Genomic DNA, 57,421 nt, shown 5'->3' with positions numbered 1-57,421 from the left:
TGGGCCGCCAGCAGCTCCATCCGAAGGCCGAGGTCCTCCTCGTCGACCCGGACCCGCCCCGGCACCACCGTCATCAGCAGCGACGGATGGTCACCGTGCTCGGCGGCCGCGTCCACGCCGATCAGCTCCGGCGCCGGCACGTCCTCCTGCCCGGCCAGCAGGGTGAGCACGGCCGCCTCGCGGGCCAGCAGCCCGGGCGCGTGGCGCCGGAAGAAGGGCGCCACGAAGGTCCGCAGCGCCAGGGCGGTGCCGTCGTCGAGGGTGAGCCGCCGCGACTGGGCGCTCCAACCGCCGGTCAGGAAGGCGGACTTCACGACCCGGCGGCCCGCGGGAAGCTGTGCGGCCACCCAGGCGCGCGTGGCCGTCCAGCCCTGCTCGCCGAGCCCGGCCAGCAGGGACGTGACGAACTCCCGCCGGTCCTCCGGGTGGTCGCGGAACCACGGCCCCAACCGGTGTTCCGCCGCGGGCAGTTCCCAGTGGGTGAACTGGGCACGCCGGGCCAGCGCCGCCGAGACGGCCTCGGTCACGGCGGGCGGAATGACCTCGTCCGTGCCCGGCACCGCGAGCACCGCCCGGCCCTCGTAGCCCCGCAGCACGTCGAGCGCGGGCGACTCGCGCCAGCTCCCGGGTCGCCGGATGAGCGCGCTGAACCGTCCGTCCCCGTCGCCGAACGGCACGTTCCACGCCTCGGCCGCGTACACCGCCGGCGCGCACAGGCCCAGGGCCACCACCCGGTCCCCGTAGTGCCGCACCAGGTCGGCCACCGTCTGGCCGCTCATGCTGAAGCCGACCAGGACCAGCGGCGCGTGCGCGGCCACGCGCGCGTCGATCACGGAGACGGCCTGGTCGAACCGGCGGCGCAGGCTCAGCTCCCGCAGCCGGCCGCTGCTCTTCCCGTGCCCCGAGAAGTCGAAGGCGAGGGCGTGGCAGCCGTGGGCGGCGAACTCCTCCAGCAGCGGCAGCAGCCGCTCCTTGCTCCCGTGGCCGGCGCCGTGCAGCAGGACGGCGGTCGCCGCCCCCGCGTCACCGGCGTCGGCGTACCAGCCGCTGAGCGTTTCACCGTCGGCGGCGTGCGTGAACTCGGTTCGCATGGCAGGCATCGGCTCGCTCATACGGCCATTCACTCACGCGGCGCGCCCCCGGACCGGCGAAGACGTCAGCCCTCGGCCACCGCGTACCCGGGCACGGACGGCCACCGCACGGTGAGCACCACCGACTCCTCCTCCGCACGCCAGGAGTGATCGACCCCGCGCCCCCACACCACGTAGTCCCCCTGCCGCTCCAGCAGAACGCTGCGCCCGGGCAGTTCGACGCGGAAGCGCCCGCTGATCAGGACCAGCAGCGCCGTCCGCTCCTCACCCCGCACCCACCGCGAACGCGCCTCGCCCCGCGGGTGCACCCCCCCCGTCGTCCACGCGCCCGGACGCTAGCAGCCGCCCCGGGGCGGCCGGCTAGTGAGGCGGGCGGAAGCCGGTGTAGCCGAGCAGCACGATCAACGCCGCCACGCAGCCGAGCACCAAGGCCGTCGAGACCCAGGGCGACCGCGAGGAGGACCGCTGCCGCGACCGCAGACCCCGCCGTCGTGACCGCCCGTGCTCCGGATCGGCCCGGAACGGCACCGGCCCGGGCGGATTGTCCTTCCACCGCGCGGCGAGCATCCGGGCCCTGGCCGAGGGCTCCTTGTGCTCGGCCCGGTCCGCCCAGCGGAGATCGAACTCGCGCTCCGGGAAGTCCTGTTCGTGCTCGGGCATCGCCGCTCCACCCCCGTGTGGTCCTGTCAGCAGAGTAGAACAAACGCCCGCGCCCCCGCTGTGCGAGCACAACGGGGGCGCGGACGATCCGCTTCGGTCAGGTGCCGATCACACGTCGAAGTACAGCTCGAACTCGTGCGGGTGCGGGCGCAGCTGCAGCGGTGCGATCTCGTTCGTGCGCTTGAAGTCGATCCACGTCTCGATCAGGTCCGGCGTGAAGACGTCGCCCTGGAGGAGGAACTCGTGGTCGGCCTCCAGGGAGTCCAGGACCGCCGGGAGGGAGGTCGGGACCTGCGGGACGCCCGCGTGCTCCTCGGGGGCCAGCTCGTAGAGGTCCTTGTCGATCGGCTCGGCCGGCTCGATCTTGTTCTTGATGCCGTCCAGGCCCGCCAGCAGCAGCGCGGAGAAGGCCAGGTACGGGTTGCCGGAGGAGTCGGGCGCGCGGAACTCGACGCGCTTGGCCTTCGGGTTCGAGCCGGTGATCGGGATGCGCATGGCCGCGGAGCGGTTGCGCTGCGAGTACACCAGGTTGACCGGGGCCTCGAAGCCGGGCACCAGGCGGTGGTAGGAGTTCACCGTCGGGTTGGTGAAGGCCAGCAGCGACGGGGCGTGCTTGAGGATGCCGCCGATGTAGTAGCGGGCGGTGTCCGACAGGCCCGCGTAACCGGCCTCGTCGTAGAAGAGGGGCTGGCCGCCGGCCCACAGCGACTGGTGGACGTGCATGCCCGAGCCGTTGTCACCGAAGATCGGCTTCGGCATGAAGGTCGCGGTCTTGCCGTTCTTCCACGCCACGTTCTTCACGATGTACTTGAAGAGCTGGAGGTCGTCGGCGGCGGCGAGCAGCGTGTTGAACTTGTAGTTGATCTCGGCCTGGCCGGCGGTGCCCACCTCGTGGTGCTGGCGCTCGACCTTCAGGCCGGCCCGCTCCAGCTCCAGGGAGATCTCGGCACGCAGGTCGGCGAAGTGGTCGACCGGCGGGACCGGGAAGTAGCCGCCCTTGTACCGGACCTTGTAGCCGCGGTTGTCCTCCAGCGCACCGGTGTTCCAGGCGCCGGCCTCGGAGTCGATGTGGTAGAAGGACTCGTTCGCGCTGGTCGCGAAGCGGACGGAGTCGAAGACGTAGAACTCGGCCTCGGGACCGAAGTACGCCGTGTCGGCGATCCCGGTGGACGCCAGGTAGGCCTCGGCCTTCTTCGCCACGTTGCGCGGGTCACGGGAGTACTGCTCGCCCGTGATCGGGTCGTGGATGAAGAAGTTGATGTTCAGCGTCTTGTCCCGGCGGAACGGGTCGACCCGGGCGGTCGACAGGTCCGCGCGCAGCGCCATGTCGGACTCGTGAATGGCCTGGAAACCCCGGATCGAGGAGCCGTCGAAGGCGAGCTCCTCGTCGGCGTCGAACGCCTCCGCAGGCACCGTGAAGTGCTGCATCACGCCCGGGAGGTCGCAGAAGCGGACGTCGATGAACTTGACGTCCTCGTCCGCGATGAACTTCTTGGCCTCGTCGGCGTTCTGGAACATCCAGCTCCTCCTACTCCCGACCGTCCCGCCGGGGTGGTAGTTCGATCGTGCGGCCAGTGCGGGTGGCACACGCTGTCCCCGACCCTAGGGACGGGTGATTTCTCGGGCGTGACTCATTTGTTTCGCACAAGTTAACCGGCTCTCCTTCCACCGTAGCCCCGGCGCACCCCGCCGTGCTCCGGTCATATAGGGGCGCAGTACCGTGGACGGGTGGACAACAGGCAAGCACTCGGATCGTGGCTCTCCGGGCCCCGCGCGGCCGCGGAAGAGGCCGGTGTCGACTTCGGCTACCGGGGCGAGCAGCTCGGTCTGCCCGAGGAGGGGCCCGGCTCGATCGCCCGCCCGGGCCGGCGTCTGGGCGCCCTCGCCGTGGACTGGGGCCTCAGCCTCCTGATCGCATACGGCCTCATCACCCAGAGCTACAACGAGGCGGCGCAGATCTGGGCGCCGCTGATCATGTTCGCGCTGATGGTGCTCACCGTCGGTACGGTCGGCTTCACCCCGGGCAAGCGCCTGTTCGGCCTGCGCGTGCTGGCCCTGGAGACCGGCCGCGTCAGCCCCTGGCGCTCCGCCCTGCGCACGGTCCTGCTCTTCCTCGCCATCCCCGCCCTGATCTGGGACCGCGACGGCCGCGGCCTGCACGACCGGCTCGCGGGCACGGTCGAGGTCCGCATCTGAGGTCCGCCGTACGACGAAGGGGCGCCCGGAGTGATCCGGGCGCCCCTTCGTCGCACGCGTTGCGGGGGTCAGCGGGCCTTCGGCCCGCCCTTCGGCAGCCGCATGCCCTTCGGCATCGGCCCCTTCGGCAGCGGCATGTTGCTCATCAGGTCCCCCAGCGCGCGCAGCCGGTCGTTGGTGGCGGTGACCTGCGGGCCGGTCAGCACGCGCGGCAGCTTCAGCATGGTCGTGCGCAGCTTCTTCAGCTCGACCTGGCCCTCGCCCGTGCCCACGACCAGGTCGTGCACCGGGACGTCCGCGACGATGCGGTTCATCTTCCGCTTCTCGGCGGCCAGCAGGGTCTTCACCCGGTTCGGGTTGCCCTCGGCGACCAGCACGATGCCCGCCTTGCCGACCGCGCGGTGCACCACATCCTGATTGCGGTTCATCGCCACCGCGGGGGTCGTCGTCCACCCCCGGCCGATGTTGTCGAGCACCGCCGCCGCGGCGCCGGGCTGGCCCTCCATCTGCCCGAAGGCGGCCCGCTCGGCCCGGCGCCCGAACACGATCGCCGTCGCGAGGAAGGCGAGCAGAAGGCCCAGGATGCCGAGATAGATGGGGTGACCGATCAAGAAACCGATCGCGAGGAAGACACCGAAGGTGACGATTCCGACAGCCGCGAGTACAAGACCGATCTTCTTGTCGGCCCTGCGGGTCATCTTGTAGGTCAGGGCGATCTGCTTCAGTCGCCCGGTGTTCGCAGCGTCCGCTGCGGTTTCCTTCCTCGCCATGGCACGAAGTCTACGTGGCCCGACGAGCGCGGACGACGGCAGTGTCCGCGGGGACCCCGTGGGGGAGGGGGCCCGGACTCAGGGGCGGACGGAGACGGAGCGGGTGAGGGACTGCTCGAGGACGCGCTGCGCCTCGACCCGGTCCTTGGCGCGACGGCGGTCCTCCAGCACGGAGGTCCAGGCGTTGCGACGGGCGGTGCGCTGACCGCCGCTCAGCAGCAGCGACTCCACGGCGCGCAGGGCGGTCGTGAAGGACGGGATCGCGGTGGCGCGAACAGGCGCGGCCTGCATGGGTGAGGTCCCCCCTCGGTACGGGTGTACGTGCTGTGAGTCCAGCGTCACTGTTTGGTGTTACCAGGGCGTGACCGACCGGTCAAACACCCATGAAGCCCCGGCGGGGAGCGGCGGAACGCCGACGCGGCCCTGACAGGTGTCCTCATCTGCGAGGACGGTCAGGACCGCGTCATATCGGTCGCTACCCGCCGGTAGCGTCTTGTGCGGGAATTCACACGCTTGCCCTCCCCTCGGTGGGGAAGAGCGGTGACGGCTCGTCAGACGGCCTGGGCCGCGATGCGCGCGTCCCGCTGCTCCATGGCCATCCGGTAGAGCCGCCCGGCGCGGTACGAGGAGCGCACCAGCGGGCCGGACATCACGCCGGAGAAGCCGATCTGCTCGGCCTCCTGCTGCAGCTCCACGAACTCCTGCGGCTTGACCCAGCGCTCCACCGGGTGGTGCCGCACGGAGGGCCGCAGATACTGCGTGATGGTGACGAGTTCGCAGCCCGCGTCGTGCAGCTGCTTCAGCGCGTCGCTGACCTCCTCGCGGGTCTCGCCCATGCCGAGGATCAGGTTCGACTTGGTGACCAGGCCGTAGTCGCGGGCCTCGGTGATGACCTTCAGGGAGCGCTCGTAGCGGAAGCCGGGGCGGATGCGCTTGAAGATGCGCGGGACGGTCTCGACGTTGTGCGCGAAGACCTCGGGGCGGGAGGCGAAGACCTCCTCCAGCAGCTCCGGCACGGCGTTGAAGTCGGGGGCGAGCAGCTCGACCTTGGTGTGGCCGCCTTCGCGGTCCGCCGTCTGCTGGTGGATCTGGCGCACGGTCTCCGCGTACAGCCAGGCGCCGCCGTCGGCCAGGTCGTCGCGGGCGACGCCGGTGATCGTGGCGTAGTTCAGGTCCATCGCGACCACGGACTCACCCACGCGGCGCGGCTCGTCGCGGTCGAGCGCCTCGGGCTTGCCGGTGTCGATCTGGCAGAAGTCGCAGCGCCGGGTGCACTGGTCGCCGCCGATGAGGAAGGTGGCCTCCCGGTCCTCCCAGCACTCGTAGATGTTCGGGCAGCCGGCTTCCTGGCAGACCGTGTGCAGGCCCTCGCTCTTCACGAGGTTCTGCATCTTCGTGTACTCGGGGCCCATTTTCGCCCGGGTCTTGATCCACTCGGGCTTGCGCTCGATGGGGGTCTGGCTGTTGCGGACCTCCAGGCGCAGCATCTTGCGTCCGTCGGGTGCGACTGCGGACACGACCGGCTCCCTAGCGTTTGATTCTTCGGCGTCCTCAAGGGTACGCCCGTGGATTTGAATGCCTCTGTGTGGTGTCAGCCGCTCCCCGCGGACTTTTATGCCGCCGGGGTCCGCTCGATCTCCCGCGGTTTCAGCTCGGCGTTCTCCAGCACGTCGCGCAGGTGGCGCTCCACCACGGGCAGGACCTCCTCGATCGTCACGTCCCGGCCCAGCTCGCCGGCGAGGGAGGCCACGCCCGCGTCGCGGATGCCGCAGGGGATGATCCGGTCGAACCACTTGTTGTCGGGGTTCACGTTGAGCGCGAAGCCGTGCATCGTGACGCCCTTGGCGACCCGGATGCCGATGGCGGCGATCTTGCGGTCCTCGCGGCGCTGGCCGGCGTTGGACGGGGCGTACTCCGGGCCGTTCAGCCGCGGGTCGAACTCCTCGTCGTGCAGGCGCGGGTCGAAGTCCAGGGAGAGCCCGCCGAGTGAGGGGCGCTGCTCCACGGGGTCGCCCAGGACCCACACGCCGCTGCGCCCCTCGACCCGGGTGGTCTCCAGCCCGAACTCGGCGCAGGTGCGGATCAGGGCCTCTTCCAGGCGGCGGACGTGGGCGACCACGTCCACGGGGCGGGGCAGCTTCTGGATCGGGTAGCCGACCAGCTGCCCGGGGCCGTGCCAGGTGATCTTGCCGCCGCGGTCCACGTCGATGACCGGCGTGCCGTCCAGGGGGCGCTCGTTGTCCGCCGTGCGCCGGCCGGCCGTGTAGACCGGCGGGTGCTCCAGGAGCAGTACGGTGTCGGGGACCTCGTCGGCGAAGCGCGCCGCGTGCACCCGGCGCTGCTCGTCCCACGCCTCCTGGTACTCGACGGCCTCGTCACCGAACCCCATACGGACGAACCGCAACTCACTCACGGCAAGCGCCTCCCTCGAACGGGTGTGTAAGGCACGTATCGCGCCCAAGCCACTGTACGTCCGGCCCGCACGCGTCAGTCCCGGGGTCAATCCTCACACGATCGGATGAATGTCCGGGAAAATGTGTGATGGGGTGCTTACTCTCCGCTACATTCGCGCCGTCCAGCAAGGCATAAGGCCTGCTCACAGGCAATCCGCGCACACCACGAAGGCCGGAAGGCAGGAGACCGCACCGCAGATGACGGAACGACCCGCGCAGCGCACCCCCAACCGACAGCTCGCCGCGCTCATCGCAGAAGCGGGGTTCTCCAACGCGGGACTCGCCCGTCGCGTGGACCAGCTCGGTCTCGAACACGGGCTCGACCTCAGATACGACAAGACCTCCGTCACCCGGTGGCTGCGCGGCCAGCAGCCCCGGGGGACCACGCCCGCACTGATCGCCGAGGTCTTCACCCGGCGCCTGGGCCGCCGCCTCACCGCCCAGGACCTCGGCCTGGACGCCTGCGCCCCCGTCTACGCGGGCCTGGAGTTCGCCGCCACCCCCGAGGAGGCCGTCGACATCGTCAGCGGGCTGTGGCGCAAGGACTCCGGCAGCCACGCCGAGCTGCGGAAGATCGCCTTCACCCCGGCCGGGCTCGTCGTGCCCAGCCGGGACTGGCTGATCGGCCGGGCCGACGAGAAGGTGGCCCGGGGCGAGCCGACCGCCGCGCGCATCCCGGCCCAGGGCCGCCCCGCCGCCCGCTTCCCGGCCACGGCCGAGCAGGGCGTGCCCGTCCTGCCCCGCCAGCGCGGCCAGGCCGAGCGCGGACCCGGCCAGCGGGTCACCGCCGGCGACATCGCCGCGCTGCGCTCGGTCGGCGAGCTGTTCCGCACCCTCGACGACGCCTACGGCGGCGGCCACGCCCGCCAGGCCCTCGTGCGCTACCTGGAGCACGAGTGCGAGCCCATGCTGCGCGGCACCTACGGCGAGCAGACCGGCCGCCGCCTGTTCGCCGCCGCCGCCGACCTGACCCGGCTGGCCGGCTGGACCTCGTACGACATCGCCGCGCACGGGCTGGCACAGCGCTACTTCGTGCAGGCGCTGCGGCTGGCCCAGGCCGCCGGCGACCGGGCGTACGGGGCGTACGTGCTGGTCACCATGAGCCGGCAGGCCGTCTACCTCGGGCACGGGCGCGAGGCCGTCCAGCTGGCCCGCGTGGCCCAGCAGGGCGTCGGCACCTCGGGCCCGCCCGTCGTCCAGGCCCTGCTGCACGCCTCCGAGGCGCGCGGGCACGGGGTGCTCGGCGAGGTCCGGGCCTGCACCGCCGCCCTGGTCCGCGCCGAGCGCGCCCTGGAGACGGCCCGGCCGGGGGACGACGTGCCGCACTGGGCGAAGTTCTTCGACGAGGCCCAGCTCGCCGACGAGTTCGGCCACTGCCACCGCGACCTGCAGCAGTTCCGCGCCGCCGCCCAGCACGCGGAACGCTCCCTGCAACTGCGGGCCCCGTCCTACGCCCGCAGCCGCCTGTTCTGCCGTGTCGTCCTCGCCACCGCCCGGCTGGGCCTCGGCGAACTCGACCAGGCCTGCCAGCTGGCGGCCGAGGCGGCGGGCCAGGCGGCGGAGATGCGCTCGGTCAGGGCGGTGGAGTACGTGCGGGACTTCGAGCGGCGGCTGGAGCCGTACAAGGACGCGGCGCCCGTGCGGACCTACCGCGACAAGGTGGCGGCCCTGGGGTGAGGTGGCCCGGGGGCGGGGGGCGGTGCCGACGTGCGGCCCCCGCCGCGCCCCCGGTGCACCCGCAACCCGGCGAGGCGCCTACGCGGCCCTCGGCACCGTCGGCAGCGGATCGGCGGCATGCATCGACCGCCCCGCGCCCAGATCCGCCAGGATCGCCGCGGAAGCCCGGTGACCGCTGTGCAGGGCGCCCTGCACGGTACTGGTGTCGCGGTGGTCCCCGCACACGTACAGCCCCGCCAGCAACCGCACCGGCCGCCGCAGATCATGCGGCGGCCGCATCGCCGGCACGGCCTCGGCCGTCCGGAACACGGCCAGCGTCTCCCAGCGGGCCGTCGACACCCCGTACAGCCGCGCCAGGTGCATCCGCACGGCCGTGTCGATGTCCCCCGGCGGCCGCCCGAGCACGGTCGACGACACCAGCGCCCGCCCCGCCGGAGCCCGGGACGGATCGACCTGGCTGACCACCGCCGTGTGCGCGACCGGGCCGCCCAGGTCCGCGTCGAGCAGCAGGGCGGAACCCGTCCCCGGCGGCTCGTCCGTCGTGTGGTGCACCACCGTCACCGGGTGGAACTCCGGCACCCGCAACCCGGGCAGCAGCCCCGCCGCGGCCCGCGCGCCCGTGGCCACCAGCACCGCCCGGCACCGGATCACGCCGTGCTCCGCCGTGGTCACCGAGGTCGTCGAGACGGAGGTGACCCGCACGCCCGTGTGCACCGTGCCCGCCGGCAGCATCCCCGCCAGCCGCTCCGGCAGTGCCTCGGCGCCGCCCTCCGGCAGGCACAGCCGGCCGCTCGCGAAGGCGCGCAGCGCGAGGTCCGCGCACCGGCTGGACGTCGTCAGGTCCGGGTCGCACAGCAGGGCGGCGAGCAGCGGGCGCAGGAAGCCGTCGATCGTCCGGGCGGGCAGCCCGCGCGCCGCCAGGGCCTCACCCGCGGGCAACTCCGGGCGGGCCAGCAGTCGTTCGGCCGGGGTGCCCGCCAGCCGGGTCAGCGCGGCCCCCAGCCGGGCCTGGTCCACGGCCGTGCCCAGCGGGGCGCCGGAGCGGCTCCGGGGCACCGAGACCTGCCGGCCGGGCACGGCCGCCGGCCTCCGGGGCGACCTGGGGGGCCTCGGCGCGGAGGGCGAGCGGGGCGCGCCCGCCAGCGCGCGCACCGCGTGCAGTGCGCCCCGTGCGCCCCCGGTGCCCGGCTGGACGCCCGCCCGGTGGTGGCGGCCGTCACCGTGCAGCAGGACACCGGGCGCGAAGGGCCGCAGGGCCAGCCCGCCGAGACCGGGTGTCAGTCGTAGTTCCGGATACGCGGTGGACAGCAACTGGCCGACCCGGTCGAGCCGGAAGCCGTCGATCTTCTCCGTCGCCATGCGGCCGCCGACCCCGTGGGCGGCCTCCAGGACCATGGTCGTCACTCCTGCGCTGGTCAGCCGGTGCGCGGCCGAGAGTCCGGCGACCCCGGCCCCCACGACGACCACGTCCGCCTGGTACGCGGGCTCAAGCACGTGCCCCTCCTCGAGGTTGCGCGGGCGCTGGAGACGTCATGCCCTCAACAGGCCGCAGGGATACGCGAGTTCTGGTCGAGGGTAGGGCCGTGATCGGTCAGCGGGAGTCGCGCATCGGCAGGGCACGGTCGCACGGCGGTCGCATACGGACGCCGGGTGGGCGTGAAGGGGCCGCAGGGGTCACAGAGCCGCCCGGATCGCCCCCTCGATGTCCGGGAACGCGAACCGGAAACCCGACTCCAGCAGCCGCTTCGGCACCACCCGGGCGCTGCCGAGGACGTCCCCGGCCATCTCGCCGAGCACCGACCGCAGCACGGGCGCGGGCACGGCGAACGGCGTCGGCCGGTGCAGCACCCGCCCCATCGCCGCCGTGATCTCACGGTTGGTCAGCGGGTTCGGGGCGGTCAGGTTGAACGGCCCCGACAGGCCGTCGGTGTCGATCAGATGCCGGATCGCGGCGACCTCGTCGTGCAGCGCGACGAACGACCAGTACTGCCGCCCGTCGCCCAGCCGCCCGCCCAGACCCGCCCGGAAGAGCGGGAACAGCCGCCCCCACGCCCCGCCGTGGCGGGACACCACGAGACCGGTCCGGGTGAACACCGTGCGGACACCGGCCTGCCGCGCCGGGTCCGCCGCCGCCTCCCACTCCACGCACAGCTCGGGCAGGAAACCCGTCCCGGGCGGCGCGTCCTCGTCCACCACCCGGTCGCCCGTCTCGCCGTAGTAGCCGATGGCGCTGCCGTTGACCAGCACTCGCGGCCGGTCCCCGTCGTCCAGTGCGGCGACCGCCCGGGCGAGCGCCGCCGTGCCGTTCACCCGGCTGTCGCGGACGCGGCGCTTGTAGGCGTCCGTCCAGCGGCGGTCGCCGACCCCGGCCCCCGCCAGATTGACCACCGCGTGGCACCCGGCGAGCCCGGCCGCGTCCGCGCGCCCGCCCTCCGGGTCCCACCGGACCTCGTCCTCCGTGCGCGGCGTACGGCGCACGAGGCGCACCACGTGGTGCCCGTCCGCGGTCAGGGACCGCACGAGGGCGCTGCCGATGAGACCGGAGGCGCCGGTCACCGCGATGCGTCGCATGGCTCAATCTTGCCCGCCCGCGGGAGAAAACCCCCGCCGGGGCGGCGCGCGCCCGACGTAACGTGCCCCCATGCCCACTCCGCACATACGCCCCGCGCGCCCCGAGGACGACGACGCCCTGGGACGGCTCGACCGCGCCACCTGGTCCCCGCTGCACGCCGTCCAGCCCCGGCCCGAACCCCCGTACGGCCCCTTCTTCAGCGAGCGGGACCCGAGGGCGCAGTGCCTCGTCGCCGAACTCGACGGGACCCTCGCCGGCTACCTCCGGCTGGGCACGGCGACGCCGCTGGCCTGCAACGCCCACGTCCGGATGATCCGCGGGCTGGCCGTCGCCGAGGAGGCCCGCGGGCACGGCGTCGCCCGGGCCCTGCTGCGGGCGGCGGCGGAGGAGGCCCGGCGGCAGGGCGCGCGGCGCCTGACCCTGCGCGTGCTGGCCCACAACACGCCCGCGCGCACGCTCTACGCGTCCGAGGGGTTCGCCGTGGAGGGCGTCCTGCCCGAGGAGTTCTTCCTCGACGGCGCGTACGTCGACGACGTGTTCATGGGCCGCTTCCTCTGAGCCGGGCGACAGCCCGCTACGACGCCGCCGGCTCGCCCGTGTCCACCGGCGCCGTCGCGCCGGCCGCCCGCTCGGCGTCCGGGGCCACCTCGTCCGCCGTCAGCACGTACCCCGTCTCGGCGTCCGAGGTGGAACGGGCGAAGACCACGCCGAACACCCGGCCGTCCGTGGTGAGCAGCGGTCCGCCCGAGTTGCCCGGGCGGACCGTGGAGCGGATCGAGTAGATCTCGCGCACGGCCGTGCCGTCGTTGTAGATGTTCTGGCCCGTGGCCCGCACCCGGTTGGCGACCGTCGCCGCCTGGAGGTTCAGGTCGCCGTCCTCCGGATAGCCCGCGACGACCGCCGAATCGCCGCGCTCGGCGTCGTCGTCGAACCTGAGCACCGGCGCCTTCAGACCCGGCACGTAGAGCACGGCCACGTCCTTGTGCGGGTCGAAGGACACCACCCGCGCCTCGTACGTCCGCCCGACCCCGCCGATCTGCACGGTCGGCTCGTCGATCCCCGCCACCACATGGGCGTTGGTCATCACGCGCTCGCGCGCGAACACGAAGCCGCTGCCCTCGCGGCCCTGCGTGCCCGCGACGCCCTCGACCTTCACCGTGCTGCGCCGGGCGGCGTCCGTCGCGGCCGCCGTGACGCTGTCGCCCGAGGGCCGGGCGACCTCGGCCGTCGACTCGTTCTCGAACGGGTTGAAGACCTGCGGGAAACCGGCCTGGGTCAGCGCGGAGGTGGCCTCCGAGAACCAGGCCGGAGTCGTCTCCGGCATCGTCCGCTGCACCGCGCCGAGCAGCCGCGAGTCCCGGATCGCCGACGTGACCAGCGGCGACGAGGAGGCGCCCAGGACGCTGGCGACCACCCACGCCACGATCAGCACGGCGACCGCGTTGGCCACGGCCCCGCCGATCCCGTCCGCCACCCTGAGCGGCCCCCGGTCCAGCTCCCGCCGCAGCCGCAGCGCCAGGCGCCCCGCCAGCTCGTGGCCCACCACCGCCGGCAGCAGCACCGTGAACACCGCCGTCACCGTCGCCCGGGTCGTCCCCGGCTCCACCAGGTCCATGACCCACGGCAGGATCCACACGCCGACGACCGCGCCGCCCACGAAGCCCGCCAGCGACACGCAGCCGGCCACCAGCCCGCGCCGGTACCCGGACGCCGCGTAGGCCAGGACGACCAGCAACAGCAGGATGTCGAGCAGGTCCACGCAACGCCGCCTTTCTCTCGGAACCCTTCAGTACGTGGGGGAAGGGCCCGGTGATCAGTCACCCGCGCGGATGAGCGGAACCGGCCCGCGCGCGTGCACTCGGAAAAACGTCGCGGACCGTGACGATGGTTCCACCGGGTGGCACAGCACACATCGCGGACGGACCGGATCGGGCCGACAGTGGGACCATGCGTGTCTACCGAGGGCGGCGGGGTGCGCGGGGGCGCCGCGCCGCCGGGACACCCGGCACGGCCGGTGTGCCCCGCGCGGCCCGGGTCGCGCTCGGCTGCCTGCCGGGGACCGCCGCCGCCGTCGCGCTGGTGCTGTGCGCCCACGGCGTCGAGAACGCCGCCGAGACCCCCGCCCGCGCCGCCCCGGCCCGCTCCGCCGCCACGCCGTACGCCGCCCCCCGGCCGCCCATCGTGCCGCGCTCGCACTGGCTGGGCGACGCCGCCCGCGACCAGCCCCGCCCCCGCTACGACGACCGGGTCGCCGCCGTCTTCGTCCACCACACCGACTCGCCCAACGGCTACGACTGCGCCGACGCGCCCCGCATCATCCGGGCCCTCTACACCGGCCAGACCGGCAGCCGCGACTGGGACGACATCGGCTACAACTTCGTCGTCGACCGCTGCGGCACGATCTACGAGGGCCGCGCCGGGGGCGTCGAGCGGGCCGTCACCGGCGCCCACACCCAGGGCTTCAACCACCGCACCACCGGCATCGCCGCCCTCGGCACCTTCACCGCCGGCCTGCCCGTGCCCCGGGCCGTGATCCGCTCCATCGCCGCGCTGTCCGCCTGGAAGCTGGGCCTGACCGGCACCGACCCGAGGGCCGACGTCCGCCTGGTCTCCAGCAACGGCCTGAGCCGGTACGCGGCCGGCACCACCGCCGAACTGCCCGCCCTGGCCGGGCACAACGACGGCTACATGACCAGCTGCCCGGGCGCCGCCCTGCACGCCCGCCTGCCCGAGATCCGGCAGCTCGCGGCCCGGCTCCAGGGCCGGCCCGCCGAGGCACGGCAGGACGGCGGCGAACGCGCGGCGCCGTCGCTCCCGGGCCCCCTGCCGCCGTCCCCGGGCGGTGCTCCGCGCGGTCGCGGCGGTCGTGCCGCACCCGCGGCCGATCAGCCCCTGAAGCGCTCCCACAACCGCGGATAGCGCTCGGCGAGCAGCTGCTCGTCCTCGAAGTCCAGGGGGGTGCCCTCCGGTTCCGCCGGGGCGGGCGGGATCTCCAGATCGGGGGCGACCACGCCGGTGAGCTGCTCGTAGGCCTCGTCGGCCGCGTAGCCCAGCTCCTCGCCGTCGCCGTCGATCTCCTCGTCGAAGTCGCCGAGCAGGTCGGCCAGCGCGTCCGGGTCGTGCAGGGCGCCCTCGAAGACCTCCCGGCCCTGGCCGATCAGCCAGCACCGGAAGAAGTCGAAGGCGTCGTCGCTGGCCCCGTCCAGCAGCACCCAGGCGGCGCCCCACAGGTCCCAGCGGTAGGCGCGGTTGTAGCGGGACTCGAAGTGCCGGGCGAAGTCCAGGACGGAGTCCGGGTCCCGCTGGGCGAGCCGTTCCACGAGCAGGTCCGCCTGCTCCTCCGGGTCGCCCTCGGCGGCCTCGCGGGCGTCGTCCACCAGCTCCCAGAACTCCGTCTCGTCCATCACGGGTCAAGCATCGGCCCTGGGGCACAGGGGCGCACCCGGAGTGCGCGGGATCGTTATGCGCCGCCGGTGGGCCGGTAGAGGCGGGCCAGCCGCGCCGCGTCCGCCGCGAACCGCTCCCGCAGGCCCTCCGGGGCCAGAACCTCCACCTCCGGGCCCAGCGCCGTCAGCTGGGTGTGGGCGACCTCCTCGGACTCCACCGGCAGGTCCACCGTCACCCACCCGTCGCCGTCCGGCGCGTCCGCCCCGGCCAGCGCCTCCCGGGCCGACAGCGAGTCCAGCGCGTACGGCAGCCTGCGCACCCCCTCGGGGGACAGGCGCACCAGGACCCGCGCCCGCAGGATGGACCGCGCGAACTGCTCCGCCCGCTCCTCCCAGAACGCGGGCAGGTCGAACTCCGGCTCCCGCTCGAAGCGCTCCGCGCCCGGCTCCACCGCCGTGAACCGGTCGATCCGGTACACCCGGAAGGACGCGCCCCCGGCCACCCGCGCGCACAGGTACCAGACGCCCGCCTTCAGCACGAGCCCGTACGGCTCCAGCTCCCGCGAGACCTCCTCCTCGCCGCGCCGGTACCGCGCGCTGATCCGCCGGTCGTCCCACACCGCGTCCGCGACCGCCGGCAGCAGCGCGGGCGTCCTCGGCTCCGTGAACCAGTTCGGCGCGTCCAGGTGGAAGCGCTGCGCCGCCGTCCGGGAGGCGTCCCTGAGGGAGGGCAGCAGCGCCGCCGACACCTTCAGCCGGGCCGCCGAGGCCGCGTCCTCCAGCCCCATCTCGCGCAGCGCGCCCGGCACCCCGGACAGGAACAGCGCCTCGGCCTCGCCCCGGTGCAGCCCGGTCAGCCGCGTGCGGTACCCGCCGACGAGCCGGTAGCCGCCCGCCCGGCCCCGGTCCGCGTAGACGGGCACGCCCGCCTCCGACAGCGCCTGCGCGTCCCGTGTCACCGTCCGCTCCGACACCTCCAGCTCCCGGGCGAGCTCGGCGGCCGTCATGGAGGGCCGGGACTGGAGCAGCAACACCATCTTGATCAGCCGGGCAGCGCGCATGGCCACATCATGCAGCAGGCCCCCGCCGGGGCGGGGGCCTGCCGTTCAACGGTCCGTGCTCGGGGGAGGACTCACAGACCGTACTTCTCGCGGGCTTCCTTCACGGACGCCGCCTCGACCTCGCCGCGCCTGGCGAGCTGGGCCAGGGCCGCGACGACGATGGACTCGGCGTCGACCCCGAAGTGGCGGCGGGCCGCCTCACGGGTGTCCGACAGGCCGAAGCCGTCGGCGCCCAGCGAGGACCAGTCCTGCTCGACCCACTGCGCGATCTGGTCCGGGACCTGGCGCATGTAGTCGGAGACCGCCAGCACCGGGCCCTCGGCGCCCTGCAGCGCCTGCCGGACGAACGGGATCCGCTCCTCGCCGCGCAAGCCGGCCGCGTCCGCCTCCAGGGCGTCCCGGCGCAGCTCGCTCCAGGACGTCGCCGACCACACGTCGGCCGCCACGCCCCACTCCTCGGCCAGCAGCCGCTGCGCCTTGAGCGCCCAGTGGATCGCCGTGCCGGAGCCGAGCAGCTGGATCCGCGGGGCGTTCGCCGGCACGGTCACACCCGCCGACTCCGCCGTGTTGAAGCGGTACAGGCCCTTGACGATGCCCTCGTCGATCCCGGGCACGGACGGCTTCGCGGGCTGCGGCAGCGGCTCGTTGTAGACGGTCAGGTAGTAGAAGACGTCCTGGTCCTCGCCCGGGGCGGCCTCGCCGTACATCCGGCGCAGACCCTCCTTGACGATGGCCGCTACCTCGTAGGCGAACGCCGGGTCGTACGTCAGGGCCGCCGGGTTGGTCGCGGCGATGACGGGGGAGTGGCCGTCGGCGTGCTGCAGGCCCTCACCGGTCAGGGTGGTGCGGCCGGCCGTGGCGCCGACCAGGAAGCCGCGGCCGAGCTGGTCGCCGAGCTGCCACATCTGGTCGGCCGTGCGCTGCCAGCCGAACATCGAGTAGAAGATGTAGAACGGGATCATCGCCTCGCCGTGCGTCGCGTACGACGTCGAAGCGGCGATGAAGTCGGCCATCGAACCGGCCTCGGTGATCCCCTCGTTGAGGATCTGGCCGTTCTTGGCCTCCTTGTAGTACATCAGCTGGTCGCGGTCGACCGGCTCGTACGTCTGGCCCTTGGGCGAGTAGATGCCGAGCGACGGGAACAGCGACTCCATGCCGAAGGTGCGGGCCTCGTCGGGGACGATCGGCACCCAGCGCTTGCCCGTCTCCTTGTCGCGGACCAGGTCCTTGACCAGGCGGACGAACGCCATGGTGGTGGCCACGTTCTGCGAGCCGGAGCCCTTGTCGAAGGAGGCGAACGCCTTCTCGGCCGGGGCGGGCAGCGGGGCGACCGGGTGGACGCGCCGGGCCGGGGCCGGACCGCCGAGGGCGGCACGCCGCTCCTGGAGGTAGCGGACCTCGGGGGAGTCGGCGCCCGGGTGGCCGTAGGGGACCACGCCGTCGACGAAGTCGCTGTCCTTGATCGGCAGGCCGAGCAGGTCGCGCATGGCCTTGAACTCGTCCACCGAGAGCTTCTTCATCTGGTGGTTGGCGTTCTTCGACGCGAAGCCCTCGCCGAGGGTGTGGCCCTTGACCGTCTGGGCCAGGATCACGGTCGGCGCGCCCTTGTGCTCGACGGCGGCCTTGTACGCGGCGTACACCTTGCGCGCCTCGTGACCACCGCGCGAGAGGTGGAAGCACTCCAGGATCTTGTCGTCGCTCAGCAGCTTCGCCATCTCCGCCAGCGCCGGGTCGGCGCCGAAGAAGTCCTGGCGGATGTAGGCCGCGTCGCGCGTCTGGTACGTCTGGATCTGCGCGTCCGGTACCTGGCGCAGGCGGCGTACGAGCGCGCCCGTGGTGTCGAGCCGGAACAGCTCGTCCCAGGCCGTGCCCCACAGCGTCTTGATCACGTTCCAGCCGGCGCCGCGGAACTGGGCCTCCAGCTCCTGCACGATCTTGAAGTTGGCGCGGACCGGGCCGTCCAGGCGCTGCAGGTTGCAGTTGATGACGAACGTGAGGTTGTCCAGCTCCTCACGGGCCGCCAGCGCCAGGGCCGCCGTCGACTCGGGCTCGTCCATCTCGCCGTCGCCGAGGAACGCCCACACGTGCGAGGCGGAGGTGTCCTTGATGCCGCGGTTGGTCAGGTAGCGGTTGAAGCGCGCCTGGTAGATGGCCGACAGCGGGCCGAGGCCCATGGAGACCGTCGGGAACTCCCACAGCCAGGGCAGGCGGCGCGGGTGCGGGTAGGAGGGCAGGCCGTTGCCGCCCGCCTCGCGGCGGAAGTTGTCGAGCTGCTGCTCGCTGAGCCGGCCGTCGAGGAACGCGCGGGCGTAGATGCCGGGGGAGGCGTGGCCCTGGATGTAGAGCTGGTCGCCGGAGCCGTCGGCCTCTTTGCCCTTGAAGAAGTGGTTGAAGCCCGTCTCGTAGAGCCAGGCGGCGGAGGCGAAGGTGGCGATGTGGCCGCCCACGCCGTACTTGCTGCCCCGGGTCACCATCGCGGCCGCGTTCCAGCGGTTCCACGCGGTGATCCGCTGCTCCATCTCCTCGTCACCGGGCACGTCCGGCTCGGCGGCGGTGGGGATGGTGTTGACGTAATCGGTCTCGAGGAGCTTCGGCAGCGCGATGCCGGCGCCCTCGGCACGCTCCAGCGTGCGGCGCATCAGGTACGCGGCACGGTGCGGCCCGGCTGCCTTGGCGACCGCGTCCAGGGAGGCCTGCCATTCGGCGGTCTCCTCCGGGTCCCGGTCGGGGAGCTGGTCGAGCTCGCTGGCCTGGATGGCGTTGGGGTCGGTCATGTCGCCGCCTTCCTCAGTCGAAGGGGGTTCCCTCACGTAAGGGGATCGGGGGTGCCCTTGGTCTTTGGCAGGACAGGGCTGGGGCTCGGGTGGCAAGCCCGTCGGCGACTGTAACTCCCTGATCGATGATCGATCAAAGGGTTGAGGGATAAAACCTCTTGATCACGAGAAAGTCGGCACGCGGTGCCTCCGCCGGTGGCACGCGGTGACGGGTTTCGGTGTGGTTGTCGCAGGTCGGAGGCGTTTGAGCGGGACCGCGCTCGGGTGTCACGCCCGGGGCGCGCAACCCAGTACGTGCGCTTTGACGAGTTCCGCGATCCGGGGGTCACGGCGCTTGAAGGCCGCGACCAGTTCCTCGTGCTCCTCCGCGTACGACTGCTGCCGCGTGCCCAGCCAGCGGATGGACAGGGCGGTGAACACCTCGATGCCCAGGCCCTCCCAGGTGTGCAGCAGGACCGAGTTGCCGGCGGCGCGGACCAGCTCCCGGTGGAAGGCGACGGTGTGCCGGACCTGGGCCGTGCCGTCGGAGACGCGGTCGGCCTCGTACAGGGCGCTGACGTGCGGTTCCAGGGCCGAGCAGTCCTCGGCGAGGGCAGGGGCGGCCAGTTCGGCGGCGATGGCCTCCAGACCGGCCCGGACCGGGTAGCTCTCCTCCAGGTCGGCGGCCGTCAGGTTCCGCACGCGCACGCCCTTGTTCGGGGCCGACTCGATCAGGCGCAGCGACTCCAGCTCGCGCAGGGCCTCGCGGACCGGGGTCTGGCTGACCTCCAGCTCCGTCGCGATCCGCCGCTCCACGATCCGCTCGCCCGGCTGCCAGCGCCCGCTGATGATCCCTTCCAGGATGTGCTCGCGGATCTGTTCGCGCAGCGAGTGGATGACGGGCGCGGTCATGAGGGCTCCTCGGTCGGGATCGACGCTTAGACAATACGGCCGGTTCGCTCCGCGGGTGGGGCCGACGTGGGGGCTGTCGCGCAGGTGAGACGAGGCGCACACGGTGTGTGTGGCGCGGGGGAGCCCGGGCCGCTGCGCGCGTGGGCGGCTGCCGGTCGTCCGGTGGCTCGTCGCGCCCCGCGGCGGAGCCGCACATGTCACGGCCCCGCGCCCCTCGGGTACGACGGTGCCCCGCCCGGAAGATCCGAACGGGGCACCGAACAGCCGTACCGGCGAGGGAGGTCAGAGACCGAGCTCGACCTCGAACTCGCCGGCCTCCAGGATCGCCTTGACCGCCGTCAGGTAGCGGGCGGCGTCCGCGCCGTCCACCAGGCGGTGGTCGTAGGACAGGGTCAGGTACGTCATGTCCCGGACGCCGATGACCGGGCCGTCCTCGGTGTCGATCACGGCGGGGCGCTTGACCGTGGCGCCGATGCCGAGGATCGCGACCTGGCCCGGCGGCACGATGATCGTGTCGAAGAGCGCGCCGCGCGAGCCGGTGTTGGAGATGGTGAAGGTCGCGCCGGACAGCTCGTCCGGGGTGATCTTGCTGGCCCGGACCTTGCCCGCGAGCTCGGCCGTGGCCTTGGCGATGCCGGCCAGGTTGAGGTCGCCGGCGTTCTTGATGACCGGAGTCATCAGGCCCTTCTCGGAGTCCACCGCGATACCGATGTTCTCGGTGTCGAAGTAGGTGATGGTCCCCTCGGCCTCGTTGATCCGGGCGTTGATCGGCGCGTGCGCCTTCAGCGCCTGGGCCGCGGCCTTGACGAAGAACGGCATCGGCGAGAGCTTGACGCCCTCACGGGCCGCGAACGCGTCCTTGGCCCGGGCGCGCAGCTTCATCAGGCGCGTGACGTCGACCTCGACGACCGAGGACAGCTGCGCCTGCTCGTGCAGGGCCTTGACCATGTTGTCGCCGATGACCTTGCGGATCCGCGGCATCTTCACGGTCTGGCCGCGCAGCGGGGAGGCCTCCAGGGTGGGGGCCTTCTTCGCGGCGGCCGGGGCGGCCTGGGCGGCCGGTGCCGGGGCAGCGGCGGCGGCCTTGGCGGCCTCCGCGGCGGCGACGACGTCCTGCTTGCGGATACGGCCGCCGACGCCCGTGCCCTTGACGGTGGACAGGTCGACACCCTGCTCGGCGGCGAGCTTGCGCACCAGCGGGGTGACGTAGGCGCCGTCGTCGGCGGGCTTGGCGGCGGCCGGCGCGGCCGGGGCCTGGGCCGGAGCCGGGGCGGGCGCGGGAGCGGACGGGACCGGCTCGGGGGCCGGGGTGGTCTGCTGCTGCGGGGCCGGAGCCGACGGGGCCTGCGGGGCCGGGGCGGGCTGCGCCGGAGCCGGAGCCTCGGCCTGGGCCGGAGCCGGGGTGGGCTCGGGCTGGGCCGGGGCGGCCGGGGCCTCCTGCGCGGGGGCGGCGGCCGGAGCGGCACCCGCCTCGCCGATGACGGCGAGCTTGGCGCCGACCTCGGCGGTCTCGTCCTCGCCCACCACGATCTCCAGCAGCGTGCCGGAGGCCGGGGCGGGGATCTCGGTGTCGACCTTGTCCGTCGACACCTCCAGCAGCGGCTCGTCGGCCTCGACCGTGTCGCCGACCGACTTCAGCCAGCGGGTGACGGTGCCCTCGGTGACGGACTCGCCGAGCGCGGGCAGGACGACGTCCGTGCCCTGGGCGGAGCCGCCGCCGGCCGCGGCGTCGGCGGTCGGGGCGGGCGCCGGGGCGGCCTGCTCGGTGGAGGGCGCGGCCGCGGCCGGCTCCGGGGCGGGCTCGGCGACCTGCTCGGCCTGCGGGGCCTGCTCGGCGGCCGGGGCCTCCTGGGCCGCGGGGGCGCCGGAGCCGTCGTCGATCAGCGCCAGCTCGGCACCGACCTCGACGGTCTCGTCCTCGGCGACCTTGATGGAGGACAGCACGCCGGAGGCGGGGGAGGGGATCTCGGTGTCGACCTTGTCGGTGGAGACCTCGAGCAGCGGCTCGTCGGCCTCGACGCGCTCACCCTCGGCCTTCAGCCAGCGGGTGACGGTGCCCTCGGTGACGCTCTCGCCGAGCGCCGGAAGGGTTACGGAAACCGCCATGGTTTCGGTTGCTCCTTACGGAAAGTGCGGAAGTCTGTCGTCGCGTTCGTCGACCGAGGGGGTCAGTCGTGCGCGTGGAGGGGCTTGCCGGCCAGGGCCAGGTGGGCCTCGCCGAGCGCCTCGTTCTGCGTCGGGTGGGCGTGGATCAGCTGCGCGACCTCGGCGGGCAGCGCCTCCCAGTTGTAGATCAGCTGGGCTTCGCCGACCTGCTCGCCCATGCGGTCGCCGACCATGTGGACGCCGACCACGGCACCGTCCTTGACCTGGACGAGCTTGATCTCGCCCGCGGTGTTCAGGATCTTGCTCCTGCCGTTGCCCGCGAGGTTGTACTTCAGAGCGACGACCTTGTCCGCGCCGTAGATCTCCTTGGCCTTGGCCTCGGTGATGCCGACGGAGGCGACCTCGGGGTGGCAGTACGTCACCCGCGGGACACCGTCGTAGTCGATCGGGACGGTCTTCAGACCGGCCAGACGCTCCGCCACCAGGATGCCCTCGGCGAAGCCGACGTGCGCGAGCTGGAGGGTCGGGACCAGGTCACCGACGGCGGAGATGGTCGGCACGTTCGTGCGCATGTACTCGTCGACCAGGACGTAGCCGCGGTCCATGGCGACGCCCTGCTCCTCGTAGCCCAGGCCCTGCGAGACCGGGCCGCGGCCGATGGCGACCAGCAGGATCTCGGCCTCGAACGTCTTGCCGTCGGCGAGGGTGACCTTGACGCCGTCCTGGGTGTACTCGGCCTTCTCGAAGAAGGTGCCCAGGTTGAACTTGATGCCGCGCTTGCGGAAGGCGCGCTCCAGCAGCTTCGAGCTGTTCTCGTCCTCGACCGGGACGAGGTGCTTCAGGCCCTCGACGATCGTGACGTCGGTACCGAAGGACTTCCACGCGGAGGCGAACTCGACGCCGATGACACCGCCGCCCAGGATGATCGCGGACTTCGGCACGCGGTCCAGGACGAGGGCGTGGTCGGAGGAGATGATCCGGTCGCCGTCGATGTTCAGGCCCGGCAGCGACTTCGGCACGGAGCCGGTCGCGAGCAGGACGTGGCGGCCCTCCACGCGGCGGCCGTTCACGTCGACGGAGGTGGGGGAGGACAGCCGGCCCTCACCCTCGATGTAGGTCACCTTGCGGGAGGCGACCAGGCCCTGCAGGCCCTTGTACAGGCCGGCGATCACGCCGTCCTTGTACTTGTGGACGCCCGCGATGTCGATGCCCTCGAAGCTGGCCTTCACACCGAACTGCTCGCTCTCGCGGGCCTGGTCGGCGATCTCGCCCGCGTGCAGCAGGGCCTTGGTGGGGATGCAGCCCCGGTGCAGGCAGGTGCCGCCGACCTTGTCCTTCTCGATCAGGGCGACGTCCAGGCCCAGCTGCGCCCCGCGCAGGGCCGCGGCGTAACCACCGCTGCCACCGCCGAGGATCACTAGGTCGAAAACGGTGCTGGCGTCGTTCGCCACGTCACGTCCTCCATGCATGTGCGCCGTGAGCCGGTCTTCACTGACCGGCAGGCGGCTGGTGTCCGGCCGCTCGTTCTTCGGCCCTTCGGTGGGGCCCTGTCCTGCCGAGCCCCATCTTCGCACTTGTCAGCACACAAGGAGACGCCGGGCTGCGGTGTGAGACGCCCCACGTTCACATGAGCCGCCCCGGAAGGGGCGCGGGGAACCGCGCGAGCGGCCCCCACGCCCCCGCACTCGCCGCACCACCGGCGAGACCGGGCTCTCAGGCGAGGGTCAGCCCAGCTCGCCCGCGGCCGTCAGCTCCGCCAGCCGCACCAGCGTGCGCACGCCGCTGCCCGTGCCGCCCTTCGGCGTGTACCCGAACGGCCCGCCCTCGTTGTACGCCGGACCCGCGATGTCCAGGTGGGCCCAGGTGATGCCCTCGCCCACGAACTCGCGCAGGAACAGACCGGCGACCAGGCCGCCGCCCATCCGCTCGCCCATGTTCGCGATGTCGGCCGTCGGCGAGTCCATCCCCTTGCGCAGGTGCTCCGGCAGCGGCATCGGCCACGCCGGCTCGCCGACCTCCTCGGCCACCTCGTGCAGCGCCGTGCGGAACGCGTCGTCGTTGCCCATGATCCCGAAGGTCCGGTTGCCGAGCGCCAGCACCATCGCGCCGGTCAGCGTCGCCACGTCCACGATCGCGTCGGGCTTCTCCTGCGACGCGGCCCACAGCGCGTCCGCCAGGACCAGCCGGCCCTCGGCGTCGGTGTTGAGCACCTCCACCGTCTTGCCGCTGTACATCCGCAGCACGTCACCCGGACGGGTCGCCGAGCCCGACGGCATGTTCTCGGCCAGGGCCAGCCAGCCGGTGACGTTGACCTCCAGGCCGAGCCGCGCGGCGGCGACGACCGCGGCGAACACCGCGGCCGCGCCGCTCATGTCGCACTTCATCGTCTCGTTGTGGCCGGCCGGCTTCAGCGAGATGCCGCCCGAGTCGTACGTGATGCCCTTGCCGACGAAGGCGAGGTGCTTCTTCGCCTTGGACGAGGTGTACGACAGCTTCACCAGGCGCGGTCCGGCGGCCGAGCCGGCCCCGACCCCGAGGATGCCGCCGTAGCCGCCCTTGACCAGGGCCTTCTCGTCGAGCACCTGCACCTTGATGCCGTGCTCCTTGGCCGCGGCCTGGGCGATCGCGGCGAACGCCTCGGGGTTGAGGTCGTTCGGCGGGGTGTTGACCAGGTCGCGGGCGCGGTTGAGCTCCTCCGCGACGGCGACGGCGCGCTCGACCGCGGCCTTGTACGCCTTGTCGCGAGGCTTGCCGCCCAGCAGGGTGACCTCGGCGAGCGGGGCCTTGCCGTTCTTCGCCCTGGGGTCCTTGCCGTTCTCCTTGTACGCGTCGAAGGAGTACGCGCCGAGCAGCGCGCCCTCCCCGATCGCGCCGGCGTCGGCGGCGTCGGTCACCGGCAGGGCGAAGGCGGCCTTCTTGGCGCCGGACAGGGTGCGGGCCGCGATGCCGGCGGCCTTGCGCAGCGCCTCGGCGTCGTAGCCGGCGTCCTGCTCGGGCACCGGGCCCAGGCCCACCGCCAGCACGAGCGGTGCCTTGAAGCCGGACGGCGCCGGCAGCTTCGTCACCTCGCCCTCGGCACCGGAGGCGCCGAGCGTCTCCAGGACGCCGGCGAGCCTGCCGTCGTACGCCTTGTCCACGGCCTCGGCGCCCGGTGCGACGACCGGCCCCTTGGCTCCCTTGGCGACACCGATCACGATCGCGTCGGCCCGCAGACCGGGCGCCGCGGCGGTGCTGAGAGTGAGAGCAGTCACGGTGGTGAAATCTCGCTTCCGATGTGAAGTTGCGATGGTCGAACGGTGTGGGTCGACCGGGCCCGACAGCCGACCCTATGCGGACCTCGGGGAGCAGGTCGCACGGGGCCTTCCCGGTGCGGCGAACACTCGACGACGAGACTACGCGCGTGGCCCCGTTCGCTCATTCCTGCGGTCGTTCACCTGTCGGTGGCGTAGTGGCCATTTCTTGATCCCTCACACCGGTGAACTGGGTCACACTCGTCGGGTTCCGGTGAGCGCCCTGCTCACCGCGTTGCGCGATCCCCGCGGTCCCTGCTCCCGACGACGCAGGAGGACCCCGGGGGATCTTCTGGGGGAGGGACCATGGCGCTGCGTGCGCGCAGATGGAGAAACACGGCCGCCGGGGTGACGGCGGCGGGCATGGTCGTGGCGGGGGCGGTGGCCCCGGGGGCGGCGGCCGCGGAGGCCCCGCGCATCGACCTGCGGGTGCTGGTGGTCGACAACGGCGACAGCTCCGTCGGGGCCGTCATCGCCCAGCTGGAGAGCACGGGCGTCCCGTACACGACGGTCGACCTGAACGACGGCGGCCGACCGGCGATCACCGAGTCGTTCCTGAGCGACACGGCCGGCGGCCGGCCCCGTGCCAAGTACCAGGGCGTCGTCCTGCCGAACGAGGCCCCGTTCGGCGCCGGCTCCGCCGAGCAGGCCGCGCTGGAGACCTACGAGCGGACCTTCGGCATCCCGCAGGTGGACGCCTACACCTGGGCCCACCCGGGGGTCGGGCTCGACTACACGAGCGAGGGCGGCTGGGCCGGGGCCCTCGACGGGCGCGAGGCGTCCGTCACCGCGGCCGGGAAGGCGGGCTGGTTCGGCTACCTGGACGGCGCGTTCCGCTTCGAGGACAACGCGCCCGGCGTGCAGGAGAGCTACGGCTACGTCGCCCGGCCCCGGGCCGGGTACACCAGCTACGTCGACCTGCCCGTGCCCGGCGGCACCGGCCGGGGCAGCCTCGTCGGCGAGTACGCGCACGACGGCCGCCGCGAACTCGTCGTCACCTTCGCCTACAACGGCAACCAGCAGCAGTTCCGGTTGCTGGCCCGGGGCATCGTCGAGTGGCTCACCCAGGGCGTGCACCTGGGCCGCACGCGCAATTCCTTCGCGGTCCACGTCGACGACGTCTTCGCCCCGGACAGCCGCTGGGACACCGCCCGCAACTGCACCCCGGGCGACTTCGACTGCGCGGGCGGCGAGGGCGAGGGCACCACCCCGATCCGCATGACCGCCGACGACGCCGCCTACGCCGCCCAGTGGCAGCGCGCGCACGGCTTCACCATGGACCTGGTCTTCAACGCCGGCTCCGGCGAGGAGTGGAAGACCCAGCACGGCGGCACCGACGCCCTCACCGACCGGCTCCTCGCCGACAAGGCGCAGTACCGGTGGGTCAACCACACCTGGACGCACCCCTTCCTGGGCTGCGTCCAGGACACCTCCACCGTGCCGTGGAGCTGCGCCGAGAACGCCGACGGCTCGACGAAGTACCTGAGCCGCGCCGAGATCGCCGCGCAGATCCGCGACAACCACGCCTGGGCCGTGAACAAAGGGCTCCCCGTCGACCGCGCCGAACTGGTCACCGGCGAGCACTCGGGCCTGCGGACGCTGCCCCAGCAGCCGGACGACAACCCCCACCTGGCCGGTGCCCTCGCCGACACCGGCGTCAGGTGGATCGCCTCGGACAACTCCCGCGAGCCCCGGCAGCGCTCCGTCGGCCGGGCGCTGACCGTGCCGCGCCACCCGATGAACGTGTACTACAACGTGGGCACGGCGGCCGAGATGGCCGACGAGTACAACTGGGTCTACACCGCCCGGGCCGACGGCGGCAGCGGCGTCTGCGAGGACAACCCCGTCTCGACGTGCCTGGACGAGCCGCTCGACCCGGCCACCGGCTACGCCGAGCACATCGTCCCGCAGGAGGTGCGCACCGCCCTCGGCCACGTCCTGGCGGGCGACCCCCGGCCGCACTACGCGCACCAGTCCAACCTGGCCGAGGACCGGCTGCTCTACCCGGTCATGGAGCAGGTGCTCGACGGCTACCGGGCGCTGTTCGCCGACAACACCCCGCTGGAGAACCCCCGGCACAGCGCCATCGGCACCGAGGTGCAGCGCCGCGCCGCCTGGCGCGACGCCCTGGCCGGCGACCGCGTCACGGCGTACCGGATCGGCGGCACCGTCACCGTCACCGCCCCCTCCGGCACCCAGATCCCGGTGACCGTCCCGGAGGGCACCAGGAAGCAACTCGCCCTGGGCACGACCGCGTTCGGCACCCCGTACGCGGGAGCCCGCTCGGCCTGGACGACCCCGGCCGCGCTCCAGTCGGCCCTCACCTTGAAGCTGCCCTAGAGGGGCGCGGGGAACCGCGCGACCGGACACGAGGGGCCCGCACCCGGGATCCGGCAGCAGTTCCCCGCCCGCCATCCGCATCCAGGGGGAAACACCGCATGAGGCGAACAGGCCGTCATGTCACCATGCTCACGGAAGGCACCTACCCGCACGTCCACGGCGGCGTCAGCACCTGGTGCGACCAGCTCGTCAAGGGCATGCCGGAGGTCGACTTCCACCTCGTCTCGCTCACCGGCAGCGGGCGCGAACCCGTCACCTGGGAGCTGCCGCCCAACGTCCGCGCCCACACCCCGGTCCCCACCTGGGGCCCGCGCCCCGGCCGCGCCCGGCCCCCGTACGGCAGGGCCCGCCGCCGCTTCACGGAGACCTACGAGCGTTTCCTGCTCTCCTTCCTCGACCCCGGCTCGCACGCCGACTTCGGCGAGTCCCTGCACGAACTGGCCGAACCGGCCCGGGACGGGTACCTGGCGGCGGCCCTGCGCACCGAGTGGGCGCTGCGGTCGCTGATGTGGATCTGGACCATGCCGCATCTGCCGACGGCCGCGCCCCGCCCCACCGTGCACGACGCGCTCACCGCGACCGACCTGCTGGAGCACGCCCTGCGCCCGCTCGGCGTCCGCATCCCCGAGGACTCCGTCGCGCACGCCGTGAGCAGCGGCCTGGCGACCCTGCCCGCGCTCGCCGCCCGCCACCTGGACGGCGTGCCGTTCCTCCTCACCGAACACGGCATCTACCTGCGCGAGCGCTACCTCGGCCACCGCGGCGACACCCGGCGCTGGCCGGTGAAGGCCTTCATGCTCGGCTTCTACCGCGAGCTCAACTCGCACGGCTACCGGGCCGCCGACCTGATCACCCCCTGCAACCGGTACAACCGGCGCTGGGAGGAGCGCGGCGGCGCCGACGCCGACCGGATCCGCACGGTCTACAACGGCGTCGACCCGGCCGCCTTCCCGCACGCCGGTCCCGAGCCCGAGGTCCCGACCCTGTCCTGGTGCGGCCGGATCGACCCGATCAAGGACCTGGAGACCCTGATCCGCGCCTACGCGCTGGTGCGCGCCGAGATCCCGGCGACCAGGCTGCGGCTGTTCGGCCCGGTCCCGCCCGGCGGCGAGGCCTACCGCACCCGCCTGGAGAAACTCGCCGCCGAGCTGGGGGTGAGCGACGGACTCACCTTCGAGGGCCGGATCAGCGAGGTCTGGCGGGCCTACGCGGCCGGGCACCTCGTCATGCTGTCGTCGATCTCGGAGGGCTTCCCGTTCTCCGTCATCGAGGCCATGTCGTGCGGCCGTACGACGGTCTCCACGGACGTCGGCGGTGTGCGCGAGGCGGTGGGCGACACGGGCCTGGTGGTGCCCCCGCGCGAGCCGGAGAAGCTGGCCGCCGCCGCGCTGACCCTGCTCAGGGACGACGAACGGCGCCTGGAACTGGGCGCGTTGTCGCGCCAGCGCGTCATCGACCGGTTCACGCTGCGCCGTTCGGTGGACGCCTTCCGCACCATCTACAAGGAACTGGCGGGTGAGGACGAGGTGTACGAGCCGGCGCTGGAGACCGTCGCCGACTGGACGCTGGAGCTGCGCGACCCCTGGTACGCGGCCGTCGCGACGGACGGAGCGGACTGGTGAGCGGCGGCGTCCGGATGCCCCCGGGCTCCCGCCCGGGCACCGTCCCCGGTGTCCCCCGGCAGCGCACCCCGAGCTGGGCCCGTCCCGACCCGGTCGACGAACTCGCCGGCCGGCTGGAGGACTTCGCGGCCGCCGCCGTCCACCCGGACGAGATAGCCGCCCTGCTGGAGTCCGACGGCCTCTCCGACGACCGGATACGCGAGCGGTACGGGGTGAAGGACTCCTTCGCCCTCGCCGAGACCCTCTACGCACGCGTCGGGCGCCGCTACCCCGAGCCCGAGGGCCCCGCCCCCGACCCCTGGCGGATCGGCCTGCTCGGCTGCCTGCTGCGCGGCGTCGTCTTCGCCCTGCCCGGACTCGCCCACGTCCTCGGGGCGCCCCTGTTCACCGGCCCGGGCCGGCTCGGGCTGCCCGCCGGCACGGTCCCGCTGCTGGCCGCCGCCCTGTGCGGCTGGGCCTGGAACCAGGGCCTCGCCCACCGCGCGTACACCTGGCTGGGCCTGGGCGACCGGACGGCCGCCCGGCGGGCCCTGCTGCGGGGCGCCCCGGCGGGCGCGCTGCTCGGCGCCCTGGTCGCCCTGGTGTGCGCGGGCGCCGCCGCCCCGGCCGTCGTCGCCTTCGCCGCCGGGCAGTCCTGCTACCTGGCCGCGGCGACCGTCCTGCTGGTGATGGGCCGCGAACGGCACCTGCTCGCCGCCCTCGCGCCGATGGCGGCGGGCGCCCTGCTGTCCCTGGTCCACCCACTGCCCGGGGCCGCGGCCTGCACCCTGCTGCTGGGCTCCCTGGCCGCGGTCGCGGTGCTTGGCCTGCGCGAGGTGGCACCCGCCCTGAAGGACACGGGCGGCTGGACCGCCGGCCTCGTCGCCCTGCTCCCGTTCGGCGCGCCCGGCGCCGTCCCCGCGCCCGGCCGCCCCGGCGGCCCGCGGCTCACCGGCTCCCTGCCGTACGCCCTGTTCGGGCTGGGCACCGGAGTCCTCGTGCTGTACGCGGCGCTCGGCGACGTCCTCGCCGGCGGGACCGGCAGCGCCGTCGCCGCGCCGGCGGCCGTGGCGCTCACCCTCAGCATGGGCCCCGCCGAGTGGCTGCTGTACCGCTTCCGCAGCGCCGGCCTGGCCGGGCTGCGCTCCAGCGGCACCGCACGGGAGTTCCGGCGCACGGCGGTCCGCGCCGTCGCCGGGTGCCTGGCCGCCTACCTCGCCGCGCTCCTCACCCTGGGCCTCGCCACCGCCGCCCTGTGGCCGCACGCCCCGCTGCCGGGCGGGGTGCGGACCGGTGGGCTGCTCCTGCTGGGCGTCGTCCTGTGGACGGCACTGCTCCTGCAGTCGTTCGGCGCGGTGACCGGCGCGGCGGCGGTGTGCTGCGCGGCCGCCCTCGCCCAGACCCTGCTGCTGGTCACCGGCGCCGGCGACCCGCACGGGGCGGGCGTCGTGGTGTCCGGCACGGCGGCCGCCGTGCAGCTCGTCCTGGCGTGCGCCCTGCTCGGAAGGGCGACCGCCCACCGATGAGCACGCTGCTGGTCCCGTACTACGAGCACCCCGCCGTCCGCCCCGCCGAGTGGGACGCGATCGTCGCGGCCGCGCCCCGCCTGAACGGGGTGGTCCTCAACCCGGCCGACGGCCCCGGCGACCGCCCCGACCCGGCCTTCGCCGAGGTCGCAGGCCGGCTGCGGGCCGCCGGGGGAGCACGGATCCTCGGGTACGCCGACACCGGCTACGGCCGCCGCGCCGCCACCGACGTCGTCCGCGACCTCGCCCGGCACCGCGACTGGTACGGCACCGACGGCGCCTTCCTCGACCAAGTGCCGTCCGGACCGGCCCAGTTCGCGCACTACCGGCGGCTCGCCGACGCGGCCCGCGCCGTCGGCTGCCGCACCCTCGTCCTCAACCACGGCACGGCAGCGCACCCCTGCTACGCTCACGTCGCCGACCTCCTGGTCACCTTCGAGGGCCCCTGGGAGGCGTACCTGGCACCGCTCCCGCAGCCGTGGCCCACCGGCCCGGACGCACCCCAGTGCCACCTGCTCTACGGCGTGCCGCCGGGCGCCGACCCGGCCGGCCTCGCCCGGGCGCGGGGTGCGGCGGTGTACTGCGCGGTACCCGGGACCGGCGATCATCCTTGGGGCACCCTGCCCCACAGCCTGGAGACCACCTCGTGAGACGCCCCCTGCCGCCCCTGCTGTCGCTGCCCCTGCTGTCACTGCTCCTGCTGCTCGCCGCCTGCACCCGGGCCCCCGACGACAAGCCCGGCCCCCGCTGGCAGCCCCGCCCCGGCACGGCCTGGCAGTGGCAGCTCAGCGGGCGCCTGGACACCTCCGTCGACGTGCCGGTCTACGACATCGACGGCTTCGACCACTCCGCCGACACGGTCGCCGCACTGCACGACGACGGCCGCAAGGTCATCTGCTACCTGTCCACGGGCGCCTGGGAGGAGTTCCGCCCGGACGCGGAGAAGTTCCCCGAGGCCGTCCTCGGCCGGGGCAACGGCTGGCGGGGCGAGCGCTGGCTCGACATCCGCCGCACCGACGTCCTGGAACCGCTCATGGCGGCCCGTATCGACATGTGCCGCGACAAGGGCTTCGACGCCGTCGAGCCCGACGACATGGACGGCTACCGCAACGACACCGGCTTCCCCCTCACGGCCGCCGACCAGCTGCGCTACAACCGCCTCGTCGCCCGCCTCGCCCACGACCGGGGCCTGGCCGTCGGGCTGAAGAACGACCTCGACCAGATCCCGGAACTCGTCGGCGACTTCGACTTCGCGGTCAACGAGCAGTGCGCCCAGTACGGCGAGTGCGGGGCCCTGACGCCGTTCATCCGCGCGGGCAAGGCGGTCTTCCACGTCGAGTACGAGGTGCCCACCGGGCGGTTCTGCGCCGAGTCCCGCCGCCTGAAGCTGAGTTCGCTGCTCAAGAAGTACGAACTGGGGGCGTGGCGGCGGGCGTGCTGAGCCGGCGCCGGCCGGGCGGGGCAGCGGCCGGGGACCGTCAGCCCAGCGACAGGACGACCAGCGCGACCGTCGCCGCCGTCTCCGCGAGCCCGCCGAACACGTCCCCCGTCACCCCGCCGAACCGCCGCACGCAGTGCCGCAGCAGCGCCTCGGCGGCCGCCAGGGCGAGCCACACCGCCAGCACGCCCCGCACCACGTCGTACGGCCCGAGGGCGGCCCCGGCGGCCGCCGCCACCGCCGTGACCGCGGCCGCGGCGCCGAGCGCCGCCCGCACCGGCACCACACCCGCGACGGCCGCCCCGAGCCCCTCCGGGCGCGCCGCCGGCACCCCGGTCCGGGCCGCCAGCGTCAGGGCCAGCCGGGCGGCGGCCCCGGCGACGACGGCGGCGCACGCGCCCCGGGCCCAGGAGGCCTCGTAGGCCTGGGCGAGCGCGGCGGCCTGCGCCAGCAGGACCAGGACGAGGGCGATGACACCGAACGGGCCGATGTCCGACTGCTTCATGATCCGCAACGCGTCCCCGGCGGGCTTCCCGCTGCCCAGCCCGTCGGCGGTGTCCGCGAGACCGTCCAGGTGGAGCCCCCGGGTGAGCGCGGCCGGCACCGCGACCCCGGCCACGGCGGCGAGCGGCGCGCCCGCGCCGAGGAGCAGCAGCACCAGCCCCGTGGCGGCGGCAGCGGCGCCGACCGCCAGACCGGCCAGGGGCGCGCACAGCATGCCGCCGCGCGCCGCCTCCCGGTCCCACCGCGTCACCCGGACCGGGAACACCGTGAGCGTGCCGAAGGCGAAGCGGACACCGTCGAGGGGCGAGGTCGTGGACACCGGCGCAGGCTACCGGCCGGTCAGGAGAGCGGAGACAGGGGCCGAGGATAAAGTTCCCATATGGGATGGCTGGAGCGGAACATCATCGAACCCGGCAAGCTTCCGCTGCTCCTCGCCCTCGTCGCCTTCGTGCTGACCTTCCTGATCACCCGGGTCATCACCCGCCTCATCCGGGCGGGCAAGGGCCCCTTCCGCAACATCAGCGGCAGCGGCGGCGTCCACGTCCACCACGTCGTCCCCGGCGTCATCCTCATGCTCATCGGCGGTTTCGGCGCGGTCGCGGGCGGCCGGCACGGCTTCGGCTCCTGCCTGGCCGCGGTGCTCTTCGGCATCGGCGCGGGCCTCGTCCTCGACGAGTTCGCCCTGATCCTGCACCTGGCGGACGTCTACTGGACCCCGGACGGCCGCAAGAGCGTGGAGATGGTCGTCCTCACCGCCTCGCTCGTCGGACTGCTGCTGATCGGTTTCTCGCCGCTGGGCGTCGACGACCTGTCCGAGGACCAGCAGCAGAACCGCGCCGCCGTCCTCGTCAACGTCCTGGTGAACTTCGCCTTCGCCCTCATCGCCCTGTTCAAGGGCAAGCTCCGCCTCGCCGTGGTGGGCCTGGTCGTCCCGCTGGTGGCCCTGATCGCGGCCGTACGGCTGGCCCGCCCGACCTCCGTGTGGGCCAGGCGGTTCTACCGCAACCGCCCCCGGGCCCGGGCCAGGTCCGGGCTGCGGGCCTACCACCACGACCGGCGCTGGGTGGGTCCCCGGCGGACCTTTCAGGACTGGCTCGGCGGCGCGCCCGACCCGCAGCCGGCCCGGTCCCTGGAACGCCGCTGACGCGACTCGCCCACGGCGCACAGCACGAGGCGGGTGGGCACCGAAATCCCGGGACGGCGGGCAGGCCCGCCGTCCCGGCCCCGATCCGGCACCGGCCTGGGGTCCCGCCGCACGGAGCGGCCCCGAGACCCCGGCGCACCCCGCTGTCCCGGCCCCGACCCTGCCCCGGCGGGTCCTTGACCCCGCCCCGGACCGGGGGTTTCGCCGCGCGGGGCGACACCGAACCCCCCCCGGGTCACGCCCGCTGTTCCGGCCCGGGCCCGGGGGGCCCGCCGCGCGGGGCGGCAGCGAAACCCCCCAGGTCACGCCCGCTGTTCCGGTCCCGGCCCCCGGGGGTCTGCCGTGTGGGGTGGCACCGGCCCGGGGGGCCCGCCGTGCGGTGCGGCACAGCCCGGGGTCCCGCCGCGCGGGACGGCAGCGAAACCTCCGGGTCACGCCCGCTGTCCCGGTCCCGGCCCAGGGGCCTGCCGTGCGGGGTGGCACCGGCCCCGGGTCCCGCCGCGCGGGGCGCCAGCGAACCCCCCGGGGCTCGCCCGCTCCCCCGGCCCCCTTAGTTCTCCGCCCCGGCGGGTTCCCCGGCCCCGGCCGGCTCCCCGGCCACCGCCGGAGCTTCCTCCCGCTCCCGGGGCCTCTCCGGCAGCTCCGCTGCCAGGGACGCGGCTGCCTGGATCAGGGGGAGGGCCAGCAGGCCGCCCGTGCCCTCGCCGACCGTCACCCCGTGGGTGAGGAGCGGCTCCAGGGCCATCCGGTCCAGCGCCTTCGCCTGCCCGGGCTCCCCGCTGTCGTGCGCGGCCAGCCACCAGTCCGGCGCCCGGAACGCGATCCGCTGCCCGACCAGCGCGCACGCGGCCGTCACGACCCCGTCGAGCACCACCGGCAGCTTCCGCACCGCGCACTGCAGCAGGAACCCCGTCATCGCCGCGAGGTCGGCCCCGCCCACGGTCGCCAGCAGCTGCAACTGGTCCCCGAGCACCGGCCGGGCCCGGCGCAGCGCGTCCCGGATCGCCGCGCACTTGCGCATCCACGCCAGGTCGTCGATGGCCAGCCCGCCGCGCCCGGTCACGACCGACGCGTCGACCCCGCACAGCGCCGCGACCAGCACGCCCGCCGCCGTCGTCCCGCCGACGCTGACATCGCCCAGGACGACGAGGTCCGTCCCCGAGTCGGCCTCCTCGTCGGCCACCGCGACCCCGGCCCGGAACGCCGCCTCGGCCTCCTCCGCCGTCAGCGCGTCCTCGACGTCGATCCGCCCGCTGCCGCGCCGCACCCGGTGCCGTACGACGTCCCCGGGCAGGGTCGCGGGGTCGCAGTCCAGGGCCATGTCGACGATCCGCACCGGCACGCCCAGCCGGCGGGCCAGCACCGACACCGGCCGGCCGCCCTCCAGCACCTCGCGCACCGACTCCGCCGCGCTGCCCGCCGGCCGGGCCGAGACGCCCAGCTCCGCGACGCCGTGGTCACCGGCGAAGAGCACCACCCGCGGCTGTTCGACCGGCCGCACCGGCACGGCCGACTGCGCCGCCGCCAGCCACTCACCCAGGTCGTCGAGGCGGCCCAGCGATCCGGGCGGCACGATCTGTCGCTCCCGGCGCGCCTCGGCGTCACGGCGGATCCCGCCGTCCGGACGCTCGATCAGATCGGAGAAGTCGTCGAGATTAAGCGAGCTCATTCGCCGAACAGTACCGGCCCCGATCGAACGGCACGGCGCCACATCACCACACCGCCGGGACGACGTCGTTGCACCCGGCACCCGCATCCCCTACGTTCCGTTTTGCAGCGGATTGTCATGTTGTGGCGGTCGTCCACCGGCCTCACCGCACGACCCCGCCCACGCCCTCGCGCCCGGGAGCCGCCCATGACCGCACATCCCGCCCCCTCCGCCGCTTCCTCCGCCGTCCCCGCCCCGCAAGCGACCGCACGGGTGCACGAACCGCGCCGCGAGGACTGCCCCTGGTGCGGCTCCGCCCGGCTGCGCAACCGGCTGCGCACCGGTGACCTGCGGCAGTACAAGCCGGGCGGTTTCACCGTCGACGCGTGCCGGGACTGCGGCCACACCTTCCAGAACCCCCGCCTGACCGCCGAGGGCCTCGCCCTGTACCACCGGACCGTGCGCGGGGCGCCCAGGGACCCGGCCAGCGACGGACTGCTCGCCCTGCGCGCCGGCCGCGCCCGGCACCGCTCGGCCGCCCGCGCGATGCGGCGCTTCGGCGAACCGGAGAGCTGGCTGGACGTGGGCACGGGCCACGCGCGCTTCCCCGCCACCGCCCGCGAGTTCTTCCCCTACACCGCGTTCGACGGCCTGGACCCCACGCCCCGCGTGGTGCGCGCCCGCTCGGCCGACCGCGTCGAGGAGGCCCACGTCGGCCGTCTGACCGACCCCCGGATCGCGGGACCGCTGCGCGGCCGCTACGACGTGGTCAGCATGCTCCACCACCTGGAGGGCACGCCGGATCCGCGGGCGGAACTCCGGGCGGCCCTGGGCGTCCTGCGCCCGGGCGGCCACCTCCTGGTCGAGACCCTCGACCCCCGCAGCGTCTTCGCCGCGCTCCTGGGCCGCTGGTGGCTCGCCTACGACCAGCCGCGCCACCTGCACCTGATGCCCCCGCAGAACCTGCGGGCCGAACTGGAGGCCGCCGGCTGCACGATCGTCACCGTGGACCACCGCCCCACCCACGTCCCCCACGACCTCTCCGGCGCCCTGGCCCTGAGTCTCTCCCACGCCCTGCCGGCCCCCGACACGCCCTGGCGGGCGATCCCGCCGCCCCCGCTGCACCGCCACGCCCGCGAGGCCCTGCTCCGCGCGGGCATGCCGCTGGTGGCCCTGGCGGCGCTGGCCGACCACCTCGCCGCCCCGGTGGCCCGCCGCACCCGCTTCGCGAACGCCTACCGGCTGATCGCCCGCAAGCCCGCCTGACCGGGTGTCCGGGTGTCCGGGCCGGTCAGCCCTTGAGCGCCACGGCCTGCCCGGCCACCACCAGCAGCACGTGCTCGCACTCGTCGGCGAACCCCGCGTTCAGCCGCCCGAGTTCGTCCCGGTACCGCCGGCCCGACGCCGTCGCCGGGACGATCCCCGACCCCACCTCGTTGGACACGGCGACCACCGTCCGGCGCGTGGCCCGTACCGCCTGCGCCAGCTCCCGCACCCGCTCCCGCAGCACCTTCTCGCCCCGCTCGGCCCACACCGCGTCGTCCCACGCCCCGGCCGCGTCCATCGCGTCCGTCAGCCACAGCGACAGGCAGTCGATGAGCAGCGGCGGGCCGTCCGCCTCCAGCAGCGGCACCAGATCGCAGGTCTCGGCCGTCCGCCACGACCCGGGCCGCCGCTCCCGGTGCGCGGACACCCGCGCCGACCACTCGGTGTCCCCGTTGCGCGACCCGCCCGTCGCCACGTACAGCACGTCCGGGAAGGCCTCCAGGCGCCGCTCGGCCTCCACCGACTTCCCCGACCGCGCCCCGCCCAGCACCAGCGTCCGGCGCGGCACGTCCGGCACGTCCTCGTACGCCCCGACCGCCAGCGCCGCCCCGTCCGGCACCGCCCGCGCCCCGGCCGCCGCGAGCCGCCGCCCGAGCTCCGGGATGGGCGGCACGTCGTGGTCCAGGTGCACGGCGACCACGTCGGTCGTCGGACCCACCGCCCCCACCGCCCGCAGCCGCGCCAGCGCGTCCGGCCGCCCCACGACGTCCAGGAGCACCATGTCGTACGGCTCGGCCGGCTCCTCCAGGCCCGCCGGCGCCCCGCCCGGCGGCAGGTACAGCAGCCGCTGCCCCTCCGGCCCGGTCACCGCGTACCCGGTGCCCGGCGCGTCCAGCGCCACCGCCCGCACCCGGTGCCCGGTCAGCAGCGTCAACTCCCGTCCGTCCGGCACCCGTCCCGGCTGCGGCAGCCCCGCGGGCACCTCCACCGCGGGGCCGTCGTGCGGATGCGACAGCAGCACCTGCCGCACACCGGTCAGCGAACGGCCCGCGCGCGCCGCGGCGAACGCCGCCCCGGGCGTCAGGTCCAGCAGCAGCACCCCGTCCAGGAGCAGCGCGGTGGCCGCCCGCGCGTTCGGCCCCAGGGCGGACGCGCAGACCGCGCAGGGACAGTCGGGGCGGGGGAGTCCCGCAGGAGCGCCGGTGCCGAGCAGAGTCAGTTCCACGCCCCGATTCTCACCCCTGCACCTGCGACACGCGTGACGGAGACGCCCCTCCAGGGGCGCGGGGAACTGCGCGAACACCACCCACGACCCGCACCCGCCCCACATCCCGCACTCCCGCGGGGCCTGTGACGCCCCACCGGCGGAGCGCATAGGCTCGGACCGGGAGCCGGACCTGGATCCGGCTTTCGCTGTGCAGTGTGCTCACACACATGGGAGGCGTACATGGCGGCATGGACGTGGCGGTTCGAGAAGACCGACGGGACGGAGGTCGAGCCCGCGGTGCCGCCGGAGGAGTTCCCCACCCAGGGGGACGCCGAGTCCTGGATCGGGGAGCACTGGAAGGCACTGCAGGAGGGCGGCGCCGACCAGGTGCGGCTGTTCGAGGACACCACGGAGATCTACGGGCCGATGAGCCTGCACGCGGCCGAGGCGTGAGCCCCGGGGCGGGGGCCCCACGGCCCTCGCCCACCCCCGCCGCCGTCCGGCGTCAGCCCCGTACGCCGCACAGGTGCAGCAGCGCCGCCACCCCGCGGTAGGGGTCCGTCCGCCCGGCCTTCTCCTCCACCGCGAGGAGCGTCTCCAGGTCGGCCGGGGCCTCGGCGCCGTCCGCCGCCGTGTCGGTGAACACCCGCACCCCGTACCAGGTGTGCAGCGGCGCCCCGATCCCCGCGAGGGTCGCCGTGAGGTCCTTCAGCAGGTCGGCCCGTACGTCGAGCCCGAGCCGGTTGCGGTAGGCCGTCGTGTCGAACGCGGCCAGCGCGCCGGCCCAGTCGCCGGACAGGCCCGGCCGCATCGCGAGCGCGTCCCCGTTGCGCACGAGGAGCGACAGCAGCCCGCCCGGCGCGAGCATCCGGGCCAGGCCCGCCAGCAGCGGGTCCGGCTCCTCGACGTACATGAGCACGCCGTGGCAGAGCACCACGTCGAAGCTGCCGGGCAGGAAGTGCACGCCGGTGTCCCGGCCGTCCCCCTCGATGATCCGCATCCGCTCCCGGATGCCCTCCGGTTCCCCGGCGAGGGACTCCCGGGCCGCGGCGATCATCGTCGCGTCCTGCTCCAGACCGGTCACCTCGTGCCCGGCCCGGGCCAGCCGCAGCGCCTGAGTGCCCTGGCCCATCCCGACGTCGAGCACCCGCAGCCGCCGGCCGACCGGAAAACGCCCGACGATCTGCTCGTCCAGCTGGCGGGCCACCAGCTCCTGGCGGACGACATCGCGCAGCCCGCCCAGCTTGTCCAGCCAGGCCTGGGCCGCACCCCCGGAGAACGGCGTCGTGGTCAGGGCCGCTCTCCGCGCTTGACCTGCGGCTTCGGCAGCCGGAGCCGACGCATCTGGAGGGAGCGCATCAGGGCGTAGGCGATGGCGCCGCGCTTGTTCTCGCCGGCGAAGCGCTCGTTCAGCTGCTTCTTCAGACGGAAGGCCGTCACGAACGAGTCGAGCACGATCAGCACGATCACCACGAGCCACAGCAGCAGCGCGATGTTCTGCAGCGCCGCCACCCGCACCATGCTCAGCACGAGGATGACCACGGCCATCGGCAGGAAGAACTCCGCGATGTTGAACCGCGAGTCGACGAAGTCACGCGCGAACCGGCGCACCGGACCCTTGTCACGCGCCGGCAGATACCGCTCGTCGCCGCTGGCCAGCGCCTGACGCTGCCGCTCCAGCGCGGCACGGCGCTCCTCGCGCTGGCGCTTGGCGGCCTCCTTGCGCGTCATCGAGGTGTTGGCGACGCTGCGGCGCTGGGACTGGGCCTCACTGCGCTTGGGCGTGGGCCTGCCCTTCGGGGCCTGCGGGTCGCGGGGCTGCTTGGAGAAGTTCACCGGCGCCTTGTCGGCGGCCTGGGTCTTCTCTTCCTTCGCACGGCTACGGAACACAAAACCCAAGGGTAAGCGCTTGACGGGCATGGACCCCAGCCCGGTGGGGAACGATCCGGCAACACCAGTCGTCAGTAAGGGGACAGAGGGGACGTTGTGTGCGCACCCGGTCGTCTCCGGGACGTACGCCCCGGAGACCCCGGGGGCCACCTACTCCTTACGCCGGAGCGGGAGCGTACGCAGTCGTCCTTGGGGATGAGCGCATCCGTCCCCGAACAGTGCGGTAATGGATGCAGGGCCCGTACTGTGGGTTCTGTCGCTGGAGCTGGAACCGGAGTCGGTCAGAAGGGGGCGCGCGAAGCCCATGAGCGGTGTCATGAAGCGTATGGGGATGATCTTCCGCGCGAAGGCGAACAAGGCCCTTGACCGGGCCGAGGACCCGCGCGAGACCCTCGATTACTCGTACCAGAAGCAGCTGGAGCTGCTCCAGAAGGTGCGCCGCGGTGTCGCCGACGTGGCGACCAGCCGCAAGCGCCTGGAACTGCAGCTGAACCAGCTGCAGTCGCAGTCCGCGAAGCTGGAGGACCAGGGCCGCAAGGCGCTCGCGCTGGGCCGTGAGGATCTGGCCCGCGAGGCACTCTCCCGCCGGGCCGCCCTCCAGCAGCAGGTGACCGACCTGGAGACCCAGCACGCCACGCTCCAGGGCGAGGAGGAGAAGCTCACCCTGGCGGCCCAGCGGCTCCAGGCCAAGGTCGACGCCTTCCGCACGAAGAAGGAGACGATCAAGGCGACGTACACGGCGGCCCAGGCGCAGACCCGCATCGGCGAGGCCTTCTCCGGCATCTCCGAGGAGATGGGCGACGTCGGGCTGGCGATCCAGCGCGCCGAGGACAAGACGGCCCAGCTCCAGGCCCGCGCCGGCGCGATCGACGAACTGCTCGCCTCCGGCGCCCTGGACGACCCGTCCGGCATGCACAAGGACGACATCCAGGCCGAGCTGGACCGGCTCTCCGGTGGTACGGATGTAGAGCTGGAACTGCAGCGCATGAAGGCCGAGCTGGCTGGAGGCCCGAGCGCCGGGCAGCAGGCCATCGAGGGCGGCACGAGCGGGCAGCAGTCGCAGCAGCAGCCGCAGGACACCCCGCGCTTCGACAAGCAGTAGGGGCCCACGCCGAGGAGGGCGACATGATCGTACGGATCATGGGGGAGGGCCAGGTCATCCTGGCCGACGGCCATCTCGCCGAGCTCGACAAGCTGGACGACGAGCTCCTGGCCGAAATGGAGAACGGCGACGGCCCCGGCTTCCGCCGCACCCTCCACGCCCTGCTGACCAAGGTCCGCGACCTGGGCGAGCCCCTGCCCGACGACTCCCTGGAGCCCTCGGACCTGATCCTGCCCGCTCCGGACGCGACGCTGGAGGAGGTCAGGGAGCTGCTCGGCGACGACGGCCTGATCCCCGGATGACCCCGCCCCGCGCCGCACCGCCGGGCCGCGGCCCCGTTCGCCCCCGGCCGCGGGCACCGCACCCCGGCCCCGTGTCCCCGCACCCCGGCCCCGGCTACCGTGAACACCCGTGAGCACCCTCGCGCGGGCCCGCTGCCGGGCCAAGGCGCACCCCCTGGCCGTGGACGCCGTCCTCGCCGCAGCCGTCCTGGTCTGCATGGTCGCCGGCTCGTTCGTCGAACCCCGCCACCGCGACAGCGTCAGCTGGGCGCTGCGCACCCCCGACTCCCTGAGCCTCGTCCTCATCGCCCTCGGCGCCGTCGCGCTGGTCTTCCGCCGCCGGGCCCCCATGACCGTCCTCGCGCTCACCGGCGCCGTCTCCGTCGCCGAGTCCGTCACCGGTGACCCCCGCGCCCCCGTCGCCATGTCCGCGGTCATCGCCCTGTACACCGTCGCCTCCACCACCGACCGCCCCACCACCTGGCGCGTCGGACTGGTCACCATGACCGTGCTCACCGGCACCGCGATGGCCGCCGGCAGCCTGCCCTGGTACGCCCAGGAGAACCTCGCGATCTTCGCCTGGACCGGGATCGGCGCCACCGCCGGCGACGCCGTGCGCAGCCGCCGCGCCTTCGTCCAGGCCATCCGCGAACGCGCCGAACGCGCCGAACGCACCCGCGAGGAGGAGGCCCGCCGCCGGGTGGCCGAGGAGCGCCTGCGCATCGCCCGGGACCTGCACGACGTCGTCGCCCACCACATCGCCCTGGTCAACGTCCAGGCCGGGGTCGCCGCCCACGTCATGGACAAGCGACCCGACCAGGCCAAGGAGGCCCTCGCCCACGTGCGGGAGGCCAGCCGCTCCGCGCTCAACGAACTGCGCGCCACCGTCGGACTGCTCCGCCAGTCCGGCGATCCCGAGGCCCCCACCGAACCCGCGCCGGGCCTGGACCGCCTCGACGAACTCACCGGCACCTTCCGCAACGCCGGCCTGCACGTCGAGGTCGCCCGCGCCGACCAGGGCACCACCCTGCCGGCCGCCGTCGACCTGGCCGCCTACCGGATCATCCAGGAGGCCCTCACCAACGTGCAGAAGCACGCCGGGCCGCAGGCCAAGGCCGAGGTCAGCGTCGTGCGCGTGGGGCCGAACATCGAGATCACCGTCCTCGACGACGGCGGCGGCGAGGACCGGGCCCCGCACGGCGGCGGCGGGCACGGGCTGCTCGGCATGCGCGAGCGGGTCACCGCCCTGCGCGGCACCCTCACCACCGGTCCCCGCTACGGCGGGGGCTTCCGCATCCATGCGATCCTGCCCGTCAAGGGCCGCACATCCACCGGGGAGGACCCCGCATGACCATCCGTGTCCTGCTCGCCGACGACCAGGCACTGCTGCGCAGCGCCTTCCGGGTGCTGGTCGACTCCGAGCCCGACATGGAGGTGGTCGGCGAGGCCTCCGACGGAGCGGAGGCGGTACGGCTGACGAAGGAGCAGCGCGCCGACGTCGTCCTCATGGACATCCGCATGCCCGGCACCGACGGACTCGCCGCGACCCGCATGATCAGCGCCGACCCCGCCCTCGCCGGTGTCCGCGTGGTCATCCTGACGACGTTCGAGGTGGACGACTACGTCGTGCAGTCGCTGCGCGCGGGCGCCTCCGGCTTCCTCGGCAAGGGCTCCGAGCCGGAGGAGCTGCTCAACGCCATCCGCATCGCGGCCGGCGGCCAGGCCCTGCTGTCCCCGGCGGCCACCACGGGCCTGATCTCCCGCTTCCTCGCCCAGGGCGACCCGGCCGACGACCATCGCGACCCGGCCCGCGGCGAGCGGCTCGACTCGCTCACCGTGCGGGAGCGCGAAGTGCTCGTGCTGGTCGCCGGCGGCCACTCCAACGACGAGATCGCCGAGCGGCTGGAGGTCAGCCCGCTCACGGTGAAGACGCACGTCAACCGCGCCATGGCCAAACTGGGCGCCCGGGACCGGGCCCAGCTGGTGGTCATCGCCTACGAGTCCGGCCTGGTCCGTCCAAGGGTGGAGTGAACGCGGCCCGGCCGTACTGCGGCGGGAGTACGCGCCGCACAAGGAACGGGACCTGGGGCCTACGAAACGGGCCCCGGCCATGGCCCAGGGTGTAGGGGCGGGCGCTCGTCCGCGCGCCCGCTGCCGCTTCTGCCGTTGAACAGAAGAGAGACCCTGACCCATGTCCTGGCTGTCGAGATTCAGCCTCGCGCAACGCGCCCTGATAGGCCTGATGTCGATCATCGCGCTCGTCTTCGGGGCGATCGCGATACCCCAGCTCAAGCAGCAGCTGCTGCCCACCATCGAACTGCCCATGGTGTCCGTGCTGGCGCCGTACCAGGGCGCGTCGCCGGACGTGGTCGAGAAGCAGGTCGTCGAACCCATCGAGGACAGCCTCGAAGCCGTCGACGGCATCAGCGGCGTCACCTCCACCGCCAGCGAGGGCAACGCCGTGATCATGGCGTCCTTCGACTACGGCAACAACACCGAGCAGCTGGTCGCCGACGTCCAGCAGGCCGTCAACCGGGCCCGCGCGCAGCTCCCGGACGACGTCGACCCGCAGGTCGTCGCCGGCTCCACCGACGACATCCCGACCGTGGTCCTCGCCGTCACCTCCGGCCGCGACCAGCAGGCCCTGGCCGACCAGCTCGACAGGACCGTCGTGCCGGACCTGAAGAGCATCGACGGGGTCGGCCAGGTCACCGTCGACGGCGTGCGGGACGTCCAGGTCACCGTCACGCCCGACGACGCGAAGCTGGCGAAGGCCGGCCTGACCGCGCAGTCCCTCGGCCAGGCCCTGCAGGCGGGCGGCGCGACCGTCCCGGCCGGCTCCTTCGACGAGGGCGGCGCCAACCGCACCGTCCAGGTCGGCGGCGGCTTCACCTCGATCGAGCAGATCCGGAACCTGCAGATCAAGGGCGAGCCCGGCAAGGGCAAGCCGGTGCGCCTCGGCGACGTCGCCACGGTGAAGCAGCAGGAGGCCCCGGCCGACTCCATCACCCGCACCGACGGCAAGCCCTCCCTCGCCGTCGCCGTGACGATGGACCGCGACGGCAGCGCGGTCGCCATCTCCGACGCCGTCCAGGACAAGCTCCCCGACCTGCGCGCGGACCTCGGCTCCGGCGCCACCCTCACGGTCGTCAGCGACCAGGGCCCGGCCGTCTCCAAGTCCATCAAGGGCCTGACCACCGAGGGCGCGCTGGGGCTGCTCTTCGCGGTCCTGGTGATCCTGGTCTTCCTCGCCTCCGTCCGCTCCACCCTGGTGACGGCGGTGTCCATCCCGCTGTCCGTGGTCCTCGCCCTGATCGTGCTGTGGACGCGGGACCTGTCGCTGAACGTCCTCACCCTGGGCGCCCTGACCATCGCCATCGGCCGGGTCGTCGACGACTCGATCGTGGTCCTGGAGAACATCAAGCGCCACCTCGGCTACGGCGAGGAGCGCCACTCGGCCATCCTCAACGCGGTGCGCGAGGTCGCCGGCGCGGTGACCTCCTCCACGCTCACCACGGTCGCCGTGTTCCTGCCGATCGGCCTGGTCGGCGGCATGGTGGGCGAGCTGTTCGGCTCCTTCAGCCTCACCGTCACCGCCGCGCTGCTGGCCTCGCTGCTGGTCTCCCTGACGGTCGTGCCGGTCCTGTCGTACTGGTTCCTGCGGCCCCCCAAGGGCACCCCCGAGGACGCGGACGAGGCACGCCGGCTGGCCGAGGAGAAGGAGGCCAGGAGCCGCCTGCAGCGCATCTACGTCCCGGTCCTGCGCTTCGCCACCCGCCGCCGCCTCACCAGCGTGGCCCTCGCGGTCGTCGTCCTGGTCGGCACGTTCGGCATGGCGCCGCTGCTGAAGACGAACTTCTTCGACCAGGGCGAGCAGGAGGTCCTCACCGTCAAGCAGGAGCTGAAGCCCGGCACCAGCCTGGCCGCGACCGACGCCCAGGCGAAGAAGGTCGAGAAGCTGCTCGCCGGCACCGAGGGCGTGAAGGACTACCAGGTCACGATCGGCTCCTCCGGCTTCATGGCGGCCTTCGGCGGCGGCACCGACTCCAACCAGGCCTCGTACCAGGTGATGCTCGACGACTCGGCGTCCTACGAGGACGTCCAGGACCGCATCGAGAAGGGCCTGGCCGGGCTGAAGGGCATCGGCACCACCACCATCGCCGCCGGGGACGGCTTCGGCGCCCAGGACCTGAGCGTCGTGGTGAAGGCCGCCGACGCCGACGTGCTGCGCACGGCGTCCGAGGAGGTCCGCAAGGCGGTCGCCTCCCTCGACGACGTCACGGACGTCACCAGCGACCTGGCCACCAGCGTCCCGCGCATCTCGGTCAAGGCCGGCGACAAGGCGGCGGCGGCCGGGTTCGACGACCAGACCCTCGGCGCCGCCGTCGCCCAGGCCGTTCGCGGCACCACCGCCGCCAAGGCCGTCCTGGACGACACCGAGCGCGATGTCGTGATCCGCTCGGCGAAGCCCGCGCGGACCCTGCAGCAGCTGAGGGACCTGCGCCTGGGCGGCACGGTGAAGCTCGGCGACATCGCGACCGTGAAGCTGGTCGACGGACCGGTCTCCATGACCCGCATCGACGGCCAGCGCGCGGCCACCATCACCGCAAAGCCCACCGGCGACAACACCGGTGCGGTCAGCAGCGAGCTCCAGTCGAAGATCAACGCGCTGAAGCTCCCGGACGGCGCCACGGCGTCGATCGGCGGTGTCTCCGAGGACCAGGACGAGGCGTTCGCCAACCTGGGCCTGGCGATGCTGGCGGCCATCGCGATCGTCTTCCTGCTGCTGGTCGGCACCTTCCGGTCGCTGGTGCAGCCGCTGATCCTGCTGGTCTCCATCCCGTTCGCCGCCACCGGCGCGATCGGCCTGCTGGTGGCGACCGGCACCCCGATGGGCGTCCCGGCGATGATCGGCATGCTGATGCTGATCGGCATCGTCGTCACGAACGCGATCGTGCTGATCGACCTGATCAACCAGTACCGCAGGCAGGGCCACGGCATCGTCGAGGCCGTGGTCGAGGGCGGCCGGCACCGGCTGCGGCCCATCCTCATGACCGCCCTGGCGACCATCTTCGCCCTGCTCCCGATGGCGCTCGGCATCACCGGCGAGGGCGGCTTCATCGCCCAGCCGCTGGCCGTGGTGGTGATCGGCGGCCTGGTCACCTCGACGCTGCTCACCCTGCTGCTGGTGCCGACGCTGTACGCGATGGTCGAACTCCGCAAGGAGCGCCGCGCGAAGAAGCGCGCGGCCAAGCGGGAGAAGAAGGCGGGGGACCGGTCCGGCGCCACGAAGGCCACGGACGAGCCGGAGCCCGCCTCCGTCCGGTAGCGGGCCGCTCGCCGGGCCCGCGCGGCGAGACCTTCCCGGGCCGGGGCCCGAACCGCAGACAACGGTTCGGGCCCCGGCCCTTGCCGTGCCGCCGTTACGTATCCTGACCGGGACTGCATGGCGGGGGAGAGGAACCGGGCGTGCCGCAGAAGGACGACCCGAGATCGATCGGCGGGTACAGGCTGGTCGGCCGGCTGGGGTCCGGGGGCATGGGCGTCGTCTACCGCGGCCGGGCCCGCTCGGGGCGCGAGGTCGCCGTCAAGGTGGTGCACGCGCAGTACGCGGAGGACGCCGTCTTCCGGGCCCGGTTCCGGCAGGAGATCGAGGCCGTCCGCAAGGTGAGCGGCGCCTTCACCGCGCCGGTCCTGGACGCCGACCCGGAGGCCGTACGGCCCTGGATGGCGACCCAGTACGTGCCCGGCCCCTCCCTCGCCGCCCTGATCCGCGACCAGGGCCCGCTGCGGGACACCGCGCTGCGCCGGCTGGCGCTCGGGCTGGTGGAGGCGCTGCGCGAGATCCACCGGGCCGGTGTGGTGCACCGCGACCTCAAGCCCGCGAACGTCCTGATGGCCGAGGACGGCCCGCGCGTCATCGACTTCGGCATCTCGCGCGCCGCCGAGGACCACCACACCCTCACCGAGACCGGCCAGATGATCGGCACCCCGCCGTTCATGTCGCCGGAGCAGCTCACCGACGCCCGCTCGGTGGGCCCGGCCTCCGACGTGTTCTCGGTGGGCTCCCTGCTCGTGTACACCAGCACCGGCCGGGGCCCCTTCGACGCCGACAGCCCCTATCTGACGGCCTACCGGGTGGCGCACGACGAGCCGGTCCTGGACGGCGTGCCGCAGCCGCTGCGTCCGCTGCTGGAGCGCTGCCTCGCCAAGGACCCCGCCGGCCGGCCCGCACTGGACGAACTGGCCCGGGAGCTGGTGGCCGCGCTGCCGGAGACGGGCGCGGACGACGAGGCCACCGTGGCCCTGCGCAGGGACGAGACGGCCCTGGCCGGCACCCGCCCCGCCGAGACCCCCGCCCCCGGCCCTACGGCTTCCGCCCCTGGCGGGGCCGCTTCCGCCTCCGGCCCCGCGGCTTCCGGCCCTGGCCGGGCGGTCTCCGGCCCTGGCCTGGCGGGTTCTGACCCCGGCCTAGCGGCTTCCGGCCTTGGCGGGGTGGCTTCCGGCCCTGGCCTGGCGGCTTCCGCCTCTGGCCCTGCGGTTTCCGGCCCCGGGCCCGCGGTTTCCGGCCCTGGCGGGGAGGCTTCCGGGCCTGGCGGGGTGGCTTCCGGGCCTGGCGGGGTGGCTTCCGGGCCTGGCGGGGTGGCTTCCGCCCCCGGCCTGGCGGTCTCCGGCTCTGGCGGGGCGGTTTCCGGTCCCGGCCTGGCGGGTTCTGACCGCGGCCTGGCGGTCTCCGGCTCTGGCGGGGCGGTTTCCGGTCCCGGCCTGGCGGGTTCTGACCGCGGCCTGGCGGTCTCCGGCTCTGGCGGGACGGTTTCCGGTCCCGACCTGGCGGGTTCTGACCCCGGCCTGGCGGTCTCCGGCCCTGGCGGTGCGGTCCCCGACCCCGGCCTGGCGGCTTCCGGCCCTGGCCGGGCGGTCTCCGGCCCTGGCCGGGCGGTTTCCGCCCCCGGCCTCGCGGGTTCCGGCCCTGGCCTGGCGGTCTCCGGCTCTGGCGGGGCGGTTTCCGCCCCCGGCCTCGCGGGTTCCGGCCCTGGCCGGTCGGTCCCCGACCCAGGACCCACGGCCTCCGGCCCTGACGGGGCGGCCTCCGGGCCGGGCGTCGCGGCTTCCGCCCCCCGCCGGGCGGCTTCCGACCCCCGCCCCGCCGTCTCCGGAGGGCGCCGCGGCCGTGGCCGGCGGTGGTGGGTCACGGCCGGCGCCGCGAGCGCCCTCGCGCTCGGCCTGACGGGCTTTCTGCTGTTCGGACCCGGGCTCGGCGAGGACGACTCCCGCACGGGCGCGGACACCACCCGGTCCACGCCCTCCCGCTGGACGCCCGTCCCGGCCGGCTGGAAGCCCTGGCAGACCACGGTGCACGCCACCGCCGCCCAGGGGGTGAGGCAGGGCCGCGGCATCGCCGAGGGCGGGTCGATGAACGGCCCGGAGTGCGCGGTGTACGAGGGCGCCGTCCTCTGCGCGGGCGACGGGGTGCTGCCCGTACGGCTGGACGCCCTCACCGGACGGGCCCGCTGGCGCGCCGGCGTGCTGCCGCCCGGCAAGGGCGACGGCGGGTACAGCTTCTCCGTGCTGGGCATCACGGACGACGCGATGCTGGTCGAGCAGACGTACAACCCCCACCAGGGTGACGATGTCAAGGTCACCGTCGCCGCCCTCGACACCGGGACCGGCAGCCGGCTGTGGCAGCGCACGGTCGACGTCGACGCGGTCCGCCCGTACGTCTCGGACGGCCTGGTGATCGTCCCGGACGACGGCGGCCGCTCGGTGACCGCCCGCGCGCCGCGCACCGGCGCCGGGCGCTGGACGGCACCGCTGCCCGCGGGTCAGTACTGCGGGCCCGCGGACAGCGGCGAGAGGCCCTACCTGCGGTGCGTCCCGGACGAGGTGCCCTCGAAGGAGGCGGTCCTGCTGCGGCTGGACCCCTCCGACGGCTCGGCACGGCGGCTGATGGTGCCCGTCGACGACACGCCCGTCGGCATGTTCGAGGGCCGTCTGGTCCTCCTCGAACCGACCGAGGACGAGCAGGACGAGGCGTTCGCCGGGATCCGGCTGCTGGACCCGGTCACCGGACGGGACCGCGCGGTGCGGCTCGCGGAGCCGCTGGAGGGCGACGCGACGCTCTCGGGCGGCACCGTGTGGTTCGCCACGTCCTCCGGGGAGGTCACCGCCGTGTCGGTCCGCACGGGCGAGCGGCTGTGGCGGACCCGCACGAGCCTGGAGCAGCCCAGCGGTATCACCCACGACCCGCGCGCCCGCGCGGTCTATCTGTCCAGTGCCAGCGGCCGGGTCGCCGCCCTCGACGCGGCCGGGGGCACGCTGCTGTGGGAGACCTTGCCGCGCGCCCGGCGGGTGACGAACCCGGGCTGGTCGGGCCCCGAGGCGCTGCTCCACCAGGGCGCCCTGGTCGTCGCCACCACGGAGGGCGACGTCTTCACCCTCGACCCGGCCCACCCCGGGCGGAAACCCGTCCCGGGGTGAGCCCACGCGCCGGGGGACCTACGGCAGCGCCAGCATCCGCTCCAGCGCCAGCTTCGCGAACGCCTCGGTCTCCTTGTCCACCTCGATGCGGTTGACGAGATTGCCCTCGGCCAGCGACTCCAGGGCCCAGACCAGGTGGGGCAGGTCGATGCGGTTCATGGTCGAGCAGAAGCAGACCGTCTTGTCGAGGAAGACGATCTCCTTGCCCTCTGGAGCGAAACGGTTCGCCAGGCGGCGCACCAGGTTCAGCTCCGTGCCGATGGCCCACTTGGAGCCGGCCGGCGCGGCCTCCAGGGTCTTGATGATGTACTCCGTCGAACCGACGTAGTCGGCCGCGGCCACCACCTCGTGCCTGCACTCGGGGTGCACCAGCACGTTCACGCCCGGGATGCGCTCGCGCACGTCGTTCACCGAGTCCAGGCTGAAGCGGCCGTGCACCGAGCAGTGGCCCCGCCACAGGATCATCTTCGCCGCGCGCAGCTCGTCGGCGGTCAGGCCGCCGTTCGGCTTGTGCGGGTTGTAGACGACGCAGTCCTCCAGCGACATGCCCATGTCGCGGACCGCGGTGTTGCGCCCGAGGTGCTGGTCGGGCAGGAACAGCACCTTTGTTGCCGAGGGCTCCCCCTGCTCGAACGCCCAGTCCAGAGCGCGCTCGGCGTTGGACGACGTGCAGATCGTGCCGCCGTGCTTGCCCGTGAACGCCTTGATGTCGGCGGACGAGTTCATGTACGAGACGGGCACGACCTGCTCGGCTATGCCGGCCTCGGTCAGCACGTCCCAGCACTCGGCGACCTGCTCGGCCGTCGCCATGTCGGCCATCGAGCAGCCGGCGGCGAGGTCGGGCAGGACGACCTTCTGGTCGTCGGACGTCAGGATGTCCGCGGACTCCGCCATGAAGTGCACACCGCAGAACACGATGTACTCGGCCTCCGGACGCGCCGCCGCGTCCCGGGCCAGCTTGAACGAGTCACCGGTCACGTCGGCGAACTGGATGACCTCGTCGCGCTGGTAGTGGTGGCCGAGCACGAAGACCTTGTTCCCGAGCTTCTCCTTCGCCCGGCGGGCGCGCTCCACCAGGTCCGGGTCGGACGGCGAGGGCAGGTCGCCGGGACACTCCACGCCGCGCTCGCTCCTCGGGTCGGCCTCCCGGCCGAGGAGCAGCAGGGCGAGGGGCGTCGGCTGTACGTCGAGCTCCTGGGTCTGGGCGGTGGTCACGACACGCACCCTTTCTGTTTCCGGCGACTTTTCGTCGATTTGACGCTATCTATCATAACCGCTTCACGTCACTTTGACGATGCCCATAGCGTCTGTGTGACGTGAATCCCGGCGAGCCCCCGTTCATTCCCGGGACGGCCGGGAAAGAGGCGTTTTCCGGTTCCCGGCACGTGTGCGAGCATGAAAAGGAGCCGAGATCGCGCGCCCGGCCCGGAATGAATCCGCGGCCCCGCCGGTTGGAACCGTCGGCAAGCAGTCTCCGTACAACCCGGGAGAGATGTAGATGTCCGTATCGGACGAGACCAGCACCGTCACCGACGGCATCATCCTGACCGACGCCGCCGCGTCCAAGGTCAAGGCGCTGCTCGACCAGGAAGGCCGCGACGACCTCGCGCTGCGCGTCGCCGTCCAGCCCGGCGGCTGCTCCGGCCTGCGCTACCAGCTCTTCTTCGACGAGCGTTCGCTCGACGGCGACGTCGAAAAGGACTTCGGCGGTGTGAAGGTCGTCACCGACCGCATGAGCGCCCCGTACCTGGGTGGTGCCACGATCGACTTCGTCGACACCATCGAGAAGCAGGGCTTCACGATCGACAACCCGAACGCGACGGGTTCCTGCGCCTGCGGCGACTCCTTCAGCTGAGCCGCCGGGCCGCCCCCGTGGCGGCAGCGGACACGACGAAGGCGGCGGCCCCCTCCGAAGGGGCCGCCGCCTTCGCGCTGCTCGGTCCTCGGGACCCTCAGCGCTCCCGCGTGGGAGGCGCCGGCAGCCGCGCGCCCTCGCGGGCCAGCGGGATCCCCTCGCCGTCCTCGTCCACGACCTTCCGGCCGCCGAGCGGCTCGTCCAGCCGCACCGTCTCCTGGAACTGCTTGGCGATCATGATGCAGACCTTGTCCCGCCACGGCGTCGACGTCACCGTGACCGTCACCTCGCCGTCCTTCTCGTCCGCGCGCACGTCGTAGTCGGCGCACACCCCGCCGGTGAACGTCACGGTCAGCTCCGCGCCCTCGGCCCGGTAGCCGTCCACCGTCACCTCGCGCGGCCCGGGCGGCGACGTCGGCTGGTCGCCGGGCCGGCTCGGCGCGGGGGAGGCCAGGAACTCCGGCTCGACCGCCGGGTACGTCACCGTGAACGGGTCCTTCCCGCCCGGCGCCGCCACCTCGAACAGCCAGGACGGCACGAGTGCCTGACGGCCGTCCACCACATGGGCGGCCAGCCCGAACACCGCGTCCTTCACCGTCACCGCCTCCGGCGTGCCGCCGGACGCCTCCTCGCAGGGCTCCTCCAGCCGGTCCTTCAGCGGCACGGGGCGGGCGCACCCGCCGATGCCCATGCGGTGGTCGCCCCGCGGCCGCCCCTCCATCAGCTCCAGCGCCTTCTCCGCGCCCACCACGGGATACGTGGCGCCCCGCACCGGGGCCTTCAGCCGGCCGCTGCCGCCGACGACCTCGCCGCCGGAGCCGACCGTGACGCCGGTCGTCCAGCCGTAGGTGGGCAGCCCGCCGACCTCGGGGGAGGCGTTCACCACCCGCTGGGCGCCCATGACCTGGCTCGCGTCGACCTTCGCGTCGTCCTGACCCAAGGCCTTCAGCACCGGCGCCGCGGCCTTCTCCGCCTCCTCCTCGCCCACCGGGGTGCCGCCGGGCTCGGGGGCGGCGCAGGTGCCGGTGCCCTTGCAGTCGTCGGTGCCCGGGGTGTACCGGCTGAACGTCCAGGCACCCGGCGCCTGGCGGTTCACCTGCAGACTCGGCCCCGAGCCGTCCTGCCCGCCGATCCGCCAGACCTCGCCCTGCGCCACGGGCGTCCCGTCCACCCCGAGGGCCTTCGCCAGCCGGGCCACGTCCGCCGCGCCGACCTCGCCCCGCGCCCGGTACACGGGGGCCTTGCCGGGGCCCTCCGGCAGGGTGCCCTCGACCCGGTAGGTGACGCCGTAGGGGTTGGGCTCGCCGGGCGCGATGCCGTTGCCGCCGTCGGTGGAGTCGGAGTACCCGTCGAGCGCGAGCGGCGGCGGAGTGCCGTCCCCGGCGGGCGTGCCGGACGTCGCCCCGCCGCCGCCGGACGCGTCGGCGGCGAGCCAGGCCCCGCCCCCGCCGACCAGCAGCACGGCGGCGGCGACGGAGGCGACGACCGCGGGCGTACGCGACCGCCCGCGGCCCTGCGGGACCGGGTCCTCACCGCCATGGGGGTCACGGGGAAGCTCGTGGACCGGGGCGGGGTTAGCCGGGGTCCTCCCGGCGGCGCTGTCCCGCTCCGCTGCCGGTTCGGCCTCCGTCTCCTTCTCCTTCTCCGTCCCCGCCTCGGCGTCGCGGGAGAGAGGTACCTCGGTCCCGGTGGCCTCCTCCGCAGCATCCGCCCCGGCCACCCCGCCGGACCCGACGACCCCGCCGGACCCGGCGGGCCTGGCCCGCGACCCGGTCTGCGCCGCACCCGGTTCCGGGGCGTCCGCGGTGCCGGCGCCGCCCGCGTCCCTGGCGTCGTCGTCGTGGTCGGGTCGCTCGGTGTTCACCGCATCGCTCCTTCGGCTGCGCTGCTGTCCCTCAGGCCCCGGCCCGCTCAGAACCAGGCCGTGGAGGGGTCGTATCCCGCCTCCCCTTTACGGGGGACAGCGATGGGACGCAGCGGGGGAGCTCGCGGTTCCCGGGCGCGCGCCGGTCAGTCCCCGTAGTCCGCCATGGCGTCGAGCAGCCGCGCCGACGACGGCGGCACCGTCACGCCGTGGATGAGGGCCGGCGACACCGGCCGGGCGGCGACCCGGTGGGGCACCGCCCAGTGCGGAGCCATCCGTGCCCCGTCCCCCGGCAGCGACGCCAGCTCGCCTTCGAGATCGACCGGAACGGGAGCCTGGACCTTGAGGTTCGTCATACCGGCACCGTATGCACGCCGGGACTCACGGAGAAAGATCTACTATCGGGTAGTTTCGCTGCCTTCAGGGCGGCCCCGCCCACCCGATAGCGTGGAGCGTCAAGGTCCGCCTCCCTCAGGAGAATCCCCGCCGTGCGCATCGCAGTCACCGGCTCCATCGCCACCGACCACCTCATGACCTTCCCCGGCCGCTTCGCCGACCAGCTCGTAGCGGACCAGCTGCACACGGTCTCGCTGTCGTTCCTGGTCGACAAGCTCGACGTCCGCCGCGGCGGCGTCGCCGCGAACATCGCCTTCGGCATGGGGCAGCTCGGCACCCGGCCGATCCTGGTCGGCGCCGCCGGCGCCGACTTCGACGAGTACCGGGCCTGGCTGGAGCGGCACGGCGTCGACACCGACTCCGTCCGCATCTCCGAGACGCTGCACACCGCCCGCTTCGTGTGCACGACCGACGCCGACCACAACCAGATCGGCTCCTTCTACACGGGCGCCATGAGCGAGGCCCGCCTGATCGAGCTGAAGACCGTCGCCGACCGCGTCGGCGGTCTCGACCTGGTCTCCATCGGCGCGGACGACCCGGAGGCCATGCTCCGGCACACCGAGGAGTGCCGCGCCCGGTCCATCCCGTTCGCCGCCGACTTCTCCCAGCAGATCGCCCGGATGGACGGCGAGGAGATCCGCATCCTCCTGGACGGGGCGACCTACCTCTTCTCCAACGAGTACGAGAAGGGCCTCATCGAGACCAAGACCGGCTGGAGCGACGCGGAGATCCTCTCCCGGGTCGGCCACCGGGTGACCACCCTCGGCGCCCGGGGCGTGCGCATCGAGCGGACCGGCGAGGACCCGATCGAGGTCGGCACGCCGGACGAGGAGCGCAAGGCCGACCCGACGGGCGTCGGCGACGCCTTCCGCGCCGGGTTCCTCTCGGGCCTGGCCTGGGGCGTCTCCCTGGAGCGCGCCGCGCAGGTCGGCTGCATGCTGGCGACCCTGGTCATCGAGACCGTCGGCACGCAGGAGTACCAGCTGCGCCGGGGCCACTTCATGGAGCGGTTCACCAAGGCGTACGGCGACGAGGCGGCGGCGGAGGTCCAGGCGCACCTGGCCTGACCGCCGGGTCGTGCGGGCGGGGGGCCGGCCACTCGGCCCCCCGGTCCGCTCGGCTCCCGCGCCCGGGGTCGCCCTCCGGCCCCCGGACGTTCAGCTCGTCCGGCGGACCACGTACGCCGTTCCGTGTTCCGCCGGCTCCTCCCCGACGTACTGCTGTCCCCGCATCTCGCACCACGCCGGGATGTCCAGCCGCGCCGCCTCGTCGTCCGACAGCACCCGCACCAGCCCGCCCACCGGCACGTCGCCGATCACCCTGGCCAGCTCGATGACGGGGATCGGGCACCGCTTGCCGAGGGAGTCGACGACGAGGACGTCCTCCTCGCGGGCGACCGCCGCCGTGGGGGCGCCGAGCTTCTCGCGGACCGCCGCCACCGCCCCGGGCAGCACCTCCAGGAACCTCTCCACATCCTCCTCGGCCGCGCCCATCGGCAGCGAGACCCGCACATTCCCCTCACTGAGCACCCCCATGGCCCGCAGGACGTGGCTGGGCGTCAGCGTGCTGCTCGTGCAGGACGATCCGGACGAGACGGAAAAACCGGCCCGGTCCAGCTCGTGCAGCAGCGCCTCGCCGTCGACATAGAGACAGGAGAAGGTGACGACGCCGGGCAGCCGGCGCACCGGCTCGCCGACCACCTCCACATCGGGCACCAGCCGCGGCACCCGGGCCCGGATCCGTTCCGTCAGCTCCCGCAGCCGCGCGGCCTCGGCGGCCGCCTCGGCCCGTACGGCCCGCAGCGACGCGGCCGCCGCCACGATCGCCGGGAGGTTCTCGAAGCCGGGCGCCCGCCCCGACTCGCGCTCGTCCCCCGGCCCTTGCGCGGCGAACCGCACGCCCTTGCGCACCACGAGCAGCCCCACCCCGGACGGCCCGCCCCACTTGTGCGCACTGGCCGTCAGCAGCGACCAGTCCCCCTCCACCGGACCCCAGCCCAGCGACTGCGCCGCGTCCACCAGCAACGGCACCCCGGCCTCCCGGCACAGCTCCGCCACCGCCGCGACCGGCTGCTCGGTGCCCACCTCGTGGTTGGCCGACTGCAGACACGCCAGTGCGGTGTCCGGGCGCAGGGCGCCGGCGTAGCCCGCCGGGTCCACCGCCCCGGCCCGGTCCACCGTCACCCGGCTGACCGAACCGCCCGCCGCCTCGTGCGCCTCGGCCGAATGGAGCACCGAAGAGTGTTCGACCGCTGACACGATCAGGTGGCGCCCGGTCCGCCGCCGCCCGGCCAGTGCCCCCGCAATCCCCGTGTGCACGGCACGCGTTCCGGACGGGGTGAAGGTCAGCTCGTCCGGGCGGCACCCCACCGCCTCGGCGGCCGCCTCCCGCGCGGCGTCCAGCAGCATCCGCGCCCGCCGCCCCTCCCGGTACAGGCGGGCGGGGTCCGCCCACCCCTCGTCGAGCGAGGCCAGCAGAGCCTGGCGGGCGACGGAATGGAGCGGAGCAGCGGAAGCAGCGTCGAAGTAGGCCACACGGCAACGCTAGAACGCCCGGAAGCGGAACGGACCCCAGGGGCACGGGGAACTGCGCGAAAGCCCACAATCCACCCGCAGCCGCCAATTCAGCGAACCACCCGAGTGAGTAGGCACCCCTCCCCGAGAACCCCCGGAGGGCGTCGGCTAGGGTTTGGTCCGCATAAACATCCAAACCCCTGCCCGACGCAGGGCGGCGACCGACCAGCGAGAAGGCCAGGCCGCAGCCGAACCGCGCGGGCGAGACTCTCGGGAAGGCGCTACGTGAGTCCCAACGGCTCCGACCGCTCGCCGCGGCGCCCGATGCGGCGGAAGCTGCTGCAGGCACTGACCGCGGGCCTGGTCTTGGCGACAGCCACCGGTTGCTCGTACAACTGGGAAGACTTCCCCCGCCTTGGTATGCCCACCCCGACCACGGAAGAGGCTCCGCGGATCCTCTCCCTGTGGCAGGGGTCCTGGGCGGCTGCGCTCGCCGTCGGCGTGCTGGTGTGGGGTCTGATCCTGTGGAGTGCTTTCTTCCACCGGCGCAGCCGCACCAAGGTCGAGGTTCCTCCGCAGACCCGGTACAACATGCCCATCGAGGCGCTGTACACGGTCGTCCCGCTCATCATCGTCTCGGTGCTGTTCTACTTCACCGCCCGCGACGAGTCCGAGCTGCTCAGCCTCAAGAAGAAGCCCGACGTCACGGTCAACGTGGTCGGCTTCCAGTGGAGCTGGTGCTTCAACTACATCGAGCCGGTCGCCGGTTCCACGGGTGACGCCAAGAAGTCCCCGGAGCTGGACGCGATCCCGGACCGGTTCAAGGAAGACTTCCCGGCCGGCGCCGGCGGCGTCTACGACTGCGGCACCCCCGGTACCCGGAACCCGCAGACCAACAACCCGGGCCCGACGCTGTGGCTGCCCAAGGGCAAGACCGTCCGCTTCGTGCTGACCTCGCGTGACGTCATCCACTCCTTCTGGGTGGTGCCGTTCCTCATGAAGCAGGACGTCATCCCGGGCCACACCAACGCCTTCGAGGTGACCCCCAACAAGGAGGGCACCTTCCTGGGCAAGTGCGCCGAGCTCTGCGGCGTCGACCACTCCCGGATGCTGTTCAACGTGAAGGTGGTCTCCCCCGAGCGCTACGAGCAGCACCTCAAGGACCTCGTGGACAAGCAGCAGAACGGTTACGTTCCTGCCGGCATCGAGCAGGCGGGCCCCGAGAAGAACCGAAGGTCGAACATCCTGTGAGCATCCTCAACGAACCTCAGGGTGCCGCGGCGGCAGGGTCCCACTACGAGGACGAGTTGCCGGTCCGGCGCCAGAACCGCGGCAGTGTCGTGGTCAAGTGGCTGACGACCACGGACCACAAGACGATCGGCACGCTGTACCTGGCGACGTCGTTCGCGTTCTTCGTCATCGGTGGCGTGATGGCGCTGTT

Annotated in this window: 47 protein-coding genes and 3 pseudogenes (1 of these 50 cut by a window edge); 23 read left to right on the top strand and 27 right to left on the bottom strand. The window is 73.6% G+C overall.

What is annotated here, in order from left to right:
* From ACIGAN_RS22035 to glnA, 4 genes and pseudogenes are all read right to left on the bottom strand, one after another.
* Positions 1-1,091, bottom strand: the 5' portion of a protein-coding gene (locus ACIGAN_RS22035; RefSeq protein ID WP_399860085.1) for an alpha/beta fold hydrolase. Its footprint begins 538 nt before the window's first position; only the first 1,091 of its 1,629 coding nucleotides appear in the window; it begins with the start codon at positions 1,089-1,091; its stop codon lies off the left edge, out of view.
* 65 nt (positions 1,092-1,156) lie between these two features.
* Positions 1,157-1,402 (bottom strand): annotated as a pseudogene (locus ACIGAN_RS22030) (signal peptidase I); the annotation flags it as partial.
* 49 nt (positions 1,403-1,451) lie between these two features.
* The gene (locus tag ACIGAN_RS22025) at positions 1,452-1,751 is read right to left on the bottom strand and encodes an SCO2583/SCO2584 N-terminal domain-containing protein (RefSeq protein ID WP_399859753.1); all 300 of its coding nucleotides are present in this window, start codon (positions 1,749-1,751) and stop codon (positions 1,452-1,454) included.
* A gap of 108 nt (positions 1,752-1,859) precedes the next feature.
* On the bottom strand, positions 1,860-3,269 hold the full coding sequence (gene glnA / locus ACIGAN_RS22020; protein WP_309096258.1) for a type I glutamate--ammonia ligase: 1,410 nt from the start codon (positions 3,267-3,269) through the stop codon (positions 1,860-1,862).
* 210 nt (positions 3,270-3,479) lie between these two features.
* Between glnA and ACIGAN_RS22015 the strand changes: the two genes are divergently transcribed.
* On the top strand, positions 3,480-3,947 hold the full coding sequence (locus ACIGAN_RS22015) for an RDD family protein (protein WP_365086662.1): 468 nt from the start codon (positions 3,480-3,482) through the stop codon (positions 3,945-3,947).
* Between the two features lie 68 nt (positions 3,948-4,015).
* On the opposite strand, the gene ACIGAN_RS22010 is transcribed toward ACIGAN_RS22015, so the two are convergent.
* The 4 genes from ACIGAN_RS22010 to lipB form a co-directional block, all read right to left on the bottom strand.
* A complete protein-coding gene (locus ACIGAN_RS22010; RefSeq protein ID WP_094056590.1) occupies positions 4,016-4,717 on the bottom strand; it encodes a DUF4191 domain-containing protein in 702 nt (233 codons plus the stop codon).
* 78 nt (positions 4,718-4,795) lie between these two features.
* Entirely contained in the window at positions 4,796-5,008 is a 213-nt protein-coding gene (locus ACIGAN_RS22005; protein ID WP_365086659.1) for an SCO2195 family GlnR-regulated protein, read from the bottom strand.
* A 260-nt stretch (positions 5,009-5,268) separates the two neighbouring features.
* On the bottom strand, positions 5,269-6,234 hold the full coding sequence (gene lipA, locus ACIGAN_RS22000) for a lipoyl synthase (protein ID WP_399859749.1): 966 nt from the start codon (positions 6,232-6,234) through the stop codon (positions 5,269-5,271).
* A gap of 95 nt (positions 6,235-6,329) precedes the next feature.
* Positions 6,330-7,130: a lipoyl(octanoyl) transferase LipB gene (lipB, locus tag ACIGAN_RS21995; protein ID WP_365086653.1), complete on the bottom strand. Its 801-nt coding sequence runs from the start codon at positions 7,128-7,130 to the stop codon at positions 6,330-6,332.
* Positions 7,131-7,368: 238 nt separating this feature from the next.
* Here lipB and ACIGAN_RS21990 point away from each other — a divergent pair, with 238 nt between their 5' ends.
* Complete coding sequence (locus ACIGAN_RS21990; RefSeq protein WP_365086650.1) at positions 7,369-8,847, top strand: regulator; 1,479 nt, start codon at positions 7,369-7,371, stop codon at positions 8,845-8,847.
* Between the two features lie 78 nt (positions 8,848-8,925).
* Here the strand turns inward: ACIGAN_RS21990 and ACIGAN_RS21985 are convergent, their stop codons facing one another.
* Together ACIGAN_RS21985 and ACIGAN_RS21980 are read right to left on the bottom strand one after the other, a co-directional pair.
* Positions 8,926-10,341 (bottom strand): NAD(P)/FAD-dependent oxidoreductase, encoded by a 1,416-nt coding sequence (locus ACIGAN_RS21985; protein ID WP_399859746.1) that lies wholly within the window; start codon positions 10,339-10,341, stop codon positions 8,926-8,928.
* Between the two features lie 180 nt (positions 10,342-10,521).
* Positions 10,522-11,418, bottom strand: coding sequence for a TIGR01777 family oxidoreductase (locus ACIGAN_RS21980; RefSeq protein WP_399859743.1), 897 nt, complete (start codon positions 11,416-11,418; stop codon positions 10,522-10,524).
* A gap of 70 nt (positions 11,419-11,488) precedes the next feature.
* Between ACIGAN_RS21980 and ACIGAN_RS21975 the strand changes: the two genes are divergently transcribed.
* Complete coding sequence (locus tag ACIGAN_RS21975) at positions 11,489-11,977, top strand: GNAT family N-acetyltransferase (RefSeq protein WP_365086641.1); 489 nt, start codon at positions 11,489-11,491, stop codon at positions 11,975-11,977.
* A gap of 16 nt (positions 11,978-11,993) precedes the next feature.
* Here ACIGAN_RS21975 and ACIGAN_RS21970 read toward each other — a convergent pair whose 3' ends face one another.
* Positions 11,994-13,178, bottom strand: coding sequence for a MarP family serine protease (locus tag ACIGAN_RS21970; protein ID WP_365737892.1), 1,185 nt, complete (start codon positions 13,176-13,178; stop codon positions 11,994-11,996).
* A gap of 125 nt (positions 13,179-13,303) precedes the next feature.
* On the opposite strand from ACIGAN_RS21970, the gene ACIGAN_RS21965 reads away from it, so the two are divergent.
* Complete coding sequence (locus ACIGAN_RS21965) at positions 13,304-14,338, top strand: peptidoglycan recognition protein family protein (RefSeq protein WP_365737894.1); 1,035 nt, start codon at positions 13,304-13,306, stop codon at positions 14,336-14,338.
* Here the strand turns inward: ACIGAN_RS21965 and ACIGAN_RS21960 are convergent.
* From ACIGAN_RS21960 to ACIGAN_RS21930, 7 genes are all read right to left on the bottom strand, one after another.
* On the bottom strand, positions 14,305-14,823 hold the full coding sequence (locus tag ACIGAN_RS21960) for a DUF4240 domain-containing protein (RefSeq protein ID WP_365087072.1): 519 nt from the start codon (positions 14,821-14,823) through the stop codon (positions 14,305-14,307). The genes ACIGAN_RS21965 and ACIGAN_RS21960 overlap by 34 nt on opposite strands.
* 56 nt (positions 14,824-14,879) lie before the next feature.
* Entirely contained in the window at positions 14,880-15,866 is a 987-nt protein-coding gene (locus ACIGAN_RS21955) for a helix-turn-helix transcriptional regulator (RefSeq protein WP_399859741.1), read from the bottom strand.
* Positions 15,867-15,937: 71 nt separating this feature from the next.
* The gene (aceE, locus tag ACIGAN_RS21950; RefSeq protein WP_399859738.1) at positions 15,938-18,640 is read right to left on the bottom strand and encodes a pyruvate dehydrogenase (acetyl-transferring), homodimeric type; all 2,703 of its coding nucleotides are present in this window, start codon (positions 18,638-18,640) and stop codon (positions 15,938-15,940) included.
* A gap of 267 nt (positions 18,641-18,907) precedes the next feature.
* Positions 18,908-19,531: a GntR family transcriptional regulator gene (locus ACIGAN_RS21945; protein ID WP_365086626.1), complete on the bottom strand. Its 624-nt coding sequence runs from the start codon at positions 19,529-19,531 to the stop codon at positions 18,908-18,910.
* 282 nt (positions 19,532-19,813) lie between these two features.
* Positions 19,814-21,637, bottom strand: a complete 1,824-nt coding sequence (sucB, locus tag ACIGAN_RS21940; protein WP_399859736.1) for a 2-oxoglutarate dehydrogenase, E2 component, dihydrolipoamide succinyltransferase — start codon at positions 21,635-21,637, stop codon at positions 19,814-19,816.
* A 62-nt stretch (positions 21,638-21,699) separates the two neighbouring features.
* A complete protein-coding gene (gene lpdA / locus ACIGAN_RS21935; protein ID WP_365086620.1) occupies positions 21,700-23,088 on the bottom strand; it encodes a dihydrolipoyl dehydrogenase in 1,389 nt (462 codons plus the stop codon).
* A 273-nt stretch (positions 23,089-23,361) separates the two neighbouring features.
* Positions 23,362-24,888 carry a leucyl aminopeptidase gene (locus tag ACIGAN_RS21930; protein ID WP_365737903.1) on the bottom strand — a complete coding sequence of 509 codons (1,527 nt, stop codon included), beginning with the start codon at positions 24,886-24,888 and terminating at the stop codon, positions 23,362-23,364.
* 345 nt (positions 24,889-25,233) lie between these two features.
* On the opposite strand from ACIGAN_RS21930, the gene ACIGAN_RS21925 reads away from it, so the two are divergent.
* From ACIGAN_RS21925 to ACIGAN_RS21905, 5 genes are all read left to right on the top strand, one after another.
* Positions 25,234-27,267 carry a hypothetical protein gene (locus ACIGAN_RS21925; protein WP_399859732.1) on the top strand — a complete coding sequence of 678 codons (2,034 nt, stop codon included), beginning with the start codon at positions 25,234-25,236 and terminating at the stop codon, positions 27,265-27,267.
* A 98-nt stretch (positions 27,268-27,365) separates the two neighbouring features.
* On the top strand, positions 27,366-28,889 hold the full coding sequence (gene pelF / locus ACIGAN_RS21920) for a GT4 family glycosyltransferase PelF (protein ID WP_399859730.1): 1,524 nt from the start codon (positions 27,366-27,368) through the stop codon (positions 28,887-28,889).
* A complete protein-coding gene (locus ACIGAN_RS21915; RefSeq protein ID WP_399859728.1) occupies positions 28,886-30,394 on the top strand; it encodes a hypothetical protein in 1,509 nt (502 codons plus the stop codon). Before pelF ends, ACIGAN_RS21915 begins: the two co-directional genes overlap by 4 nt.
* The gene (locus ACIGAN_RS21910) at positions 30,391-31,044 is read left to right on the top strand and encodes a spherulation-specific family 4 protein (protein ID WP_399859726.1); all 654 of its coding nucleotides are present in this window, start codon (positions 30,391-30,393) and stop codon (positions 31,042-31,044) included. Before ACIGAN_RS21915 ends, ACIGAN_RS21910 begins: the two co-directional genes overlap by 4 nt.
* A complete protein-coding gene (locus tag ACIGAN_RS21905; protein ID WP_399859724.1) occupies positions 31,041-31,835 on the top strand; it encodes an endo alpha-1,4 polygalactosaminidase in 795 nt (264 codons plus the stop codon). The genes ACIGAN_RS21910 and ACIGAN_RS21905 overlap by 4 nt, the downstream gene beginning before the upstream one ends.
* Before the next feature lie 37 nt (positions 31,836-31,872).
* Here the strand turns inward: ACIGAN_RS21905 and ACIGAN_RS21900 are convergent, their stop codons facing one another.
* On the bottom strand, positions 31,873-32,655 hold the full coding sequence (locus ACIGAN_RS21900; protein ID WP_399859722.1) for an adenosylcobinamide-GDP ribazoletransferase: 783 nt from the start codon (positions 32,653-32,655) through the stop codon (positions 31,873-31,875).
* Positions 32,656-32,715: 60 nt separating this feature from the next.
* Here ACIGAN_RS21900 and ACIGAN_RS21895 point away from each other — a divergent pair, with 60 nt between their 5' ends.
* The gene (locus ACIGAN_RS21895; protein WP_399859719.1) at positions 32,716-33,480 is read left to right on the top strand and encodes a hypothetical protein; all 765 of its coding nucleotides are present in this window, start codon (positions 32,716-32,718) and stop codon (positions 33,478-33,480) included.
* A 550-nt stretch (positions 33,481-34,030) separates the two neighbouring features.
* On the opposite strand, the gene cobT is transcribed toward ACIGAN_RS21895, so the two are convergent.
* Complete coding sequence (cobT, locus tag ACIGAN_RS21890; protein WP_399859716.1) at positions 34,031-35,149, bottom strand: nicotinate-nucleotide--dimethylbenzimidazole phosphoribosyltransferase; 1,119 nt, start codon at positions 35,147-35,149, stop codon at positions 34,031-34,033.
* 186 nt (positions 35,150-35,335) lie between these two features.
* Between cobT and ACIGAN_RS21885 the strand changes: the two genes are divergently transcribed.
* On the top strand, positions 35,336-36,394 hold the full coding sequence (locus tag ACIGAN_RS21885; RefSeq protein WP_365737918.1) for a class I SAM-dependent methyltransferase: 1,059 nt from the start codon (positions 35,336-35,338) through the stop codon (positions 36,392-36,394).
* Positions 36,395-36,419: 25 nt separating this feature from the next.
* Here ACIGAN_RS21885 and ACIGAN_RS21880 read toward each other — a convergent pair whose 3' ends face one another.
* Positions 36,420-37,619: a bifunctional adenosylcobinamide kinase/adenosylcobinamide-phosphate guanylyltransferase gene (locus tag ACIGAN_RS21880; protein ID WP_399859713.1), complete on the bottom strand. Its 1,200-nt coding sequence runs from the start codon at positions 37,617-37,619 to the stop codon at positions 36,420-36,422.
* A gap of 222 nt (positions 37,620-37,841) precedes the next feature.
* On the opposite strand from ACIGAN_RS21880, the gene ACIGAN_RS21875 reads away from it, so the two are divergent.
* Complete coding sequence (locus tag ACIGAN_RS21875) at positions 37,842-38,054, top strand: hypothetical protein (protein WP_365086585.1); 213 nt, start codon at positions 37,842-37,844, stop codon at positions 38,052-38,054.
* A 52-nt stretch (positions 38,055-38,106) separates the two neighbouring features.
* Here ACIGAN_RS21875 and ACIGAN_RS21870 read toward each other — a convergent pair whose 3' ends face one another.
* The gene (locus tag ACIGAN_RS21870) at positions 38,107-38,808 is read right to left on the bottom strand and encodes a class I SAM-dependent methyltransferase (protein WP_365086582.1); all 702 of its coding nucleotides are present in this window, start codon (positions 38,806-38,808) and stop codon (positions 38,107-38,109) included.
* An 83-nt stretch (positions 38,809-38,891) separates the two neighbouring features.
* Positions 38,892-39,491, bottom strand: a complete 600-nt coding sequence (locus ACIGAN_RS21865) for a DUF3043 domain-containing protein (protein ID WP_365086579.1) — start codon at positions 39,489-39,491, stop codon at positions 38,892-38,894.
* A gap of 316 nt (positions 39,492-39,807) precedes the next feature.
* Between ACIGAN_RS21865 and ACIGAN_RS21860 the strand changes: the two genes are divergently transcribed.
* From ACIGAN_RS21860 to ACIGAN_RS21830, 7 genes and pseudogenes are all read left to right on the top strand, one after another.
* On the top strand, positions 39,808-40,593 hold the full coding sequence (locus ACIGAN_RS21860; RefSeq protein WP_365086576.1) for a PspA/IM30 family protein: 786 nt from the start codon (positions 39,808-39,810) through the stop codon (positions 40,591-40,593).
* A gap of 23 nt (positions 40,594-40,616) precedes the next feature.
* Positions 40,617-40,895: a PspA-associated protein PspAA gene (locus ACIGAN_RS21855; RefSeq protein WP_365086573.1), complete on the top strand. Its 279-nt coding sequence runs from the start codon at positions 40,617-40,619 to the stop codon at positions 40,893-40,895.
* A gap of 109 nt (positions 40,896-41,004) precedes the next feature.
* Entirely contained in the window at positions 41,005-42,225 is a 1,221-nt protein-coding gene (locus tag ACIGAN_RS21850; protein ID WP_365737925.1) for a sensor histidine kinase, read from the top strand.
* Positions 42,222-42,905 carry a response regulator transcription factor gene (locus ACIGAN_RS21845; protein ID WP_365086567.1) on the top strand — a complete coding sequence of 228 codons (684 nt, stop codon included), beginning with the start codon at positions 42,222-42,224 and terminating at the stop codon, positions 42,903-42,905. The genes ACIGAN_RS21850 and ACIGAN_RS21845 overlap by 4 nt, the downstream gene beginning before the upstream one ends.
* A 160-nt stretch (positions 42,906-43,065) precedes the next feature.
* Positions 43,066-46,203, top strand: coding sequence for an efflux RND transporter permease subunit (locus ACIGAN_RS21840; protein WP_399859707.1), 3,138 nt, complete (start codon positions 43,066-43,068; stop codon positions 46,201-46,203).
* Between the two features lie 140 nt (positions 46,204-46,343).
* A pseudogene (locus ACIGAN_RS21835) lies at positions 46,344-47,193 on the top strand (serine/threonine-protein kinase); the annotation flags it as partial.
* Between the two features lie 1,094 nt (positions 47,194-48,287).
* Positions 48,288-49,352, top strand: a complete 1,065-nt coding sequence (locus ACIGAN_RS21830; RefSeq protein ID WP_399860081.1) for an outer membrane protein assembly factor BamB family protein — start codon at positions 48,288-48,290, stop codon at positions 49,350-49,352.
* An 18-nt stretch (positions 49,353-49,370) separates the two neighbouring features.
* Here ACIGAN_RS21830 and nadA read toward each other — a convergent pair whose 3' ends face one another.
* Positions 49,371-50,567: a quinolinate synthase NadA gene (nadA, locus tag ACIGAN_RS21825; RefSeq protein WP_365737931.1), complete on the bottom strand. Its 1,197-nt coding sequence runs from the start codon at positions 50,565-50,567 to the stop codon at positions 49,371-49,373.
* A gap of 283 nt (positions 50,568-50,850) precedes the next feature.
* On the opposite strand from nadA, the gene ACIGAN_RS21820 reads away from it, so the two are divergent.
* Complete coding sequence (locus ACIGAN_RS21820; protein WP_010037217.1) at positions 50,851-51,207, top strand: HesB/IscA family protein; 357 nt, start codon at positions 50,851-50,853, stop codon at positions 51,205-51,207.
* Between the two features lie 97 nt (positions 51,208-51,304).
* Here the strand turns inward: ACIGAN_RS21820 and ACIGAN_RS21815 are convergent, their stop codons facing one another.
* Together ACIGAN_RS21815 and ACIGAN_RS21810 are read right to left on the bottom strand one after the other, a co-directional pair.
* Positions 51,305-53,071, bottom strand: a complete 1,767-nt coding sequence (locus tag ACIGAN_RS21815) for a hypothetical protein (protein WP_399859704.1) — start codon at positions 53,069-53,071, stop codon at positions 51,305-51,307.
* A gap of 146 nt (positions 53,072-53,217) precedes the next feature.
* Positions 53,218-53,427 carry a hypothetical protein gene (locus ACIGAN_RS21810; RefSeq protein ID WP_365737935.1) on the bottom strand — a complete coding sequence of 70 codons (210 nt, stop codon included), beginning with the start codon at positions 53,425-53,427 and terminating at the stop codon, positions 53,218-53,220.
* 132 nt (positions 53,428-53,559) lie between these two features.
* Between ACIGAN_RS21810 and ACIGAN_RS21805 the strand changes: the two genes are divergently transcribed.
* Positions 53,560-54,534, top strand: coding sequence for a carbohydrate kinase family protein (locus ACIGAN_RS21805; protein WP_365086552.1), 975 nt, complete (start codon positions 53,560-53,562; stop codon positions 54,532-54,534).
* 90 nt (positions 54,535-54,624) lie between these two features.
* Here ACIGAN_RS21805 and ACIGAN_RS21800 read toward each other — a convergent pair whose 3' ends face one another.
* Positions 54,625-56,001: a cysteine desulfurase/sulfurtransferase TusA family protein gene (locus ACIGAN_RS21800; protein WP_399859700.1), complete on the bottom strand. Its 1,377-nt coding sequence runs from the start codon at positions 55,999-56,001 to the stop codon at positions 54,625-54,627.
* A 264-nt stretch (positions 56,002-56,265) separates the two neighbouring features.
* Here ACIGAN_RS21800 and coxB point away from each other — a divergent pair, with 264 nt between their 5' ends.
* The gene (gene coxB / locus ACIGAN_RS21795) at positions 56,266-57,231 is read left to right on the top strand and encodes an aa3-type cytochrome oxidase subunit II (RefSeq protein ID WP_365086546.1); all 966 of its coding nucleotides are present in this window, start codon (positions 56,266-56,268) and stop codon (positions 57,229-57,231) included.
* Positions 57,228-57,421: pseudogene (locus ACIGAN_RS21790) on the top strand (cytochrome ubiquinol oxidase subunit I); the annotation flags it as partial. The gene coxB and the pseudogene ACIGAN_RS21790, both read left to right, overlap by 4 nt.

This window comes from Streptomyces sp. NPDC085931 (assembly GCF_044540565.1).
In the GTDB taxonomy this organism is placed as follows: Bacteria; Actinomycetota; Actinomycetes; order Streptomycetales; family Streptomycetaceae; genus Streptomyces.
Note: the sequence above shows the minus strand (reverse complement) of the source record. Positions and strands in the feature narration are given on the sequence as shown.

Bases quoted from the DNA above. Each gene is read 5' to 3' on its own strand.
- ACIGAN_RS22025 (WP_399859753.1), bottom strand. From the start codon at position 1,751: ATGCCCGAGCACGAACAGGACTTCCCGGAGCGCGAGTTCGATCTCCGC.
- glnA (WP_309096258.1), bottom strand. From the start codon at position 3,269: ATGTTCCAGAACGCCGACGAGGCCAAGAAGTTCATCGCGGACGAGGAC.
- ACIGAN_RS22010 (WP_094056590.1), bottom strand. From the start codon at position 4,717: ATGGCGAGGAAGGAAACCGCAGCGGACGCTGCGAACACCGGGCGACTG.
- ACIGAN_RS22005 (WP_365086659.1), bottom strand. From the start codon at position 5,008: ATGCAGGCCGCGCCTGTTCGCGCCACCGCGATCCCGTCCTTCACGACC.
- ACIGAN_RS21990 (WP_365086650.1), top strand. From the start codon at position 7,369: ATGACGGAACGACCCGCGCAGCGCACCCCCAACCGACAGCTCGCCGCG.
- ACIGAN_RS21980 (WP_399859743.1), bottom strand. From the start codon at position 11,418: ATGCGACGCATCGCGGTGACCGGCGCCTCCGGTCTCATCGGCAGCGCC.
- ACIGAN_RS21975 (WP_365086641.1), top strand. From the start codon at position 11,489: ATGCCCACTCCGCACATACGCCCCGCGCGCCCCGAGGACGACGACGCC.
- ACIGAN_RS21965 (WP_365737894.1), top strand. From the start codon at position 13,304: ATGGTTCCACCGGGTGGCACAGCACACATCGCGGACGGACCGGATCGG.
- ACIGAN_RS21960 (WP_365087072.1), bottom strand. From the start codon at position 14,823: ATGGACGAGACGGAGTTCTGGGAGCTGGTGGACGACGCCCGCGAGGCC.
- ACIGAN_RS21955 (WP_399859741.1), bottom strand. From the start codon at position 15,866: ATGCGCGCTGCCCGGCTGATCAAGATGGTGTTGCTGCTCCAGTCCCGG.
- aceE (WP_399859738.1), bottom strand. From the start codon at position 18,640: ATGACCGACCCCAACGCCATCCAGGCCAGCGAGCTCGACCAGCTCCCC.
- ACIGAN_RS21945 (WP_365086626.1), bottom strand. From the start codon at position 19,531: ATGACCGCGCCCGTCATCCACTCGCTGCGCGAACAGATCCGCGAGCAC.
- sucB (WP_399859736.1), bottom strand. From the start codon at position 21,637: ATGGCGGTTTCCGTAACCCTTCCGGCGCTCGGCGAGAGCGTCACCGAG.
- ACIGAN_RS21925 (WP_399859732.1), top strand. From the start codon at position 25,234: ATGGCGCTGCGTGCGCGCAGATGGAGAAACACGGCCGCCGGGGTGACG.
- pelF (WP_399859730.1), top strand. From the start codon at position 27,366: ATGAGGCGAACAGGCCGTCATGTCACCATGCTCACGGAAGGCACCTAC.
- ACIGAN_RS21910 (WP_399859726.1), top strand. From the start codon at position 30,391: ATGAGCACGCTGCTGGTCCCGTACTACGAGCACCCCGCCGTCCGCCCC.
- ACIGAN_RS21895 (WP_399859719.1), top strand. From the start codon at position 32,716: ATGGGATGGCTGGAGCGGAACATCATCGAACCCGGCAAGCTTCCGCTG.
- cobT (WP_399859716.1), bottom strand. From the start codon at position 35,149: ATGAGCTCGCTTAATCTCGACGACTTCTCCGATCTGATCGAGCGTCCG.
- ACIGAN_RS21885 (WP_365737918.1), top strand. From the start codon at position 35,336: ATGACCGCACATCCCGCCCCCTCCGCCGCTTCCTCCGCCGTCCCCGCC.
- ACIGAN_RS21875 (WP_365086585.1), top strand. From the start codon at position 37,842: ATGGCGGCATGGACGTGGCGGTTCGAGAAGACCGACGGGACGGAGGTC.
- ACIGAN_RS21860 (WP_365086576.1), top strand. From the start codon at position 39,808: ATGAAGCGTATGGGGATGATCTTCCGCGCGAAGGCGAACAAGGCCCTT.
- ACIGAN_RS21855 (WP_365086573.1), top strand. From the start codon at position 40,617: ATGATCGTACGGATCATGGGGGAGGGCCAGGTCATCCTGGCCGACGGC.
- ACIGAN_RS21845 (WP_365086567.1), top strand. From the start codon at position 42,222: ATGACCATCCGTGTCCTGCTCGCCGACGACCAGGCACTGCTGCGCAGC.
- ACIGAN_RS21840 (WP_399859707.1), top strand. From the start codon at position 43,066: ATGTCCTGGCTGTCGAGATTCAGCCTCGCGCAACGCGCCCTGATAGGC.
- ACIGAN_RS21830 (WP_399860081.1), top strand. From the start codon at position 48,288: ATGAACGGCCCGGAGTGCGCGGTGTACGAGGGCGCCGTCCTCTGCGCG.
- ACIGAN_RS21820 (WP_010037217.1), top strand. From the start codon at position 50,851: ATGTCCGTATCGGACGAGACCAGCACCGTCACCGACGGCATCATCCTG.
- ACIGAN_RS21810 (WP_365737935.1), bottom strand. From the start codon at position 53,427: ATGACGAACCTCAAGGTCCAGGCTCCCGTTCCGGTCGATCTCGAAGGC.